Source organism: Mycobacterium sp. TH-M116, assembly GCF_057473685.1.
In genome coordinates this window covers 1-55986 of the sequence record NZ_JBYCLC010000212.1, presented here as the reverse complement: position 1 = coordinate 55986, position 55986 = coordinate 1, and the positions used below count along the sequence as shown (strand labels likewise).

Here is a 55986-nt window from a genome sequence, read left to right as displayed (position 1 = left end):
CCACCTGTCGCCCTGACAGCACGATTGCCCTCCCTCGGATCAATCCTTATCGACCGACCACCCGATGCTTCAGCGCCGCGACACGGAAACTCCATCGCGCCTCAATGATTGCGCCACCCGCGAGGGTCTTGGGTAACTCGGATCTTCCGCGCCACGGGGCCGGGCCCCGAGATTAAATCAATCGCTTGACTTAATAGCCTGGGCGCGGTTGACTAGCGCAATGACCGCAGCCGGCAGGGCCGTTCGGACCGAGCGGGCCAGCTCCACCCAGGAGGCCATCCTGGTGGCTGCCGAACGGTTGTATGCCGAGCACGGCATGTTCGCGGTGTCGAACCGTCAGGTCAGCGAGGCCGCCGGCCAGGGCAACAACGCCGCGGTGGGCTATCACTTCGGCACCAAGGCCGATCTGGTGCGCGCCGTCGAGCAGAAGCATCGCGGCCCCGTCGAGCGGCTTCGCGAGCAGATGGTCGCCGAGTTGCTGAGTTCGGGCGACCCGGCCCAGCTGCGGGACTGGGTGGCCTGCCTGGTGCGGCCCCTCACCGATCACCTGGCGGAGCTCGGCAGTCCCACGTGGTACGCGCGTTTCGCGGCGCAGGCGATGACCGATCCCGCGTACTACCACATCATCGTCAAGGGGGCGCTCAGTTCGCCGTCGCTGGTTCAGGTTGTGGAGGGCATCAACCGGTGCCTGCCCGACCTGCCCGCCGAGGTGCACTTCGACCGCAACATCATGGCCCGAAACCTGTTGATGCACACCTGCGCCGAGCGCGAACGCGGGCTCGCTACCGGCACATCGACATCCCAACGTTCCTGGCGCGCTGCCGCATCCGGCCTCATCGACGCGGTCGTGGGGCTGTGGCTGGCGCCCGTGACAGCATACGAGTGAGGGGTCTGCAGATGAAAGTAACTGTCGACCAAGATGTGTGCGCATCGTCGGGCAACTGCGTGCTGAATGCCCCCGAGGTCTTCGACCAGCGCGACGACGACGGCGTTGTCGTCCTGCTCAATCTCAACCCTTCGGCCGAACAGGCCGAAGGCGCACGCCGGGCGGCCGCGGCCTGCCCCGCACTGGCTATCCGCATCGAGGAGTGACATGTCGGACACACTGACGACGGCCGGGGCTTCGGGCGCCGGGACGAACTCCGGAATTCCGGAGTACCCGATGGCGCGGGAAGCGCGGTGCCCCTTCGCCCCTCCTCCGGATGTCATGGCGCTCGCCGAGGCCGCGCCGCTGTCGCGGGTCCGGATCTGGGACGGCAGCACACCATGGCTCATCACCGGCTACGAGGAAGTGCGGGAACTGTTCTCCGACTCCCGGGTCAGTGTCGACGACCGTGTGCCTGGCTTTCCGCACTGGAACGCGGGCATGTTGTCCACCGTGCACAAGCGCCCGCGGTCGGTGTTCACCGCCGACGGCAAGGAGCACACCCGATTCCGGCGCATGCTGTCGAAACCCTTCACGTTCAAGCGGGTCGAGGGTCTGCGCCCGGCGATCCGGCAGATCACCGACGAGCACATCGACGCGATTCTGGCCGGACCGCAGCCCGCCGACCTCGTCACCGCGCTGGCACTGCCGGTCCCGTCCCTGGTGATCAGCCAGCTACTGGGGGTGCCGTACGAAGACGCCGAGATGTTCCAGGAGCATGCCAACGTCGGGCTCGCCCGCTACGCGACCGGCGAGGACACCGTCAAGGGCGCCTTGAGCCTGAACAAATACCTCGCACAGCTGGTCGAGACCAAGATGGAGAACCCCGCCGAGGACGCGGTGTCGGACCTGGCCGAGCGGGTCAAGGCGGGCGAGCTCAGCGTCAAAGAGGCCGCGCAGCTGGGAACCGGCCTGCTGATCGCCGGGCACGAGACCACCTCCAACATGATCGGGCTGGGTGTCCTTGCCCTGCTGGCGAATCCGGAGCAGGCGGCTGTGATCCGCGACGCCGAAGACCCTGCAATCGTCGCCAACGCGGTCGAGGAACTGTTGCGGTATCTCAGCATCATCCAGAACGGCCAGCGCCGCGTCGCCCTCGAAGACATCGCCATCGCCGGAGAGGTCGTCCGCGCCGGTGAAGGCATCATCATCGACCTGGCCCCGGCGAACTGGGACGCCCACGCGTTCCCCGAGCCGGACCTGTTGTACCTGCACCGTTCGGGGGCGGATCGCAACGTCGCGTTCGGGTACGGCAGACACCAGTGTGTGGGGCAGCAACTCGCCCGCGCGGAGCTGCAGATCGTCTACCGAACACTGTTCCGCCGCATCCCCACGCTCTCACTCGCCGTCCCGATCGAGGAGGTGCCGTTCAAGCACGATCGGCTGGCTTACGGCGTCTATGAACTACCGGTCACCTGGTAGCCCACCCGATCCCAACGGAAGGTCAACGATGACAACAACCGGCCCCGTCTCGCTCTATCCTCCCGAAGGCTTCGGCGCGCCGAAGAACCGCAGCGGACACGCCGGCGGCGTCGACGTGGGCCTGCCCGCGGGCACCGTGGTGTTCTCCGCGGACAACCACATCTCCCTGGCTTCCGACATCTTCTACGAACGTTTCCCCGAAGACCTCAGGGACAAGGCGCCCCGAATCTGGTACGAGGACGGCGCCTATCAGGTCGGGCGCAAGGGGCAGTCGTTTCTCCCCGGCGATTTCAGCGCGGTGCTGATGCAGTACGACGACCTGCCGGGGGCGGCGAGCACCAACATCGAGGCGCGCATCCAGGAACTGCACGACGACGGCGTCGACAAGGAACTGGCCTTCCCCAACGCGGTGCTGGCGCTCTTCCACTACCCGGACAAGACGTTGCGCGAACTGACGTTCCGCATCTACAACGAGTACATCGCGGAGCTGCAGGAGCGATCGGGCGGCCGTTTCTACGGCGCCGGGCTGATCAACTGGTGGGATCCCAAGGGCACCAGGAAGACCCTCGACGAGCTGAAGGCGTTGGGGCTCAAGACCTTCCTGATGCCCCTGAGCCCGGGCAAGGACGACGACGGCAACCCGATCGACTACTCCAGCACCTCGATGAACGCCGTGTGGGACGAGATCGAAGCCTCCGGGCTCCCGCTCACCCACCACATCGGCGAAACCCCGCCGAAGAGCCCGTGTGAGTTCAACAGCGTCGTCGTCGGGATGATGATCAACATCGACGGTTTCCGGGAGACGTTCTCCAAGTACATCTTCGGGGGCATTCTCGATCAGCACCCGGGCCTGCGGATCGGCTGGTTCGAGGGCGGGATCGCCTGGGTGCCGTGGGCGCTGCAGGACGCCGAACACCTGGTGGCGTCCTACCGGCACATGTTCAACCGGCCGCTGCAGCACGACGTGCGTTACTACTGGGACACCCACATGATGGCGTCGTTCATGGTCGACCCGCTGGGCCTGCAGCTGATCGACAAGATCGGCGTGGACAAGGTGATGTGGTCCAGCGACTACCCGCACAACGAAAGCACTTACGGCTATTCGGAGAAATCTCTGGCGGCGGTCGTCGACGCCGTCGGTCCGGCGAACGCGGCGAAGATCGTCAGCGGCAATGTCACCAAATTCCTGGGGTTGCAGTGACGACGTTCGCGCAATCGGGCAGCGCCCTCAACGGCCAGGTCATTCCCGAAAAGCCGGACCTCACCCGGATGCGCCGTGAGACCGGGGCCCGGCTACGCTCGGCGATGGCCAAACGCGCTGTGGACGCACTGATCCTGCTGGGCAACAGCTCGGTGGTCTACGCCACCGGGGCCAGCTGGCCGCTGGGCGATGCGGGCCTGTCCTATGTCGAGCGGCCGGTGGCCGTGGTGACCGCCGACGACGAGTGGCCGCATCTGTTCCTGCCATTTCGCGAGGGCGCCGCGCACGAGTCGCAACTGCCCGCCGACCATCTGCACGGTCCGGTTTATCTCGAATTCGAGGAGGGCGTAAGTGATTTCGCGAGGCGATTGGCCGAACTGATCCCGTCCGGCGCCGTGATAGGGATCGACGAATCCACCAGCGCCATGTCGCGCGCGGCCAAGTCGTTGTTCCCGGGCGGTCCTCCCGCCGACGCGGCGGCGATCGTCAGCGCCGCCAAGGTGGTCAAAACCCCGGATGAACTGGCGTGCATCAGAACCGCCGTGCGGATCACCGACGAGGCCATGGTCGAAGTGGACAAGCGTCTGGCCCCCGGTGTCCGACAGATCGACCTTTCGGCGATCTTCTTGCGGCGGGCCTTCGAACTGGGCGCGTCGGCCAGCATGCTGGAGCCGATCTGGCAGGTGATGCCGCCCACCAAGGCCGAAGGGGTTTGGACGACGCACGGTGACCTGGCGCTGCCGCTACTGAGCACCGAGCGTGAGCTGGTGGAAGGCGACGTCTTGTGGACCGACGTCAGCATCACCTACCAGGGCTACTGCTCGGACTTCGGGCGCACCTGGCTGGTGGGCCGGGAACCGTCGCCGCGCCAGCAGTCCCAGTTCCAGAGGTGGCAGGAGATCATGACCGCCGTCACGGGCGTGGCCCGGGCCGGCGCCACCGCCGGCGATCTCGGTAGGGCCGCCACCGCGGCCAACGGCGGTAACCGGCCCTGGCTGCCGCACTTCTACCTGGGCCATGGGATCGGCGTGAACGCGGCCGAGATGCCCATGATCGGGACCGATCTCGGGCAGGAATTCGACGACAACTTCGTTCTGCAGCCCGGCATGGTGCTGGTGCTCGAGCCGGTGGTGTGGGAAGACGGCACCGGAGGCTACCGCAGCGAAGAGGTCGTGGTGATCACCGAGGAAGGTTCGATTCGATTGACCGACTACCCCTACACCCCCTATGGCTCCCATGTCAGTTGAAGTCCTGCCCGACGATCGGGCACTGCGCTCGGGGCGCCGCCGGCGAGTGCTGGACCAGATGGCGGCACACGACCTCGATGTCCTTGTCCTCGGTCGTCAGGCCAATATCCGCTACGTCACCGGCGCCCCGCAGCTGTGGGTAGCCGGGACCCGGCCGTTCGGCCCGTCCTGCGTGTTGGTGCGTGAGACCGGCGCCATCCACCTGCTCAGTACCTGGGATGAAGGCGTTCCCGACGACATCCCCCGCGAGAACCTCTACGGCATCGCGTGGAATCCGGTCAACACCATGGCGGTGCTGCAACGCATCCAGGGTGCGTCCACCGCTCGCCGCGTCGGAACCGATGCAATATCACCGGTTTTCGCGCAGCTGCTGCCGACCGCGTTCCCCAACGCCGAACTGGTGGACGGCGAGCTCGCGATGCGTGGTGCCCGGCGCATCAAGACGGCGGAGGAAATCGTCGCGCTGCGGGAAGCGATCGCGGTGGCCGAGTCGGGCCTGGCCGCCGCTGTGGCCGGGTTGCACCCCGGGGTGCGGGAACAAACGCTGGCCGGGGTCATGATGGAGGCCATGGCGGCCGGCGGGGTGAGTACTCCCGCGAACCAGGAATTCGCCTGGGTGACTTCGCGTGACCATCCGTGGCGGCGGGTCAACGGCGACGGCCGCGTGAACAACGGTGACCTGGTCGCCTTTTCGGCCGGTGTGCTGGCCGGCGGTTACATGGGTGAGGTGGGTCGTACGTGGCCCGCGGGCGCTGTCGGCAATGCCGCGCCGTTGTACGCGCGGTGGGACAGGCTGTGGTCCGCGCTGTTGAATGCGTGCCGGCCGGGTGCCGCCGCCGAACTGCTCGGTGCCTATGAGGCCGCAGGTGAGCCGGCGCCACCGATGCCGGTCGCACGCGGCCTGGGGATGGGCTTCGACCCGCCGGTCATCTCCCGGTACCTGCCTGAAACCGCGGCCGGCGAACGCCTGGATCCGGGAATGGTGCTGGCCGTGACGGGCTACGTCTGGGAGCAGGGAGTCGGGGCGGTCTTCGGGCGCGAAGCCGTGCTGATCACCGACGACGGCCACGAGGTGCTGACCTCGAGCCCGTCCTGGCGTGGATAGCGATGCCCGACAAGCCCGCCGCGCCGGAAGGTTCTTTTCGGCGCAGCGCCACCCTGGGCCAGTGTTATGCCAATCCGAATTCCGGAATCCGCGGCCTGCAGGACTTCCAGAAGATCAGCATCCTGGAGGTCAAGGGCTACTGCTACGGATGGCACTTCTACCAGGCGGCCGACGCGGACCTGGTGATCGCCAGCGACGACGCGCTGTTCGGGCATCCGTCGTTCCGTTACTACGGGTGGGGTCAGCGGATGCGGTGGTGGGCGCAGACCATGGGCATCCGCAAGTTCCAGGACCAGCTCGAAGCGGAGGTGGAGAAATATGCGCTGGCGTGCTCGCGTCATCGTTCCACCGACACCGTGTTCATGCAGAGGGTCTTCTTCGAGATCATGAAACAGTTCCAGGGCGAGTACCTGGGCAGCATGCTCAGCGGCGTCTTCGAGTCGATGGGCGGTCTCGTCCGGCCGGATGACGAGGACGAATTCATGCTCGACGGCGCCATTCAACGGGGCCTGGGCGACGCGGTCAACGACAACGACGGAAAGTTCCCCCCGGAGTGGCGTCTGAGCACGAGCGGACGCAAGAAGGGGCACTCCAACAAGAAGTCCGAGCGGAAGCGTAAACAGTAGTGGCGGAAGCGAATACCGAGCCGCCCCTGACGGGCTACACGGTGGTCGATCTGTCCTCCGGCATCGCGGGCGCCTACTGCACCAGGCTGCTGGCCGACGGCGGCGCCGACGTCGTCAAAGTCGAATCTTCGGAAGGCGATCCGCTGCGGTCCTGGTCGGCCTCGGGCGCTGCCATACCGCCCGGCCGTGACGGGGCGTTGTTCATCTTTCTTGCCGGATCGAAGCACGGCGTCGTCGCCGATCCCGCCAGCCGCGACGACGTCGAACTCGTCGACCGGCTCTTGGCGGCCGGTGACGCGGTGATCTGGTCGTCGGGCTCGAAAATTGCGGAAAGCCAACGCTTTATCCCCACGGCGATCCACCGGCGCCATCCACACCTCACCGTCCTGTCGATCACCCCCTTCGGCCTCGAGGGACCCTGGTGCGATCGCGCCGCGACCGAATTCACGCTGCAGGCCTGGTCGGGCGGGATCGTCGGCCTCGGACGCGGCGAACCAGACCGCGCGCCGGTGTTCGTAGGCGGACAGGTCGGGGACTATCTGGCCGGGGTGTACGCGAGTTCCGCGCTGCTGGCGGCGCGGCGCGGCCAAAGCAGCGGCGGTGCGGGCCAACTGCTGGACCTGTCGATGCTGGAGACCCAGATCCTCGGCCTGACCTACTATCCCGTCACCTACTTCGAAATGCTCGGTCGGCCATGGCGTGACGCGCGGCGCGTCACCGTTCCGGGCGTGGCTCGCGCCAAGGACGGACTCGTGGACGTCGGCTGCGGGACGGCGCAGCAGTGGTTCGACCTGTGTGCGATGGTCGGTCACCCCGAGTGGATCGACGAGGAATCGCCCCTGACGATCACCGAGCAGGCGACGCTGCACGCCGACGAGATCTACGCGTGGTTCGGCAGCAACACCGTCGACGACATCCTGGAACTGGCCACGGCCTTCCGGATTCCCAACGCGCCGGTCGCCAACGGCGCGAGCATGGCTGCACTGGAACACTTCCGGGAGCGCGGCTCGTTCGTGCGCAACCCCCGCGACGGGTTCCTGCAGCCGGGCCACCCCTACCGAATGCGGCCCGCGCAGCTCCGGCGGCCGGCGCCGGCGCCGCGACTGGGCGAGCACACGGCACGCTACCGGTCCGCGCACCTGGCCCCCCGCCCCGCGCCCACCGGCGCGGCGCCTCGACTGCCTCTGAGCGGGATTCGGGTCCTGGACATGACGACATTCTGGGCAGGCCCCTGCTGCACCCACTTCCTGGCCATGCTCGGCGCCGAGGTGATCCACGTGGAATCCACTCGCCGCCCCGACGGCGCCAGACTGATCGCCGGCGTACCGGTCACCGAAAACCAATGGTGGGAGCGGTCCCCGATCTTCGCGGCGTTGAACACCAACAAGAAGGGGCTGACACTGGACCTGCAAAGCTCGCGCGGCAGGGAGCTGCTGTGCCGCCTCATCGCAACCTGTGACGTGATCGCGGAGAACTTCACGCCGCGGGTGCTCGACCAGATCGGCCTGGATTTCGCGGCCGCCCAGTCGATCAAGCCCGACGTGATCATGGTGCGCATGCCCGGGTTCGGCCTGGGCGGGCCCTGGCGTGACAAGCCGGCATTCGCCTACGTCATCGAATCCGCGGCGGGCGTGAGCTGGATGACCGGCTACCCCGATCGCACACCCTACGATCCCTATTCGATCGGTGACCCCAACGCGGGCATGCATTCCCTCAATGCGCTGCTGCTGGCGCTGGAGCACCGCCGCCGCACCGGCCAGGGCGTGCTGGTGGAGGCGGCGATGGTGGACGCCGCGCTCAGCATCTCCGCCGAGCAGGTCATCGAAAACTCCGCTTACGGGACGCTGCTGGAACGCGCGGGTAACCGGGGACCGACGGCCGCACCGCAGAACCTCTACCCCAGCGCCGACATCGACGAATTCGGGCGCCCCGACAGTTGGGTCGCGATAGCCGTGGTCACCGACGCGCAGTGGAAAAAGTTGTGCGGCGCGATCGGATCGCCTTCGTGGACAGCGGATCCGAGCTTGGCGACCGCGGCGGGGCGGCGGGCGCACCAGGACCTCATCGACGAGCAACTGGCCGCATGGTGTGCCCACCGCAGCCGCGACGACATCGTCGCGGCCTTGTGGGAGGTCGGTGTGCCGGTGGCCAAGGTCATGCAGCCGCATCGCCAGACGGAGCTGGACCAGCTGGAATTTCGCGGCTTCTTCGAAGAAGTCGACCACCCCGTCTGCGGTCCCGCTAGGCTCAGCACCGTGCCGATGAGATTCTCCGGCGGCCCCGATACGTTCCACACCCGGCACGCGCCGCTATTGGGGCAGCACAATCGGGAATTGCTGACCGAACTGGGACTGAGCGAATCCGAAATCGCCGACCTGGAAGCCGACGGCGTGATCGGCCGGGAACCGGCGACGCGTGCCGCGACCTGACCGCCGTGGCAATCGAACCGTCGAATATCCCGACGATCCTGGTCAACAACGCGGGCGGGGTGTTCTACTCGCCGCTGCTGGACACCAGCGAAAAAGGCTGGGACGCACTGTATAAGGCCAATCTGCGCCACGTGATGCTGTGCACTCAGCGGGTCGCTCGGCAGCTGGCCTCGGCGGCGCTGCCCGGCAGCGTCATCTCGGTGACGTCGATGGCGGAACCCACGCCGCCGGCGGCTGGTACCACGACCCGCGGACCGGTGAGTACCGCCTGGGACCGCCCGGCTAGTGCCGCCAGCCTTCGGCGGCCTGTTCGTCGAAGGTGCGGTCGAGGCGCTCGAACCTGCGGCGGATCGATGCGCGGGCGGCCCCGTGCGGCAGGATGTACAGGCGGTTGGCCGCGATTCCGTCGGCCGTCAGGCGCGCGACGTCCTCGACGCCGAGGGTGTCGTCCTCGACCGGCAGCGTTGCCTCCGGGGACGACGCCATCCCGTAATCGGCGCCGCGGATGCGTTCGGAGTTGGAGACCAGCTTGGTTTCGACGACCATCGGGCACAGCACCGAGACGCCGATCCCGTTGGGTTTGACCTCACGGGCCAGCGTTTCGGCCAGGCCGACGACGCCGTATTTGGCGACGCCGTAGGCTCCGAGGCCGGCGTTGGGGACCAGGCCGGCGAAGGACGCGGTGAAGGCGATGTGACCACCCGTGCCCTGCTCGATCAGCCTCGGCAGGAACGCCTCGACGGCGTGGATGGAACCCCACAGGTCGATGTCGATCACCCAGTGCCAGTCGTCGTGGCTCATCTGCGCGAGCGGGCCCGCGACCACGATGCCGGCGTTGCTGAAGACGACGTCGACGCGCCCGAGGAGGCGGAAGGACTCCTCGGCGAGGTGAACCATCGCGTCGAGGTGTCTGACGTCGCATGTCACGCCGTGGGCTTCGAACCCCTCGGCGCGCAACCGCACCACCGCCTGCTCCAGCGCGGGTGTGTCGACGTCGGCAAGCACGACGCCAGCTCCCCGGCGGGCGAACTCGATCGCCGTCGCCAACCCGATCCCACTCGCGCCGCCCGTGACGACGGCTTTACGCCCTTCGAATCCGTCCACAGGACGGAACCCTATTTCAGGCAGCCGCCCGCGTCGACGGGCAGGGTCACGCCGGTGACGTAGCGGGCTTCGTCGGAGGCCAAGAACAGCACCGCATTGCTGACGTCCACCGGGTCCACCCACGGAATCGGCATCGTGTGGAACATCTGGCAGATCGGCGCCATGTCGTCGGGCCCCGGGTTCTCCAGGTCAGGGCGGAACATCTTGAAGGTGCCCTCATTGTGCAGCATCGGGGTCTTGACATGGGTCGGGTGCACCGAGTTCACGCGAATCATGTGTTGCCCCAACTCCACCGCGAACGCCCGCATGAGCCCGACGACCCCGTGCTTGGCGGCGACGTAGTGACCGGTGTGCGGGTAAGCCTTGAGCCCGCCGACGGAGCTGGTCAGCACGATGGAGCCGCCGTGTCCCCCGGACAACAGATGCGGCACACCGGCTTTCACGGTCTTCCACACCCCGGCCAGGTTGATGTCGATCATCTCTGTCCAGTCTTCTTCGCTGGTCTTGTCCAGCGTTTCGCCGCCGTTGCCGATGCCGGCGTTGGCAACGATGATGTCGAGCCGACCGAGTTGCTCGACGCCGCCGTCCACCGCGGCTTTGAGCGCGTCGTAGTCGCGGACGTCGACCTCGGCCGTGACGATCCTGCGATTGTGGGCCTTGACCAGGTCGGCGGTCTCCGCGAGGTCCTCGGGCGTGGACGCCGGGATGGCCGTGTCGGTGACGCCGTCGCGGATCGGTTTGCAGATGTCGACGGCGATGATGTCGGCGCCTTCCTGAGCCAACCGCACCGCGTGGCTGCGGCCCTGGCCGCGCGCCGCCCCGGTGACGAAAGCGACCTTGCCGTCAACACGTCCAGCCATGTCTACCTCGATTCCTTCCCCGGGACCGCGGGTCGTGCCGCACCTGAACTCTGTCATCGCACAGAACGAGTGTCAATGGCGGATTCAGTTCCGCTATTTGTGATTCTCAATATTTGAGAATTATATTCTCAAGCGGCAAACCGGGTGCGCCGTCCGCTCACATCGTCAGGGGTGGCCCGGGACCGGCGTCAGCCGACGAACCCGCGCGAGCAGAAGTCCCACACCTCGTCGGCGGTGATGGGGTGGGTCGTCGCGTCGTCAGAGCCGCCGCTGGATTGCGCGATGAACATGACGGTCTGCATGGTCATCGCCGCCATGCGCTTGGGATTGATGCCGGTGCGCAACTCGCCGGCCTCGCAGGCGGCCTCCATGAGCTCGGTCAGCAACGCCAGCAACGGCGCGTGGGCGACCTTGACCTCGGCCGGATGCGTCACCAGCAACCGCGGCGCAAAGTCGGTGAACAGTGGGCGCTTGGCCGTCGGGTCGGGGCGTGAGGCCTCGTACAGCAGCTCGACCGCCACCTTGAGCTGCTCCAGCGGGTCGGTGTGGCTTTCCGTGGCGGCGCGGATCTGATCGGCCGACCGGTTCAGCGCGTCCTCGAACAGTGCGAGCAGCAGCTCGTGCTTCCCGTCGAACTGCAGGTAGAAGCTGCGCAGCGACTGTCGGGAGCGGTCCACGACCTCCTGGACGGTGAAGTCCGTGCTGCCCTTCTCGATGATGATCGCCTGTGCGGCGTCCAGGAAGCGCTGAACGCGCTGCGCGGCACGCAGTTTCGCGGTTTTGATGGACCGCTCGACGGCGCGCTGCTTCCAGGCCGGCTCTTCGCTGGGGCTGGTCACGGGCGGCTCGGACGATTGCCGCGAGGGGAGAACATGATTGGACTGTACCGGAGAACGCCGTGACATCGCTGCGCTCGACCCCCTCACGGAAGACATGTCGGAGATTGTTACTTCCTACCGACAAGAACATTATTCTCTCAAACGTATCTTTGGAAGCGGAATCACGAAGAGGCTACCGCCGGGTAGGTGGAAGCCTTGATCTACCGGCATTCCGCGACCGCCGATACGCGCGCTCGTTCGCCGCGACCATTGCCGGCGGCACGTCCGAGATCCAGCGCAACATCATCGCCGAACGAGTACTCGGGCTGCCGCGCAACTAGTCTCGCGCCTCGGGGCGTCCCGGCATTTCGTGTCGTCGCACCCCCGGCGCGTGGTGAGGTGCGTGGCGCGGCCGACGCGCCGCGCGACGCCACATGCGTCCCGTGGCTCCCCTGTGTCACAAGAAGTTTGGGTGTGGCTTTTTGCCCGCCTCGCAGCGACAAATTCGCGTCGGTGGGCAGTTGTCGCTGTGAGGCGGGCGCAACGACACACCCCACCCCGCAGTGACGGGAGTGACGGATGCGGCGAAACGCGCTAGAGCTGTGCCAGCCGCGGCGCAAAACCGTGGGCCCGCAACGCCGTGCCCGCCTCCCGCGTCAGTTCCCGGGCGCTGCCGAGCAGCCCGTCCAGGATCAGCGACCGCTTGATGTGACGGTGCAGCTGGTGCTCGGCGGTGAACCCGATTCCGCCCAGCACCTGCTGGCAGTGCCGCGCGGCGGTCAGTGCCGCCTGTCCCGCCGCGGCCTTGGCCAACAGGCAGGCCAAGCCGGGGTGGTCCACGGAGGCGGGCCCCGCGTGCAGGGTCGCCTCCGCTCCCTCGATCGCGATCAGCGTGTCGGCCAGCCGGTGCCGGACCGCCTGGAACGACCCGATGGGCCGGCCGAACTGGACGCGGTCCAGAGCATGCCGGCGCGCCAGCGAGAGCATGGCCCGGCCGCAGCCGGCCAGCCACCAGCCCACCGCCAGCCGTCCCGCGCTCAGGGCGGCCTCGGGCAGCGGATCGGCCCGGGCCACACGGTGTATCGGCAGTTCCCCGTCGAGAGCCGAGCTCGGGCCGTCGTTGCGCTCCCACACCACCCAGGAGCCGCCGGCGAATGGCAGCGGCACCATGCGGCCGGGCGCGGACCCGGATGCCCGCAGCAGCACGTCGTTGAGCACGGGGGCGTGCGCGCCCGTCTCACCGAGCAGCCGGAACACCAACGGGACTGCCAGGTCGGGCATTTCGTCGAGCATGTCGAGCCAGCCGCGGCCGGCCAGGGCCGCATCGAGCTTCGCGCCCGAGGTCGCGGCCATCGCGGTGCGCAGCGAGTCGGTCAAGAGTGCCAGTGACTCTGGATCGGTGAAGTCCGCCACGGTTCACTCCTTCCCGAGGTCGAGCAGCCGGCGGGCGATGATGTTCCGCTGGATCTCGGCCGTGCCGCCGTAGATGGTCGCCGCGCGCGAGTACAGGTATTCCGGGCGCCAGGGCGTGTCGTCGAGCTCCAGAGCTCCGGGCAGCAGGTCGCGGACGGTGTCGTAGAGCCGCTGTTCGGCGGTGGCCAGCAGCACCTTGTCGATCGAGGTGTCCGGTCCCAGCTGCGCCCCGTCGCGCAGCCGGTGCTGGGTGTCGCGGGACCGGCAGCGCAGCGTGTGCAGCGCCAGATAGGCAGCGCCGAGTGCTGATTCGTCGGGATCGCGCGCTTGCGCGATCAGTTCGTCGAATCGTGCGTACAGATAGGCGATGCGTTGCCAGAAGCAAGTGGAACGTTCGTAGGGCAGCAGGTCCATCGCCAGCCGCCAACCGTCGCCGGGGCGGCCGAGCATCCTGGCGGCGGGGATGACCACGTCGTCGTAGTACACCTCGCAGAACTCGTCGACCCCGTGCATCGTGCGGAGCGGGCAGATGGTGATGCCGGGGGTGTCCAGGTCGACGAAGAACGCGGTGATCCCGTCGTGGCCGGGCGCTGTCCTGGTGAGCAGGATGCAGCGGGTGGAGAACTGGGCGAAACTGGTCCACACCTTCTGCCCGTTGACGATCCAGTCATCCCCCTCGGGTACGGCGCGGGTGGTCAGCGAGGCCAGGTCGCTGCCCGAGCCGGGTTCGGAGAAGCCCTGGCACCAGTGCTCTTGGCCGCTGAGCAGTCGCGGCACCATCTCCGCGGCGAGTTCGGCGGGGGCGTAGTCGATCATGGTGGGCGCGAGCACCTCGAGCATCGAATAGGGGCCGGGTTCGGCCAGCCGGCGGCCGACGACCTCCTCGCCGACGATCGCGCGCAGCACCGCGGGGCCACCCAGGCCGCCGACTTGCACCGGCCAGCCGTACCGCATCCAGCCGGCGTCGTAGAGTGCCCGGCTGACCCGGGCGAATTGCCGCATGTGCTGCTGCAGCGAATGACCGATCGCGGGGGTCAGGTCATTGTCGTCGAGCCACGCGCGCAGGCCGGCACGGAACTCCTCGACATTCACCGCGCTGTCGATGCGCCGTCGCCGGCCGGCCGCCCGATGGCGTGCGGGCGCCCGGAGTCGTGCACACCGCTGCGGCGGATGAACGTCATGGCGCGGGTTTTCAGCCGCCATCCCTCGGGCGTGCGGGAGTAGGTGTCGCGGTAGTAGCCGATCCGCATGTTATGGGTGGCCTGGTCGATGAAGCACAGCGGTTGTGTCCCGCTGGCCGAATCGCCGTCGAGCTCGACCGCCGCGGTCCCGGTCAGGAACAGTCCCTTCGGCGCGGCGGCCACCAATTCGGGAAACCTGACCAGGCTGTAGATCTCGCCGAAGGCGCTGTAGGTACCGTCGGAGGTGAAGACGCCGACGAGTCCGTCGATGTCCTCCTGGGTGATCGTCACGGCGTAGCGGGCCAGCAGCTGCTGGATCTCGACGAGATCGTCAGTCCTGGATGGCTGTGTCGACATAGACCTTGCCGCCTTTCATGACGAAGCTGACGTGCTGGGTAACCGTGATGTCGTCCAACGGGTTTCCCGGCACCGCGATGATATCGGCGAGCCCGCCCTCGGCCAGCCGGCCCCGGTCGTCGGCGTCGATCAGCTCGGCGGCGGTCACGGTCGCCGCGCGCAACACCGACAGCGGTGACAGGCCCCAGTTCACCAGGGTGACGAGCTCGTCGGCGTTGCGGCCGTGCGGGATCGCCGGCGCGTCGGTGCCGACGGCGATCTTCACGCCCGCTTCGTAGGCGGCCAGTATCGAGGTGCGCGCCTTCGGGAACATCTCGGCGGCCTTGGCCTGCAGCGCCGGCGGGGCGTGGGAGATGTCCATCGCGTCGCCGTCGGCCAGGCGCCGGGTGCTGACCAGGAACGTGCCGTGCTCCACCAGCATCGCGATCGCCTCGTCGTCGATCAAGAAGCCGTGCTCGATGCAGTCAATACCGGCCGCGACGGCGTGGCGGACCGCGTCGGCGCCGTGGGTGTGCGCCGCGACGCGCAGACCCCGGCGGTGCGCCTCGTCGACGATCGCGCACAGCTCCTCGTCCGAATAGTGCTGTGCACCAGGAGGGCCCGTCAGCGACATGACTCCGCCCGAGCAGCAGACCTTGATCAACTCGGCGCCGTGCTTGATCTGGTAGCGCACCGCCTTGCGGATCTCGTCGATCCCGTTGGCGATGCCTTCCTCGACGGTCAGGTCCAGCACGTGCGGTGCGAATGCCGCGAACATCGTCGGGTCCAGGTGCCCGCCGGTCGGGGTGATCGCGTGCCCGGCCGGCACGATCCGCGGCCCGTCGATCCAGCCAGCGTCGATCGCTCTGCCCAGCGCCACGTCGAGTAGGTACCCGCCGGTCTTGACGAACAGGCCCAGGTTGCGCACCGTGGTGAACCCGGCGCGCAGGGTACGGCGCGCGTTGCCGACGGCGCGCAGCATCCGCGTCGGCGGGTCGTCCTGGACCATGGACAGGCCGGGCTTTTCCCCGCGCCCGCCCATCAGCAGGTTGACCTCCATGTCCATCAACCCGGGCAGCAGGATCGTCTCACCCAGATCGATCAGATCGCCCTCGACATCGCCACCGATGCCGGCGATCCGGTCACCCTCGATCCGTAGGATGCCCGGCGAGACGATCTCGCCGGCGTCGACGTCGAGCAGCCCGGCGGCCTTGATTGTCAACACTTCTCAGATCACCGGTTCCCGGATCAACTCCACCCACGCGGCCCCGCTGTCAGGCACTCGGGGCTGCTTCCAGGCCTCGATCGGGAACGACACCATCACCAACGACTGCATCATGTGCATGAGGGTCTTCGCGTCGTCGGGCAGATCGTCCAGCGGATACTTGTCACAGTAGGCGATCACGTCGTCCAGACGAGGGAACGCCGCATCGTAGAAGCCCTGCATCTCGGTCATCGTGGAGGCCAGCCGCTTGGCGTAGCGCTCGGGTTCGGTGGCCAGGTCCCAGTCCAGATACGGCTCCAGCTCAGCGAATTCAGACGGTAACGCCATTGTTCCGGTACTCCCTCACGTAATCCCCGGTCGTCCTGTGCAGATGACGGATCAGGACTTCCTGGTCGCACAGCAGGAAGTCCTTGACGACGCGGGTGCCGATCATGGTCTGGGTGGCCTCCAGCGTGTTGGCGTCCTGCAGCGCGTATTCCTTGAACGTCACGGCGGCCAGCTCCTGGGCGAGACGCTCGCGCGCGTTGCGCGGCGGAACGAAGTACAGCGAGCACTCGAAGATGTGCTTGTCCACGGCGGTCGGCCAGTAATGGTAGGTCAAAAACCAGCCCGGCTCCCAGATCAACAGCATGAAGTTCGGATAGAAGAGCCAGGAGTCGATGCCCCACTGCGGGACCCGCTTCACGTTGACGCCCGGCGGTAGCTCCAGCTTGTCGATGATCTCCGGCTTGTCCCATGGGCCGAACAGTCCGCTGCGCAATACCTGGTCCATTGGCTTGACCATGGACATGTCCGGAGGCGGCGCCTGACCACCCCAGGTCGACTGCAGGCTGTGCGGGCCGGCCACCTCGTAGTGCAGCGCCTCGTAGCCGAACTTCTGGATCTTGGCGGCTTCTTCCTTGGTGTACTGGCCCTGGTGCAGGATCGGCGCGTGGTAGAACTCGACGAACGCGTCAATGAACAGCTTCCAGTTGCTGCCGACTTCGGCGCGGTAGGAGTAGGTTTCGGTCATCTCGCCGAAGGGGTAGCCCTCGATGCTCTTGGCCAGCGGCCCGAGGTAGTCGGTGAGCGGCGCGGCGTTGTTGTCGAAGTTGACGAAGACGAAGCCTTCCCACACCTCGCAGCGGACGGGCACCAGGCCGTACCGGCTCTTGTCGACGTCGAAGAACTCGTCCTCCTGCTGGACGAACGTCAGCTCGCCGTCGAGGCTGTAGCGCCAGGCATGGTACTTGCAGGTGAACTGCCGGCAGGTGCCCGAGGTTTCCTCGTGGGGAAAGTCGTTCCACACCAGCTTGTTTCCGCGGTGGCGGCAGACGTTGTGGAACGCCTTGACCGACCCGTCCCTGGTCTTGACGACGATCACCGACATGCCGGGACCCGCGGACGGCAGTTCCTTGGTGAAGTAGCTGCCCGTCTTCGGCAGCCGCTCTACCCGCCCGACGTTGAGCCATGTGCGTTTGAAGATCGCCTCGCGCTCGGCTTCGAAATACGCCGGGTCGATCGAGTCGCTGTAATCGACCGGCGCGGTGCCCAGTTCGGGATAGTTCTCCGTCCAGCTCCCCGCTGCCGGTTTGGGGAAGTGTGCCACCGTTGTTGCCCTTCTTTCTGGTCTCAATCGACTTCGACGCCGAAAGCGTTGATGGCCATCGCCAGTGCGGTGTAGCCGCCGACGGTGAAGATCAGATCCATGCATTGCCGTTCGTCGAGCCGCTCGCACAGCGTGGCCCACGTCTGATCCGACACGTTCGATTTCTTGTCGAGTTCGTCGACGGCGTCGATCACGGCACGGTCGAACCCGTCGGCCGCCTCGCCGGTTCGGGCGGCGGCGATCTCGGCGTCCGACAATCCCGCTTCCTTGCCCATCGTGACGTGGTGTGACCATTCGTAGGCGCAGTCGCGTCGGTGGGCCACCCGCAGGATCGCCAGCTCGCGGATGCGCGCCGGCAGGGTGGAGCCGTACAGCAGGTACCCGCCGAACCGCAGATAAGAGCGGGCCAGCTTCGGGTGGCGCGCCAGCGTGGCCATGAGGTTGCCGGCGTCCTCGGGGTTGCACCGCTGCGGTGGCAGCATGACGGACAGCGACGTCCGGACAGCCTCGTCCCACTCGTCGGCGGGCAGTGGCTGCACACGCACTGGCAGTCTCCTCTCAGCGAAAGAGAATGATATTCTCATTTCTAACCAATAGGTTGGCATGATTCGACCGCCGGGTCAATCCTGGCGTTTAGCTGCGTATGAGCACCCGCCGTGGGCTGCGCCGGAGCGGCCCGCGGGGACCGCGCGGCGGTCGGGGATGTTGATTCTCACTTCGCGAGAAGCTAGTTTTCACACTAGTGACGTCGGTGCCTGGCGGGCGATCCGCCGACGCTGTACGGGGAGCAGCGCGTTCGACCGGGACCAGCTGGGTCCCCATGTGGAAGGAACGGCCATGAACAAAGACGACATGATCCTGATCAGCGTTGACGACCACACCGTCGAGCCGCCCGACATGTTCAAGAACCATCTGCCCGAGAAGTATCTGGACGACGCCCCCCGGTTGGTGCACAACCCCGACGGCTCGGACATGTGGAAGTTCCGCGACACGGTGATCCCCAACGTCGCGCTCAACGCGGTCGCCGGTCGGCCCAAGGAGGAGTACGGGCTGGAACCGCAGGGCCTCGACGAGATCCGGCCGGGTTGTTACGACGTCGACGAGCGCATCAAGGACATGAACGCCGGCGGCATCCTGGGATCGATCTGCTTCCCGTCCTTTCCCGGCTTCGCCGGGCGCCTGTTCGCCACCGAGGACCACGACTTCTCGATCGCTTTGGTGCAGGCATACAACGACTGGCACATCGACGAGTGGTGCGGCGCCTACCCGGCGCGGTTCATCCCGATGGCGTTGCCGGTGATCTGGGACGCCGAGGCGTGCGCGGCGGAGGTGCGGCGGGTGGCGAAGAAGGGCGTGCACGCGCTGACGTTCACCGAGAACCCGGCCGCGATGGGCTATCCCAGCTTCCACGACCCCTACTGGACGCCGCTGTGGAAGGCGTTGTGCGACACAGACATCGTGATGAACGTGCACATCGGGTCCTCTGGCAGGCTGGCGATCACCGCCCCCGACGCGCCGATGGACGTGATGATCACGCTGCAACCGATGAACATCGTGCAGGCCGCCGCGGACCTGCTGTGGTCCAAGCCGGTGAAGGACTACCCGGACCTCAAGATCGCGCTGTCGGAGGGCGGCACCGGGTGGATCCCCTACTTCCTGGAGCGGGTGGACCGCACCTACGAGATGCACTCGACGTGGACGAAGCAGAACTTCGGCGGCAAACTGCCCAGCGACGTCTTTCGCGAGCACTTCCTGACCTGCTTCATCAGCGACAAGACCGGGGTCAGGCTGCGCCACGACATCGGCATCGACAACATCGCCTGGGAGGCCGACTACCCGCACAGCGACTCGATGTGGCCGGGCGCCCCCGAGGAGCTGTGGGACGTCCTGTCGGTCAACAACGTGCCCGACGACGAGATCGACAAGATCACCCACGAGAACGCGATGCGCTGGTACTCGTTCGACCCTTTCACCCACATTCCCCGCGAGCAGGCCACGGTCGGCGCGCTGCGCAAAGCCGCCGAGGGGCACGACGTGTCCATTCAGGCGCTCAGCCACCACAAGGAGACGCGGGCCGGTTCGTCGGTCGCGGACTTCACCGCCAACGCCAAAGCGCTCACCGGCAACAAGGACTGACTGCCACGCCGCCGGAATGCCTGCGCGCCGGTGGCGGTCGCAAGCGCGGCGAAGCCGGGCGCCGCGGGCCGACACCCAAAGCCGGTGCATTTCGATCAAAGGAGACCCCGCAGTGCCCGGCACCGGGATGAATTTCGAGCTGAGCGAAGACCAGGAGCTGATCCGCCGCTCCGTGGCCGAGCTGGCGAGCAAGTTCGACGACCACTATTGGATGGAAAAAGACCAGGCGCACGAATTTCCGACCGGGTTCTACCGCGCCATCGCCGACGGCGGCTGGCTGGGCATGACGATCCCCACCGAATACGGTGGCCACGGCCTAGGCATCACCGAAGCCACCATCCTGCTCGAGGAGGTCGCCAAATCCGGCGGCGCCATGAACGCGGCCAGTTCGATCCACCTGTCGATCTTCGGGATGCAACCGGTGGTGGTGCACGGCTCCGACGAACTCAAGGCACGCACGTTGCCCAGCGTCGCGACCGGCGAAACCCATATCTGTTTCGGCGTGACCGAACCGGGTGCCGGGCTCGACACGTCGCGCATCGCCACGTTCGCCAAGCGCGACGGGGATCGCTACATCGTCAACGGCCGCAAGGTCTGGATCTCCAAAGCCATGGAGTCCGACAAGATTCTGTTGCTCACCCGCACCCAGAGCTATGACGAGGTGACCAAGAAGACCGACGGCATGACGTTGTTCCTCACCGACCTCGACCGTGGCAGCGTCGATATCCGCCCGATCCGCAAGATGGGCCGCAACGCCGTCAGCTCCAACGAGCTGTTCATCGACAACCTCGAAGTGCCGGTCGAGGACCGCGTCGGTGAGGAGGGCAAGGGTTTTCAGTACATCCTCGACGGCCTCAACCCCGAACGGATGCTGATCGCGGCCGAGGCCCTCGGCATCGGCCGGGTGGCGCTGGACAAGGCGGTGAAATACGGCAACGAGCGCGAGGTCTTCGGCCGGCCCATCGGCATGAACCAGGGCCTGCAGTTCCCGCTCGCCGACTCGCTGGCCCGCCTCGACGCCGCCGAGCTGATGTTGCGCAAGGCAACGTGGCTGTACGACAACGGGAAACCCTGTGGGCGCGAGGCGAATACCGCCAAGTACCTGTGCGCCGACGCCGGCTTCACCGCGGCGGACCGGGCGTTGCAGACCCACGGCGGCATGGGTTACGCGGAGGAATACCACATCACGCGCTACTTCCGTGAGGCCCGGCTGATGAAGATCGCGCCGGTCAGCCAGGAGATGATCCTGAACTTCCTGGGGTCAAACGTCCTGAAACTGCCGAAGAGCTATTGACCCAGCGATGACGGATCCTGTCCGCTCCTCAGCGGATCGCGACGGCGTGCGCGCTTGAGCCTGGCGGCCGGTTCGCCCGTCGCGCCGGCCGACGAGGCCCGCGCTCAGATCGTCAAATTCGCCACGGCGGATGCCATGGTCGCCTATGCCGCCTTCGCCGAGCGCCGAGACGCGTCGTTTACTGGTCACTGGGCGCTGACAACATCGGAATCGGAGTGAACATGCGTGAAACGGTCATCGTCGAAGCGGTGCGCACGGCAGTAGGGAAGCGAAACGGCGGCCTGTCGGGCATGCACGCCGCCGACCTGTCCGCGGTCGTCCTCAACGAACTGCTGGAACGCGCGGGCATCGACCCGGGGATCGTCGACGACGTGATCTGGGGCTGCGTGTCGCAGGTCGGCGACCAGTCCAGCAACATCGGCCGCTACGCGGTGCTGGCCGCCGGCTGGCCGGAGACCATCCCCGGGACGACGGTCAACCGGGCCTGCGGGTCCAGCCAGCAGGCCCTGGACTTCGCGGTCCAGGCGGTGATGTCCGGCCAGCAGGACGTCGTCGTGGCCGGCGGTGTCGAGGTCATGAGCCGCGTTCCCCTCGGTGCGGCCCGGGCAACGGGGATGCCCTACGGGCCCAAAGTGCTTGCCCGCTATGACGAATTCTCCTTCAATCAGGGTCTGTCTGCGGAAATGATCGCCAAGAAGTGGGGGTTCTCCCGCACCCGGCTCGACGAATACTCGGCCCTGTCCCACGAGCGGGCCGCCGCGGCGCAGGACCGCGGCGCCTTCACCGACCAGATCGTGCCGGTCTTCACCGAGGAAGAGGCCGTCGTCACCGCCGATGAAGGCATCCGGAGGGGGACCACCGTCGAGAAACTGGGCACGCTCAAGCCCGCCTTCGTCGAGGACGGCGTCATCCATGCGGGCAATTCCTCGCAGATCTCCGACGGCGCCGCCGCGCTGCTGGTGACCACTTCGCAGATGGCAGTCGAGCTGGGGTTGACCCCGATCGTGCGCTACCGCGCCGGTGCGGTCACCGGCGCGGATCCGGTGCTCATGCTCACCGGCCCGATCCCGGCGACCGAGATGGTGTTGAAAAAGGCCGGTGTCGCGCTGTCGGAGGTGGGCGTGTTCGAGGTGAACGAGGCCTTCGCCCCGGTGCCGCTGGCGTGGCTGGCCGAGACGGGCGCCGATTCGAGTCTGGTCAACCCGCTGGGCGGCGCCATCGCCCTGGGGCATCCGCTGGGTGCTTCCGGGGCGGTGCTGATGACGCGCATGGCGTACCACATGCGCGACCACGGGATCCGTTACGGACTACAGACCATGTGCGAAGGGGGCGGCACGGCCAACGCCACGCTGGTCGAGCTCGTCGCATAGCGGGCGGCGCTGGCCGAAAAGCATCCGCGGTGAGACCCTTGTCACAGCGGATAAACCAACCTACTGTGTGTTCACTAGGTTGTTCAGTCCGGCGACGAAGGGGTGCCGTGGCCGACACGCGGCGATACGACACGCTGCTCGCCAAGGGCGAGGACCGCAAGCAGCGGATTCTCGAGGTTGCCCAGCGCCTGCTCATCCGCAACGGCTGGCGCAACACGACATTGGCCCAGATAGCCGGCGAGGCCGGGGTGACCCCCGCGGGCCTGCTGCACCACTTCGAGTCCAAGGAGCAGTTGCTGCACGCGGTGCTCGACGCCCGCGACCTCGACGACGAGGTGCACGCCGACCGGACCGGAGATCTGCTCGCCCAGATCGCCCAGGTCGCCGACCGCTTCCACCGGGCCCCCGAACTGGTCGGCACGTTCACGGTGCTGCTGGTGGAGAACATCCTTCCCGAGGCGCCGCTGCACGACCGCATGCTGGCCAGGCACCGGGCCGCTCTCGACATCGTCGCCGACCTCATCCGCAGCGGCCAGGCCGACGGCCGCTACCGCACGGACATAGACCCCGCCATCAAGGCAGTGGAAATTCTGGCCTTCGTCCACGGAATGGAAACCACATGGTTGCTCGACCCTTCGATACCGCTCACCGAGGTGTTCAAGCAGTACGCCGAGACGCTGGCGCGGGACTTCGCGCCCCGCAGGACGAGCAAGACGTGCGCGGCGAGCGAGGCGACATGAAATACCGGCTCGACGTGGTCGCCCCCGACGTCGCCGACGTGGTCAGGTGCGCCGGCGGCTGGCTGTTCGACCGCGCGATGGCCGGATGGGACGTCACGGTGCTGGTCGCCGATCACCCCGACGCCCGGCCGCTGCAGATCCTCGGCGCACGGGTGCTCGACCTGGAGGACGTCCTGGCGACGATGGAATCCCGCCCGCGTCCCCAGGCCTGGCGGCCGCGGCGGACCTGTTCGGGTGCGACCCGCGGGTACGCCAGGGCGTGTTGCGGGCCCTCGACCACGGCGTCACCGAGGTCGCGCTGTGGGGAGAGGAGTGGCCGGCCGAACTCGACGAGAGTGTGGGCTTGGTGCAGCACCGCCTCAGCATGGCCGCGCAGATCTTCAAGTCCCGGGCGCTGGCGGCCGCCTTCGTCTCGGATGGCGCCGTCGGCCCCGCCGAGACGTTCCGCAGCGGGCTGCTGGCCTGGCCGTCGGTCGCCGCGGACCTCGTGCCGGCCGGCTGAACGGGCCGCAGGCAACTCGAGCAGTGCCCTCGTTGACGACGAATGCGCGCGTATGGAAATGTAATACTCATCTCTGAGAGGCATATTCTCACTAGCCGAGATCGAACGGAGCACGTAATGGTGAACGACCTCACCGAGATGGACTTCTTCCGCGACCAGAGCCTCGTCGAGAACCCCTACCCCTACTACGAGGCCCTGCGGCAGCAGTGCCCCGTGACCCGCGAGAACCACCACGGGGTGACGATGGTGACCGGCTGGGACGAGGCGTGTGCGGTGCTCAACGACGCCGAGACATGGTCGTCGTGCATCTCGGTGACCGGCCCGTTCCCCGGTTTCCCGGTACCGCTGGAAGGGGACGACGTCACCGAGCTGATCGAGCAGCACCGCGACGAGCTGCCGTTCAGCGACCAGCTGCCCACCCTCGACCCGCCGACCCACACCAACCACCGGGCCCTGATGATGCGGCTGATCACCCCCAAGCGCCTCAAGGAGAACGAGGACGCCATGTGGGCCCTCGCCGACCAGGTGCTCGACGGGTTCCTGGCGCCGGGCGAGGGGGAGTTCATCAAGGGCTTCGCGGGTCCCTTCACGCTGCTGGTGATCGCCGACCTGCTCGGGGTGCCCGAGGAGGACCGTGACCAGTTCGTCCAGAACATCCGCCGGCACTCGGGTGGGGGCGTCGGGGGCACCGGCAAGGAAGCATTGGCGCACAACCCGCTGGAATTCCTCTATGGCACCTTCGCCGAGTATGTCGCCGACCGCCGCCGCGAACCGCGCGACGACGTTCTGACCGGTCTGGCGACCGCGACATTCCCCGACGGCTCGGTTCCCGACGTCGAAGACGTGGCCCGGGTCGCCAGCAACGTCTTCTCGGCCGGGCAGGAGACCACCGTGCGGCTGCTGGGCGCCGCGTTGCAGGTCATCGCGGAACGCCCCGACATCCAGGCGCTGCTGCGCAAGGACCGCAGCCTGATCCCCAACTTCATCGAAGAGGCGCTGCGCATCGAGAGCCCGGTCAAGGGCGATTTCCGGTTGAACCGGGTGCCCGTCAACGTGGGCGGTGTCGACCTGTCCGCGGGCACGACCGTGATGGTCGTGCAGGCGGCCGCCAACCGTGACCCGCGCCGGTTCGAGGACCCCACCACCTTCGATCTGGCCCGCAAGAACGCCCGTCAGCACATCTCGTTCGGGCGCGGCATCCACAGCTGCCCCGGCGCGCCGCTGGCCCGGGCCGAAACGCGCGTCGCGATCGAGCGGCTGCTCGACCGGACCTCGGACATCAGGCTCGACGAGCGGGTGCACGGTCCGGCCAATGAGCGCCGCTACCACTATGTTCCGACCTACATCCTGCGCGGCCTGGCCGAGCTGCACCTGGAATTCCCGGCATGAGGGTCCGGGTCGACGATCAGTGCTGCCGCGGCCACGGCGTCTGCGTCACGCTGTGCCCGGAAGTGTTCAGCCTGACCGACGACGGCTACGCCGTCGCGACCGATGCCGACGTCCCGACGGAATTGGAGGCGGCGGTGGGGGAGGCCATCGACTCCTGCCCCGAACAGGCCATCAGTAAAACCTCACGCGGATAAGGAGATTCGGAGTGGCGAAAGGGCCGAAAGGATATGTCCTGCCGAGGGCACCTGGCACGGCGATCAGACCGTGCTGCTGGAGTTCGAATCGGTGGACGCGGCCCGCGCGTGGTACGAATCCGAGGGCTACCAGAAGGCCGCGAAGCTGCGCCGGGCGGCGGCCGACTGCAACGCGGTGATCCTCACCGGGTTCGACATGCCGTCGGCCCCCGGCCGAGCTACTCCACGATCGAGATCGCCTGACGCGGACACTGCCGGACGGCTTCCCGGATCTGCGCTTCGTTTTCCGGCGTGACGTCGGATTGCAGGACGCTCAGCATGTCGTCATCGCCGAGCTGAAAGACCTCCGGGATGATGCCCATGCACACCCCGTTGCTCTCGCACAGGCCCCAGTCGACTTCGATCTTCTTCACGCCCCACCCCCTCAGCGCAGCACCTTGACGGGCACGTTCTGCCAGCCCGCGACGTTCTGCATCTGGACGCGCTGCAGGCCGTCCCAGTCCAGCTCGTAGCGGGGCATGAAGTCGAGCAGCTTCTCCAGCGCGATCCTGCTCTCCAGGCGGGCCAGCGCCGCGCCCAGGCAACTGTGGATCCCGTACCCGAGGCCCAGGTGCTGTGCCTCGGTCTGGTCGCGCTCGATGTCGAAGGTGTCGGCGTCGGTGAAGGCCTCCGGATCGCGGTTGGCCGCGGCACCACAGAGGAACACCGGCTTGTGCGCCGGGATCACGCCGCCACTGACGCGCGCCTCTTTGAGCGTCCAGCGGACGTTGTACTGCACCGGTCCCTCGTAGCGCAGCAGTTCTTCCACCGCACCGGGGACCTTGTCGCGGTCCTCCTGCAGCTTCTGCCACTGGTCGGGATGCCGGGCGAAGATCACCGCCGCGTTGCCCATCAGCTTGGTGACCGTCTCGGCGCCCGCGCCACCCAGAAGCGTCGCGAACCCGCAGATCTCGATGTCGTCGAGCTTGCGCAGCTGACCGTCCTCGCCGGGGATCTCCGCGGCGATCAGCCTGCTGATCATGTCGTCCTGCGGGTTTGCGCGCCGCTCCTGCACCAGAGTGAAGTAGTACATCGCGGTGTCGATGCTGGCCTGCATGCCGGCCTCCCCGACCTCGATCTGCCCCGGTTCGCGGTGCAGGCTGGTGTCGATCCAGTGGCGCACCTGCTGGCGGTACTCCTCGGGCACCCCCGCCATCCGGGTGATGACCTCCACCGGGAACGGCCCGGAGAAGTCCTGCACGACGTCGAAGCGGTCGGGGTCGGCCGCGCCCAGGTACTTGTCGATGACCTCGATGATCGTCTCGCGCTGCGACTGAATGGCTCTGGGGGTGAACGCCTTGTTGAGCAGACTGCGCATGTGCCGGTGCTCCGGCGGGTCCATGAAGATGATCGACTTCTGCTCGGCGGGGATGCCCTTGCGCACCATCGCCAGGTCGCAGCCGCGCGCCGAGGAGTAGGTCTCGAAGTCCTTGAAGGCCGCCGCGACGTCCTCGTGGCGGGTCAGCGCGTAGAAGTCTTCCTTCTCGTCGTAGTACAGCGGCGCGGCCTCGCGCATCCGTCGGTAGATGTCGAACGGATTGGTGAAGTACTCCTCGGAGAATGGATCGAAGACGACCTGAGACTTGGTCACTGCACACTCCCTCGTGTCAGCGCGGGTCGGGACCGTTACGGCTGAATGCCTGACTGTAACGCTAACGGTAGCGGTTCGAGCGCGAAGCCGGAAGAACCAAAACGTGCCACGTCGGTCATCTCGATGAACGACGCCACGGAGCGCCCCGCGGCCACCAGGCTCGACACCCGGCTCGTCGCGCTGCCCTGAGGCAGTGCCGCCACAAGTGCGGACTCCGGGAGGCCGAGCCGTTCGACCAGCCGGATTGCCTCCGCGAGCAGCCCGATGAATCCGACCCTCATTCGGGGTCCCCCTCCGCCGAGCGTGACGCTGCCGCCACGTTCGGGTCCGACGGTGACGCTGGCGTCACGCTCGACGCGGCTTTCGCGCAGTCCTGCACGAACGAAAGCACCTTCGCGTGGTACTGCGCGGCGGTGTGGCCGAGGCTGAGGTTGTGTCCCGCCTGCGGCTGCCGGTGGACGGTGAACCGTGGCGCCCCGGAGAACAGGGCCGCGATCTCGTCCATCGCCGAGCCGTCGTTCTGCCAGACCTTTTCGTGCTCGGCGATGCTGAACTGCACCGGGACGCGCACGGCGGGGGCGAGCGCGGCGAAGTCCCGGCGGACCCAGTCCGCCACCATGTGCTCCTCGTAGGCCGGGGCCGTCGGAGAGACCGTGGCACCGCCCAGGACCTCGGGCGGGTAGAGCTCCTCGGGGTGCCACAGCAGTTCGCGGAGCCCCGCCGGCCGGCGTTCCCGCGTCGCGGCTTTCAGGATTTCGCGGGCGTCGGGGTGATACTGCCGGCCGGTGCCCGCCAGTTCCATGCCCAGCAGGCCCGCGCCGCGCTCGTCGGCGCCCATCCGCACCGCGAGTTCGCAGCCGCCCGAATGGCCCATCAGGAACACCCCGGCGCCCCGCGGCCGTTCCCCGAGGATGCGATCCAGCGCCCCGTAGGCGAGGTCGACCCGCTGCTCGGGCCGGAGCACTGCCTCCGGATAGGGCGCCGAGCTGCCGTAGCCCGGGCGGTCGAGCGCCACCACCGTGAATCCCGCTGCGGCACCGGTCCGGAGCAACGACAATGACGGGTGCCCCGGGCAGTGGAAGTAGATGGCGGTCGTCCCTCCGCCGTGGATGGCCACGATCACGGCCGTGGGATCTTCGGGATTTTCGGGCTCGGCGACCAACGCCGACATCGGCACCCCGTCGACGATGACGAGCCGGGGCCGAACCGCCTGAGTCATGTGTCCGCCCGCAGCAGCAGCACGCCGCTGGGTGTGAGGCCACCGCTGCTGACCACGCCGACCCGGGCGTCGGCGACCTGCCGGTCACCGGCCTCCCCGCGCAGCTGGGTGACCGCCTCGTGGATCAGCCCCATGCCGTGGGTGCGGCCGTGCGACAGCTGGCCGCCGTGGGTGTTCAGCGGCAGCAAGCCGTCGCGGGCGATGTTCTTGCCTCCGTCCAAAAAGTCCTTGGCCCCGCCGATTTCGCAGAAACCCAGCGCCTCGATCCAGGACAGGCAGTTCATCGTGAACCCGTCGTAGAGTTCGGCGACGTCGACATCCTCGGGCCGCAGCGACGTGCGCGTCCACACATGCGCGGCCTGGCCCAGGACCTGCGGCTCGTGGGTCAGGGTGCTCTGGTCCCAGTCGATCCGCTCGCTGATCTGCGTTCCGACCGCCTCCACCAGCACCGGCGGCTTGGCCAGGTCGCGGGCCGCGTTGGCGGCCGAGACGATCACCGCGATCGCTCCGTCGCAGGGCACGTCGCAGTCGTACAGGCCGAAGGGTGTGGTGATGGGCCGCGCGTTCAGATAGTCGTCCATCCTCATCGGTGACCGGTAGACCGCGGTCGGGTTCAGCTCGGCGTTGGACCGCTGGTTCAAAGCGATCCAGCCCAGCGTCTCTTTCGTGGTGCCGTAACGGTGAAAGTGCCGCTGCGCGTTCATCGCCAGCGTGTGCGCCGCGGATGTCGCACCGAACGGGAACATCCAGCCGGCCATCCGGCCCATGGACGGCGCGATCTTGCCCTGCTTCATCAACTCGTTGAACGTGGCCTCCCACAGCGTCCGGAAGCACAGCACGTGGCGCGCCAAGCCGCCGGCGACGGCGAGCATCGCCGCGATCACCGACCCGCCCGGGCCGAACGTCTCGATGCCGCCGTTGTGCCAGGTCGGCCGGATGCCCAGCGCCGCCTCCAGCGCGGTCACCCCGCCCTCGCCGAACCCGCCGAGGTTCCCGCCGCCGGGATAGGTGGACAGCCCGTCGATCTCGGCGAATGTCAGCCCGGCGTCGGCGACGGCCGCCTCGCAGGCCTGCACGGTCAGCGACAGCGGCGGTTGCATCAACCGGCGCCCGATCGGCGACATGCCGATGCCGGTCAGCGCGACCTTGTCCTCGAACTTCTCGGTGGTCAGCATCGGCCGCACGTGGTCGGAAAAGCGCTCCGGCGCGATCTCGTCGACGGGCAGAGGGCCGCGCTCGGCGCCGGCCAAAGGTCGGAACAGCGGAAGCCAGACATCCTCGTGCTGCTCGAAGAGCACTTCCACCTGCCGGCCGAGTTCGAGCTCGCCGAAGTCGCATTCGACGATGTTCGTGGTCAGCCGGACCCGCGGGTCCTCGGCGACCGCCACCTGCGCGACGACGTACGGCGCCGGCATGTCGGGCAGGCTGAACCGGTGGTTCACGGTGAACCCGGCCAGCGTCGCCCTGCCGGAGACCGCGCGGATCCCCATGTCGCGGGATCGGCAGTACCGGCACACCGGGGCCGGCGGGTGGATCAGCGATGCGCAGGCCCGGCATTCCTGCAGCCGCAACACGCCGTCTGCTCCCGACGTCCAGAAGAACTCGTTGTCCTGCGTGATCAGCGGCAGGGGCCGGCCGGTCAACGCGTGAAACCCCATTCGGCCTCGTTGGCCTCGGTCTTGAGGTGCTCGGCGGGATCCGCGTCGCCGCCCAGCAGCGGTGCCACGTCGTCGGGCCGGCGTTCGTCGAGTTCCATGATGGCGTGCGCCGGGCAGTCCATCAGCGCCCGCATGACGTCGTCGCGGTCGGCTTCGGCGACGGTGCCATCCCCGATCACGCAGGCGTATCCCCAGTCGTCGAGCGAGAAGTAGCCGGGCGCGTGCGTGGCGCAGATGCCGAAGCCGTCGCAGCGGGTACGGTCCAGATGAATTCTCAGCGGCTTGGTCACGCGGAATGCACCGCCTCGACCTCGTAGGGACGCTCGGCGCGGAACGGGTCGACACCGCATGTCTCGCAGGCGTTGTCGAGGTGGTGCGCCACCTCACCGGGGAACTGGTCGAGCAGGCTCGCCGCCACGTTGGTGGCGGCATCCAGCGTCGCGCAGGCGCCCCGGCCGCGCAGCGTCACCGACCAGCGTTGCAGCCGGCCCAGGTCTTCGGCGCCGGCCGCGCCGTCGCGCAACGCGCCGGTGACCGCGGCCATCGCCGCGGTGCCGTTGAAGCACGAGCCGCACTGCCCGGCGTTCTCGCGGTCGAAGTAGGCCAGCACCGACGCGGCGACCGCGACCGGACAGTCGTCGGTGATCACCGCGATCGCTCCGCACCCCAGGCCGCTGCCGAGGCCGCGCAGCGTCTCGTGGTCCAGCGTGACGTCCAGCACGCCACGGTTGAGCAGCCCGGCGAAGTAGCCACCCAGCAGGGCTCCCCGCACCCGCTCGGGCGAAATGCTTTGCAGCGCAAGGAGTTCCGTGAACGGCAGGCCGTACGGGATCTCGTAGAGCCCGGCCTGCCGGCTCCCGCCGGTCAGCGTCGCCAAAAAGGTGCCGGGCGACAGCGAGGTGCCCAGCGAGCGGAACTCCGCCGAGCCGTGGCGCTGCAGGTAAGGCAGGTTGGCCAGCGTCTCGACATTGCTGACCAGGGTGGGCCGCCCGCCGACGCCGGATTCGAACGGGCGGGGTGGCTTGTCCGTCGGTGTGGCCGGGCCACCGTTGATGAAGCGGGTGAGAGCGGTCTCCTCACCGGCGATGTAGGTCGGCTCGACGTCCCACAGCTCGACCGTGAGGTCCCCAAGCGCACCGGATTCCAGTTCGGCCAAGGCGGTTTCGACACTGCGCGCCGACTCCGGGTCGGAGACGTAGACGTGAGCGCGGTGGGTACCCACCATCGCCGCGGCGAGCCGCAGCCCGTCGAGGACCAGGTGCGGCCGGTGCCGCAGCAACCAGCGGTCCTTGATCGACGCCGGCTCGCCCTCCTCACCGTTGGCGACGACGACGGCGCCCCGGCCGGCACGCCCGTTGTCGCGCACAGCGCGGGCTTTCACCGCGAGCGGGAAGGCCGCACCGCCACGGCCCTGCAGGCCGCTGCGCTCGACGTCGTCGAGCAGTGCGTCGGGGGCCGCAAGCGCTTGATAGCCGCCGCGCGCCCGGTATGTCGCGTAAGCCTCACGCGCGCGGCCGGGCTCGTCGCCGAGCAGCCGCGGCACACACCCGGGCCAGGCGGTGACGGTGATCGCCGGCGCGGCGCTGGTTTCCATCAGCTGACTCCCAGCGTCACAGTTAGGCTTGCGCACATGCGAACTGCCGTCGTGCGCGTCAACGTCGACCCGCCGGGTCTGCTGACTCCCGCACAACTAGGCCAGGGCATGGCGGCGCTCCCCGGGCTCGCCCGCGAACGGGGTGCCGACGTCGTCCACAGCGACCTCGCCGCGATGCCGCCGGGCCGCCGGGAGGCGGAGCTGCTCATCGCCGGCGACGACGCCGAGGCCCTCAAGGAGAAGGCGATCAGCCTGTGCGCCAAAGCATTCGGCACTGCCCCGGCCGCCGGGGTGGTGACCTTTGTCAGCAGGGGCACCGACGACGATGCGCACGGTGTGCTGTCGGCGTTCGGTCTGACCGGGGAGATCGTTCGCACGCCCGGCGACGACGGCTTCGACATCGTCCACGTGACGCTGTGCGAGGCCGACCTCGATCGCGTCCCGGAAAGCCGGATCCACACCGCGCTCGAGGCGTCGCTGAACTGCGAGGTGCACATCCGCACCGTGTGAACGCATCAGGAGCCCAGGAATTCCAGGATCGGGGGGGCGGCCTGCACCCAGGTGTCGAACATGTTGAAGTGCTGCACCCGGCCCGCCGCGCGGTCCTCGGAGGCGCGTTCCCAGGCGTCCTCGGGCCAGGGCGGGTCGATGAGCTTGGATCCCTTGATCAGGCAGCTGACCTCCAGCGACGTCCGCTTCGGGTGATCCATGTCGTTCTCGCCGCCCCGGATGATCAACGTGGGAACCTTGATCCGGTCGAACATCTCGTCCTCGACGCCGGGAATGGTCTGGCCGGGCTTGGACACGAACGCGTTCAGCCAGCGCAACATCACCTTGAGGAACTCGCCGGAGTCGAAGTCGAGGAACCGCTGTTTGTTGTCGGGGTTCTCCTCGATCCGCTCCCGCCATTCCGGCACCTTCACCACGCCGTCCATGCCGGTACCCCGCACGGCGAGGATGCTCGGCACGATGTAGTAGGAGCCCAGCACGAAGGTGCCGTAGATGCCGCCGACGATGTTCCACACCACGAGCTTGGAGACCATCTCGGGGTAGAGCATCGTCGTGAGGATGGAATCCCTTGCGCCACCCGAGCCCCCGGCGAGGATGCAGCACTCGAAGCCCAGCCCGGTCACCAGCTTGTGCAGCGTCTCGGCGCGCATATGCGACTCGCTCTGCCCGTAGAACTGCACGTCGGAGGCGCCGCAGTTCGGCCGGTCCCACAGCAGCACCCGGTACCCGCCGGCGACGAGTGCCTCGGCCAGCGGGCGCAGCCCCGGGATTTCCTTGCTGAACCGCCCGCCCGGCGTCATGGCGATGAGATCACCTGTTTCACCGAGGATTTCGTAGACTACGTTGCCCCCGTTTACTTCGATAGAAGACACAGACTCTCCTGTAGTGTCACGCCATCACCAGAACGTCGTTGCCGACCACCCGCACCGGGTAGGTGCGGATGCTCCACTCCGGCTTGACCGCTGTCGTGCCGGTCGCCAGCTCGAAACCCCATTGATGCCAGGGGCAGTAGATGTACTCCAGGTCCCGGACCATGACCGCGTCGCCGGCCGCGGTCTCGTCGACGACGGTGCGGCCGCGGGCGCGGCCCGAGCACAGCGGCCCGCCCTGGTGTGGGCAGTAGTTCGCGATGGCGTAGAAGGTGCCGTTGACGTTGTAGACCCCGACCCCGTGCCGGCCGATGGGGACCAGCTTGTGGGTTCCGGGCGGGATCTCGGCCACCGTCGCGACGACGTGCTCGCGGCCCTGAGCCAGACGCTGCTGGGGCCGCTCGGCGAGTTCTTCTGTCAACTCAGAACACCCGGACCTGACCCTCGAGCACCGGAACCGTCTCGGGGAGGTGATATGTCGCGATGCCGTTGGTGAACATCACCGCTTCGCGGGCCGCCTTGGGTAGGTGTTTGACCAGCCAGCGCGGGTCGTCGAACGTCCAGTGTGGGTAGTCCGAGGAGTAGAGCAGGATCTTGTCGCACTCCATCCACTCCAGGGCGCGGGTCAACTCGGTCTTGTCTTCGGGGTAGTCCAGCGGCTGGGTGGTGAACTTGATGTGGTCCTTGACGTATTCGGACGGCTTGCGCGTGATGTCCATCCAGGATTTGCGGGCCTCGTAGATGGCGTCCATGCGCCACATCAGCGGCAGGATCCAGGTGAACGCGTGCTCGACGAACACGATTCGCAGCGTCGGGAATCGGTCGAAGACGCCGTCGAAGATCAGGCTCATGACCTGATTGGCGGCCAGCAGCGAGTAGGTGACCATGAAGTCGTGGTTGTAGCTGGGATAGCCCACCGGCGGCGTCGGCAACTCGTCGAAGTGGCTGCGGGACAGGTGGCAGCTCACGGTGATGTCGTGCTTGGTGGCCGCCGCCCAGATCGGGTCGTATTTCGGGTGGCCCCAGGACGGCCGCGGCTCGGCCTTGATCAGGATCTGCGCCATGTAGGGGTGCCCCGCCCAGCGCTCGATCTCGCGCACACCGGCGTCCGGTTCCTCGACGGCGGCACAGATCGAGCCGCGCCACCGCTCGTGCCAGTTGTTGTGGCTGTCCAGCCAGTGGTTGGCCTGCCAGTCGTTCAGGGCGCACGCCATCGCGTGCTGGGCTTCGGGCAGGCGTGCCGGGTAGGCGGCGGGTTCCAGGATCGCGATGTCGGAGCCCGCCTCCATGATCAGCTGACGGAACGCCATGTCCGGGTCGCTGCAGGGGAATTCGCCGTCGGGTGGGAAGGTGTCCACGCGCATCGCATAGCTGTGTGCGTAGTCGGGGGCGTCGTAGTAGATCTGCTCGCCTACCTTGCGGGTGAGGAAGTACTTGCTGCGCCACGGTTCGGGGATGTAGGCAAGCAGTTCTCCGCGCTTGGGCGTCGGGTGGACATCCGAGTCGACGCACCGGACGGCTATGCGCTCGGCGGCGGGAACCCGTTCGTGCATATGGGTCAGCGTCATCTCGACACTCCTCCGTCTTCCTTGTCTTCCTCTACTGTGCGCCCGATCCGACGGCGATGTCTATCCCGTACAAGCCGGCCGCGTTGCGCCAGCACAGCTTCTCGCGTTGCTCGGCCGACAGAGCCGCGGGCAGCTTCGTGGCGTCGGCGCACTGCCAGTGCGGATAGCTCGAGCCGAACATCACCATGTCGTCCTTGCCGGTGAAGCCGAACCATTCGCCGGCGAACGCGGCGTCCCGGGGAGGGCCGTCGAGGCTGCCGTGCACGAAATACACGTGATCGGCCAGGTAGTCGCTGGGAATTCGCGGCGCCCAGGGCGTCTGCTCCAGGTGGGGCCGGCCGAAGCAGTCCATCCGCCAGATGAACGGCGTCAGGAAGTCCGCGGCGCCGTCGGCCCAGACGAACTTGAGGCCGGCGAAGCGCTCGAAAACCCCTTCGGCGATCATGTTCATCTGGTGGTAGAGGTAGTTCAACGCCATGAAGCCGACGTACTGCTCGTAGGTTCGGGTGTTCCCGGACGGCGTGGGTGGCGACGCGACGCCCGAGCCGACCTCGATGTGTACCGCAACAGGGAGATTCGCGTCGACGGCGGCCTCCCACAGCGGCCAGAACTGCGGCTTGCCGTAGAGTTCGCGCGACTGCAGCGGAACGCCGATCTGGACGACGCGCGGGTGATCCCGCCACTTCTCGATCTCCCGCAACGCACCGGCGATGTCGTCGGGGTTGACCCGGATGGTTCCCCGGAACCGGTCGCCGGACTTCTCGGAATCCAGCCAGCGCGACACCATCATCTCGTTGTGCGCGGCGTGCAGCGCGCTGCCCAGGTGCCGGTCGGGCATGATGCCGCGCCCCATCGGGTGCAGTATTGCCACATCGACGCCGCGCTTCGAAAAAAGCTCGTGGGCAACCACTTCGGGATCCGAACCTGGATACTGACCGTCCGGGCCCTCGGCGTTCGGAGCGTACTCGCCCCCCGGCGCCCCGTACCAGTCCATCTCGTAGTCGGGAAAACCGCGGCTCTTGAACGGCTCGCGCAGCACGGCGCGCAAGTCCTTGTTGGACGGGAAGAAGATGTGCACGCTGGCGTCGATCAGCGGCGTGTGGGTTCCGTCAGGGTGTTCGATCACGAAAGCCATCCTCTGGCTTCGGTAGCCACAGCGAGGCGGGCTCGCCCATATGATAGAGAAGCTAACATTCTCGGCGGGCTTCGATCAAGCCGTTTCCGGTAAGCGTTTCGGTTAGACATCCGGCCTGGTAGTTGTCGATTGTGGCGTCACATCGGTAAGTGTCATTCTTCAGTGTTGACAATAGCATTCTCAGTGCATCCCGGCGGCGTTCCGTCCCGCCGATGCCCCCGCGCCGGCCTTGGTCGATGGTCGATGGCCGTTTGAAGAGATCATTACTTTCGCCGGTGAGAATGGTATTCTCGCCAAGGCGGTGACGACAGGAGGCGGCCGGGATGCTGTTGGAATTCGATGCCGATCAACGGCTGTGGCAGGCCACGGTGCGCGACGCGCTCAGCAAGCAGTGTCCACCCTCGCTGGTGCGCAGCGTCGCCGAAGACGGCGTTGACCCGAGCCCACTGTGGAAGTCCTACGTGGACCAGGGCTGGACCGAACTGGGCGAGCCGGGAAGCATGGTCGAGCTGGCCATCGTGCTCGAGCAGTTGGGGCACGCGACCGACCCCACCCCGTTCCTGGCGACGATGAGCCAGTTCGCTCCGTTGGCGGCGGAGCGCTTCGACCCGCACGAGTCCGGCACGGTCGTACACGCCGGGGTGACCGCGCACCGCGATGCCGACGGCTGGGTGTTGGACGGAACTGCTCGCCACGTCCTCGACGGGGATCGCGTCGATCGGCTTGCGGTGGTCACCGAAGCCGGGGTGTTCCTCGCCGAGCCGGGCGCGGTGTCGGCCCGCCGTTCCGCAATGTTCGACCCGGTGCTACACGTCGCCGACCTGTCGTTCTGCGGAGTGCGGGTGCCCGACGATGCGAGGCTCACCGTCGACGCCGAACGTGCACACCACGTGGCGCTGGCCGGCATGGCGGTCACGATGGTGGGGGCGTGCCAGCGCATCCTCGATCTGGTCCTCGACCACGTCCGCAACCGGCACCAGTTCGGTGTTCCGATCGGTTCCTTCCAAGCCGTGCAGCACAAGGCGGCCGACATGCACGTCGCGGTGCAACGGGCCCGTGCGCTGGCGTACTTCGCGGCGTTGACGATTGCGGCCGACGACCCACGGCGTCGGCTGGCGGCCGCGATGGCCAAGGCATCGGCGGGGGAGTGTCAGGCGCTGGTATTCCGGCACGGCTTGCAGCTTTTCGGCGCCATGGGGTTCACCTGGGAGAACGACCTGCAGTTCGCGCTGAAGCGGGCGAAAGCGGGGGAGTTGATGCTCGGCGGAGCCGCGGAACATCGAGCGCGAATCGCGGAGGAGTACCGTGCAACTGACTTTTGATCCCGACGTCGAGGCGTTCCGCACGGACCTCGCTGCTTTCCTCGATGAAAACCTCCCTCCCGCAAGCGAAACGCTCGATCGTCCGCGGTCGGTCTCTCACATGCCGGGATGGGCGCGCCGTTGGCAGCGGCTGCTGTTCGACAACGGCTGGCTGCTGCCCGGCCAGCCCCCGGAGTTCGGCGGCCGCAACGCAACGGTGGTCCAGCAGTTCGTTTACCTGGACGAACTCAGCCGCCGGCGGATTTATCACAGTTTCAACCCGCAGGGTGTGAACATCGTTGCGGTATCGCTGTTGTCGTTCGGCAGCGACGAGCAGAAGCGCCGCTGGGCGGTGCCGATCCTGCGCGCCGAGATCACCGCGTCGCTGGGCATGAGCGAGCCGAACGCCGGCTCCGACCTGGCTTCGCTGCGGACCCGGGCGGTGCTCTGCTCAGATTCGCAAGGCGACCACTTCGTGGTCAACGGCCAGAAGGTGTGGACCTCGGGGGCCCACGACGCCGACGTGTTGCTGACCTTCGTGCGGACCAACCCCGATGCGCCCAAACACGAGGGCATCAGTGCACTGATGATCCCGACCGACACCCCGGGCGTTCAGTGCCGGCCGTTTCCGTCCATCTGCTCCGCAGGCGACCCGGACTTCAACGAGGTGTTCTTCGCCGACGCGCGGGTGCCGGCCGAGAACCTGGTCGGTGCGCTGAACGAGGGCTGGCGGGTGGCCAACGGATCGCTCGGCCACGAGCGCACGATGATGTGGCTGGGCTTCGCCGACCGCCTCGACAACATGATCGCCGACTTCCGTCCGTCCACCGCGGTGGAGCGCGACCAGTACGCCACCGCGATCATGGACAAGCAGGCCCTGCGTCTGTTGGGCTCGGCGGCGCTGGCCGGCGCGGCCCGCGGCGAGGACGACACCTCGGCGATCTCGGTGCTCAAGCTGCTCGGGTCCGAGGCCGAGTTGCGTGCGATGGATCTCGCCTTGACGTCCGCCGGGCCCGACGGGCTGGTCCACCCGGGGCAGAGCGGGCCGTATGCGCACATGAACCTCGACCATTATTTCGCCAGCTGGTTCGAGCGCTTCGCCCGCAGCTTCTCCGGGACGATCGCCGGGGGCACCTCGGAGATCCAGCGCAACATCATCGCGCAGCGGGTGCTCGGCCTACCGCGCGGGGTCACCCGTCGATGACGGCGGCTTCCTTGCGTTCGGTGATCGGGCGGGCGAGTTCCTGCCCGTCGCAGACGCGTTGCAGCTTGTCCAGGGTTTCGTCCAGGCCGGCTCCGACCCGGGGGCCTGGCGTGAAGGTGGCCGGCAGCTTGCGCATGCCCTGAATGACGCCGATGGTCTCGTAGTGGATGGTGCCCTCGGGGTCGCAGCGGTAGTCGGGCATCCGGTCGAGAACCGCCGCGAGCATGGATTTGAAGACCGTGCGGGCTACGTTGGATCCGGCGCAGCGGTGCACGCCGAGGCCGAAACTGAAATGCCGGTTACCCTTACGGTCGAGGACGATCTCGTCCGGGTCGTGGAACACCGACGGGTCGCGGTTGGCCATGGCCCACGAAATCCACAGCCGCTCACCCTCTTTGAACAGGGTGCCGTCGAGTTCGACGTCGTCGGAGAACGTCCTGCCGTCGCCGGGCGCCGGGGTGAAGAAGCGCAGGAACTCCTCGGTGGCCGGGTCGAGCAGGGTTTCGCGTTCCCGGCTGAGTAACTCGCGCTCGGCGGGATGCTCGGAAAGCCATTCCAGCGCATGGGCGGTCAAGGCCGTCGTGGTGTCGAAGCCGCCGCCGATGATCAATCCGAGATTGCCGAGGATCTCCAGTTCGGGAGCTGGTTCGTCGTCGATCCGCATCTTGAGGAGTGCATTGACCAGGCCGGGCCGCGGATTGTTGCGGATCTCGATCATGTTGTTGACCAGGTCGATCCCCATCTGCCGGTGCATCTCGGTGACCCGCTGGATGTCGGGGGAGTGCTCGGGGGTGTACACCGCGGCATGGGTGGGCTCGCTGTACATCTTCCAGTTCTTCAGCGGGATACCCATCATCGCCAGCGTCAGCACGGCGGGAACGACGTTGGCCAGATCGTCGACGAAGTCGATGCTGCCCCCCTCGATCTTCTCGTCGAGGCAGGCGCGTGTCACGTCGTCGACGAAGGGCTCCCAGCGCTTGACCGCGGCCGGTGACAGGTAGGGGTTGAGCACGCTGCGGTAGGTATGGTGCTCAGGGTTGTCCATCTCCAGGATGCCGCCCCGCACCTGGTTGACACGGCTGGCGGTGGGAATTGAAATGCCCTTGTAGCCGCGGCGTTCGTTGTGAATGTCGTGGTCGTTGGACACCGCGGGGCAGCGGGCGAGCTCGAACACCTCGTGGCTGCCCGCCGCGACCCAGTGCCCACCGTAGGTGTCGCTCCACGCCATCGGGCACTTGGCGTGCATCTCCCTGGCGATGTGCTCGAACTTCGAGCGGTACTCCGGGGAATGCCGCTCGAAGTCGTAGCGGTGCTTTTTACGGTCGCCGTGGCTCACGGCGTCGTCGACACTCAAAGCACTGTCTCCCTTGAGGTGTCGTCCGTGATGATGATGGCCTGCTCTGGACAAGATTGCGCGGCTTCGCGCACCCTGGCCTGCCGCTCGACCGGCACCAGTTCGTCGATGGGCGACGAACTGCCGTCGATGTCGCTGAGCGCGAACGAATCCGGCGCGATCATCGAGCACAGGGTGTGGCCCTGGCAGCGCTGCGGATCAACCCAGACCTTCAACGGTGTCTCCTCACAAGTCGTGGCGGTCAGTCGTGCGGCTCGGTGTCAGCGCGGGTCGGGCGTTCCAGATGCCTGCAGCGGTGGCTCGCCCTTCATGTCGGCGCCTTCCTCGGCCAGGCGCACCGCACCGTCTCCCACCGCTTCTCCCTCCAGTTGCTTGCCGGGTGCTCAGGTATTGCGACCGCCGTTGACGCCGAGGATCTGGCCGGTGATGTAGCCGGCCTCCTCGGACACCAGGAAGGCGCACGCGGCCGCGATGTCCTCCGGCTTGCCCATCCGGCGCACCGGGGTGCGCGCGATGTTTTGCTCGATGTCGCCGAGGAACCCGTTTTTTTCGGCACTGCGCAGCATCGGGGTGTCGATGAACCCCGGCGGGACGGCGTTGACCGTGATGCCGGTGGGCCCGTACTCGAGTGCCAGCGACTTGGTCAGCCCGTTGACCGCGGACTTGGCCGCCACGTAGTGGCTCATATAGGGAACCCCGGAATGCGTGCTCGACGAGGAGATGTTGACGATCCGTCCCCACCCGGCCTCGACCATGTCGGGCAGCACCGCCTGGATCATGTGGAAGACGCCGTTGAGGTTGACGTCGATGACGCGCTGCCATTCCTCGAACGCGAGGTTGTTGAAACGCTTGAAGCCGTCCAGGCCCGCGGCGTTGACCAGTACCGTCACCGGACCCATCTGGGCGCGGATCGTCGACAGGGCGGCGTCCACCTGCGAGCGGTCGGTGACGTCGGCGGTGAAGGCGAAATCGGCGTCGGACGGATTCAGGTCGATCGTGGCGACGTCGAGACCGTCGGCGCGCAGGCGGTTCGCCACGGCCAGACCGATGCCGGATCCGCCGCCGGTCACCACGGCGGTCGTCATGTGCCCATCGCCGGACGAGTCCCCGCCGCCAACATGCCCATCTCAGTCACAAAGAATCTCCCTTGCAATTACGAGAACCGTACTCTCGAACCGGATTGGCATGCAAGGTCGTCGCGAAATAGCGCTCAGCCAGCGCCGGAGGGCCTGTTGACCGGCCGCGGGAGCGTGTGCGCCGCTGGTCAGCGGGCTGATCTCGACCACGAGACTTTCTTGAATTTTCGAGATACGAATGTAAGATTCGCCCGGTAAGAGAACGAAGTTTTCGTGACGGTCACCACAATCGGGGGTACGAATGCCGGCGCAGGACACCGTCCAGGCAGTCGCAGGTGCCGCGCCCGAGTCGTGCGGCGACAGCCGGCTCCTGATCGGCGGTCGTCTGGTCACCGAGGACCCCGGCGAGCGGGAGTCGCGGGGCTTTTTCACGCAGTCGGGCGTGGGCCGCGAGATGGGTGTGGCCGGGCTCGAGGAGTTCCTGGAACCGAAGACGTTCGCCGTCCCGGTCATGGGGGGTGACGCGTGAGGCCGCTGGAGGACATCCGCGTCCTGGAGGTCGCCATGTACGGGTTCGTCCCGTCGGCCGGCGCGGTGCTGGCCGAATGGGGCGCCGACGTGATCAAGGTCGAGCACGCGGTGACCGGTGACCCGCAGCGCGGCCTGCGCCAGACCGGCATGCTGCGCGTCGAAGGCGACCCGAACCCCAACATCGAGCACGCCAACCGGCTCAAGCGCAGCATCGGGCTGGACATGTCGGTGCCCGAGGGTAGGGACGTGCTGCACGAGCTGGCCCGCCGCTCGGATGTGTTCCTCACCAGCTTCCTGCCGGGACACCGCACGAAGTTCGGCATCGACGTCGAGGACATCCGCGCGGTCAACCCCGACATCATCTATGCGCGCGGCAGCGCGCTGGGCCCCCGCGGTGCGGAGTCCGAGAAGGGCGGTTATGACATGACCGCCTTCTGGTGCCGGGCCGGAACCGCCGCCACCATCACGCCGCCCGGAATGCCGGGCATGATCGGGCCGCCCGGGCCCGCCTACGGCGACACGATCTCGGGTACCAACCTCGCCGGCGGCATCGCGGCGGCGCTGCTCAAGCGGGAGCGCACCGGCGAGCCCTCGGTCGTGGACGTATCGCTGCTGGGCAGCGGCCTGTGGTCGATGGGGCACACGGTCGCGCTGACCAATCACCTGGGTCAGCGGCTGGAGGCGCCGCCGCCCGGTGTGCACGGCTCGCCGGTCAACCCCCTGGTGGGGGTGTACGCGACATCCGACGGCCGCTATATCTCCTTGGTGATGATGCAGCCCACCAAGTTCTGGGCCGACGTGTGCCGGCACGTCGACCTGCCGGAGTTGGCCGACGACCCGCGCTTTGCCACGGCGGAAAAGATCGCCGCCAACACCGCGGACGCGGTGCAGATCTTGACCAAAGCCATCGCGACCCGCACGCTGGCCGAGTGGAGCCAACGCTTTGCCACGCTCGCCGGTCCGTGGGCCCCGGTGCAGGACACTCTTCAGGCCGCCGATGACGTCCAGATCCGGTCCAACGAGTACATGGTCCGCGCGGGCGAACTCGAACTCGTCGCCAACCCGGTCCAATTCGACGTCACCGCGCCACAGTCCGGGCCGGCGCCCGGATTCGCCGAACACACCGACGAGATCCTGCTGCAAATCGGACTCGATTGGGACCGCATCATCGAGCTCAAGACGGCCGGTGCCGTCACGTGAGCACTACCGAGACTGGAGTCGCCAGGCCTGTCCGAGTCGACCTTGTGCGCCGCCCGATAACGGTTATGCTGTTTTCGCTCCGCCTGGTCGCGGAATGAGTAATAATCGCCCGACGCTTCACGACGAGGGGCCTCGTTCGGCATCCTCGTTGTGCAAGCGCCGGCTCACGCGACAGAACGGAGGACCGGCGTGAGGTCGGTCGACTCGGAGCCGTGACCGCCGGCCGGGTCCGGTGGCCCCGGATCGGTTTGGCGGACGGCGTTGTTCGTTACGGTGCGACATCTCCACAGTCGGTGCGGGCCGCAACTCCGAAAGCGGGTGCTAGCGATGGCGAGTAGAGGCGCAGAGCGCTGGACTGCCGGCATCTCGCTGGGGCGCGGCTCCAAGCCCATGCAGGCAGTCGGCGGCTTGTTCGCCATGTCGGCCGATGCGGTGAAATTTTTGTTTCGCCGGCCGTTCCAGTGGCGCGAGTTCTTAGAGCAGTCGTGGTTTGTGGCGCGCGTCGCGATCGTGCCGACCTTGTTGGTGGCCATTCCGTTCACCGTCCTGGTCAGCTTTACGCTCAACGTCTTGTTGCGGGAACTGGGTGCCGCCGACCTGTCCGGTGCGGGTGCCGCGTTCGGTGCGGTCACCCAGGTCGGCCCACTGGTGACGGTGCTGATCGTGGCGGGCTCCGGCGCGACGGCGATGTGCGCGGACCTGGGGTCGCGAACGATCCGTGAAGAGATCGACGCGATGGAGGTACTGGGTATCAACCCGATCCAGCGCTTGGTGACACCACGCATGCTGGCCGCGGGCTTGGTGGCACTACTGCTGAACAGCCTGGTCGTCATCATCGGCATCGTGGGCGGATACGTCTTTTCGGTGTTCGTCCAAGACGTGAATCCCGGGGCGTTCGCGGCGGGAATCACACTGCTGACCGGCGTGCCCGAGGTGGTCATTTCATGCATCAAGGCGGCGCTTTTCGGCCTGATCGCCGGATTGGTCGCGTGCTATCGCGGGCTGACGGTGTCGGGTGGCGGTGCCAAGGCGGTGGGCAACGCCGTCAACGAAACGGTGGTTTTTGCGTTCATGTCGTTGCTCGTCGTCAATGTGGTCGTCACGGCCATCGGTATCCGATTTTCTTCCAAGCAGTAGCTCGAAGGAGGTGTAAGGACACGTTGTGACGCAACTGAGAGCCGTCTACCCGCGTTTGTCGCGACAACTTCACAAGCCGGCCGGCACCCTGGGCCGAATCGGCGATCACACGCTGTTCTACGGCCGGGCGATTGCCGGCGTACCCTTCGCGATGACCCACTACCGCCGCGAAATCATTCGCCTGATTGCTGAAATCAGCATGGGTGCCGGTACTTTGGCGATGATCGGCGGGACGCTGGCGATCGTCGGTTTCATGACGCTGGCCGCCGGCGGCACGCTGGCGGTGCAGGGCTACAGCTCGCTGGGCAACATCGGTATCGAGGCGCTCACCGGATTCCTGGCGGCCTTCATCAACGTGCGCATCGCCGCACCGATCGTCGCGGGAATCGGTTTGGCGGCCACCTTCGGCGCCGGGGTGACCGCGCAGCTGGGCGCGATGCGGATCAACGAAGAAATCGACGCGCTGGAATCGATGGCGATTCGGCCGGTTTCGTATCTGGTCAGCACCCGGCTCGTGGCCGGGATGCTGGCGATCACGCCGCTCTACAGCATCGCGGTGGTGTTGTCGTTTATGGCCAGTCAGTTCATCACGACGGTGCTGTTCGGTCAGTCCAGCGGGTTGTATAACCACTACTTCACCACGTTCTTGAATCCCATCGACTTGTTCTGGTCGTTTTTGGAGGCCGTGGCGATGGCGTTGACAATTTTGTTGATCCATACGTTCTACGGCTATTTCGCCTCCGGCGGGCCGGCCGGCGTGGGGGTGGCCACCGGTAACGCGGTGCGCACCTCGCTGATCGTGGTGGTGTCGGTGATCCTGCTGGTTTCGCTGTCCATCTACGGCTCCAACGGCAACTTCAACCTGTCTGGCTAGGGAAAGGCGGTGAAAGGAAAGTGACGCGCAACTTCGGGCCCGGTCCCATCGACCGCTCTGAAGCAGACAGCTCCGCTGGACCCGTCGCGGCATCGCCCGGCCGCAATTTTGGCGCGCAGTCCTATGCGCGGCCCCTCGCCGGGTTGGGGACGATCGTTGCGGTGGGCATCATCGTCGCAATCGCGTTGGGCCTGTTTCAGGGCAGTTTCACCAAGACCGTGCCGGTGACCGTGGTGTCGCCGCGCGCCGGCTTGGTGATGAACCCGGAAGCGAAGGTGAAGATGCGCGGCGTCGAGGTCGGCAAGGTCGGCTCGATTGACGTGCGGCCCAACGGTCAAGCCGTTCTGAACCTCGAGATGCAGCCGTCGCAAATGCATCTCATTCCTGCCAATGTGCTCGTCGACATCGCATCGACATCGGTCTTCGGTGCCAAATTCGTGGACCTGGTACCGCCCGCCGACCCCGCACCGCAGCACCTCCAGCCTGGTGCCGTCCTGCAGAACAAGGACGTCACCGTCGAAATCAACACCGTATTCCAGCAATTGACGTCGGTGCTGTCGTCGATCGATCCTGCCAAGCTCAACGAAACCCTGGGCGCGATCGCCTCGGCGGTGAACGGTCGGGGTCATAAGATCGGCCAGACGTTTTCCGACCTCGACGCCTTTCTGGCCAAGCAGGATGCGAGTCTTCCCGCGCTCAGCCACGACCTCGAGGCACTGCCCGTCGTGAGCAACGCGTATGCCGACGCGGCGCCGCACCTTTTGGCCACCATCGACAACACGGTGAAGATCAGCAAGTCGATCGTCGACGAGCAACAGAATCTCGACGCGTTCCTGCTCAGTTCAATCGGGTTGGCCGACACGGGCAATGACGTGCTCGGTGCCAACCGGCAGCCGCTGACCGACGTCCTTCATCTACTGGTGCCCACCACGAACCTGCTGAACGAATACCACCAGGCCCTGTGGTGTGCTACCAAGGGTTCACTGGAGAACCTCCATGCGCCAAACAACCCGGAGCCGATGATCTACGCGCAGGTCTTTCTTGGTTTTGGCGCCGAACGTTTCCGCTACCCGAGCAACTTGCCCAAGGTGGCCGCGACCGGCGGGCCGCGGTGCGAGAATCTTCCGGTGGTGCCCTACAACAAATCGCCGGAATTCGTGATCGCCGACGTCGGCGCGAATCCTCAGGAGTACGGCAACCAGCAGTTGCTGTTGAACTCCGACGCGCTCAAGCAGTTGCTGTACGGCCCGATCGACGGGCCGCCGCGCAACTCGTTCCAGGTTGGGCAGCCCGGATGACGGGCTCGCGCGGGATGATCATCAAGTTCGGGGCGTTCGCGCTCGTCATGACGCTGTTGACGGTGTCGTTGTTCTTCATCTTCGGGCAGTACACGACCGGCTCGACGGCAAGGTATTCGGCTCTCTTCAACGATGTTTCGCGGTTGAAGCCCGGACAGACGGTCCGGGTCGCCGGCGTCCGGGTGGGCACGATCGGCAGCGTCTCGTTGCTCCCGGACAAAAAGGTGCTGGTGAAATTCGACGCCGACCGCAGCGTCGTGCTCACCAACGGCACGAGGGCCATGATCCGCTATCTCAACCTCGTCGGTGACCGTTACCTCGAACTCGTCGAAGGTCCCGGGTCCACCAGGGTGTTGCCGCCCGGGTCGGAGATCCCGATCGATCGGACCGCGCCGGCGCTCGACCTCGATCTGCTGCTCGGCGGGCTCAAACCCGTTACGCAGGGCCTGAATCCGCAAGATGTCAACCAACTCAGCGCTGCGCTGATTCAGGTTTTTCAGGGCGAGGGCACAACGCTGAATTCGCTGTTCGCGAAGACGACATCTTTTTCCAACACGCTGGCCGACAACAGCCAAACGGTGCAGCAGCTCATCGACAATCTCAACACCGTGGTGGCCACCGTCAACAAGGACGGCGGTAAATTCTCCGGCGCCATCGACAGGCTCGAAAAGCTGATCAGCGGACTGTCCAATGACCGTGACACCATCGGCACCGCCATCACCGCCCTGGACAATGGAACCGCCTCGATCGCGGAGCTGCTCAGCCGCGCCCGGAAGCCATTGGGCGACACCGTGGACCAGATGAATCGGTTGGCGCCGCTGCTGGACAGCGACGACAAGAACGTCATCGACATCTCGTTGCAGAAGTTGCCGCACAACATCAGGAAAATGAGGAGGCAGGGCGCCGACGGTGCCTGGTTGACCTATTACCTGTGCGGGCTGGAGCTGTGGGTGTCCGATTTACAGTACCGGACGGTGAAGGTGGGCATAGGACACCAGACCACCGGCAGGTGCGCGGAGCCCAAGGATCCCAATGAATAAGTATCGAGGCGGCCAGCTCATCAAGCCGGGCTTTATCGGCGTCGTCTTGATCATTCTGATCATCGCCGTCGGGCTGAACCCAGACCAACTCCTGCAACGGGCCACCACGGTCCGCTACCAGGCGCTGTTCGCCGACGCCGGCGGTCTGGCGACCGGCAACGAGGTCACGGTCTCGGGAATCAAAGTCGGGACCGTGTCCGAGATGTCCCTGGACCACGGCGACGTTCTGGTGACGTTCACCGTCAAGGGGAACGTTTTGCTGGGGTCCGCCAGCACGGCGCACATCAGGACGGGTTCGCTGCTGGGTCAGCGAATACTCACCCTGGAATCGGCCGGCAGCAGCACCTTACGTCCGATGACCGTCATCCCGGTGTCGCGCACCTCCTCGCCCTATTCGTTGTCCGAGGCGGTGCAGAACCTCACCAGCGACGTCGAAGGCACCGACACCGGTGTGCTCAACCAGTCTCTCGATACACTCTCGGCGACGCTGAACGAGATTGCTCCGCAACTGGGTCCCACATTCGACGGGGTGTCCCGGCTCTCCCAAACCCTCAATGCGCGCAACAGGACTCTGGGTGAGCTGCTCAAGGGCGCCGGCGATCTCACCGGCATCCTGTCGCAACGCAGTCAGCAACTCAACACGCTGATCCTGAACGCCAACGACCTGGTGTCGATGCTGGTGGTGCGCCGCCAGGCGATCGTGCGGCTGCTGGAGAGCACGTCGGCGGTGGCCACGCAGCTGACCGGCTTGGTGCACGACAACGAATCCAAACTGGCGCCGTCGCTGGAGAAGCTGAACCATGTGACAGCGATATTGCAAAAGAACAAGGACAACATCGCCAAAAGCCTTCCCGGCCTGGCGCAGCTCGCGGTCCAAGGGGGCGAAACGGTGTCGAACGGGTTCTACTACAACTCGTTCATCCCCAACGAGTTCTTCATGCCCTTCTTCCAATGGTTGTTCGACTACAGCTTCGGCTTCCGCGCCTACGGACAGCCCGGCTCACCGCCGGACAACGCCGGGCCGCGGGCATTCTTCCCGTTCCCGTTCAACTTCATGCCGGGGGGGTCGCAATGACGGGGCTTGGGGAGATACCGCGCGGCACGCTGAAGGTCGGGCTGGCGATCACGTTGGCCGGGCTGGTTGTCGTCGGCACGGCGGTCGCCATCCGCAACACGTTCTTTCGCGCGACGACGATCACCGCCTACTTCCCGACCGCCACCGCGATCTATCCCGGTGACGACGTGCGGGTGTCGGGTATGAAGGTCGGCACCATCGAGTCGATCCAGCCGCAGGGCACCCGGGCAAAGTTGGTGATGCACGTCGACCACGGCGTGTCCATTCCCGCGGACGCGAAGGCGGTGATCGTCGCCCAGAATCTGGTGGCCGCACGTTACGTCCAGCTCACCCCGGCCTACCGGTCGAGCGGTCCGACCATGCGCGACGGTGCCGTGATACCGATCGACCGGACGGCGATACCTGTCGAATGGGACCAGGTCAAGATCCAGTTGATGCGTCTGGCAACCGAATTGGGTCCCAATAGCAAGGTGTCCACACCGTCGGTGGCACGTTTCATCGACAGTGCCGCAGACGCGCTGGGCGGGGACAACGGCGAGAAGCTCAGGCAGACGCTGGCGCAGCTTTCGGGCGTGGCGCGGGTCTTCGCCAACGGCAGCGGCAACCTCGTCGACATCATCAGGAACCTGCAGACGTTCGTCTCGGCCCTGCGGGACAGCAATACCCAGATCGTGCAGTTCGACAACCGGTTGGCCACCCTCACCAGCGTGCTTGACGACAACAAGTCGGATCTGGATGCGGCGTTGACGGATTTGTCGGGTGCGGTCGGTGAGGTGCAGCGGTTCGTCGCGGGCAGTCGGGACGCGACCTCTGAGCAACTGACGCGGTTGGCCGACGTGACCCAGGTTCTCGTCGACCACAAGATGGCGCTGAAAAACCTTCTGCACGTTGCCCCGAACGGGCTTGCCAACTTCTACAACTCCTACGACCCGGATGTCGGGAACATTCGCGGCGGGGTCGACTTCCAGCAGTTGACCAATCCGACGTTCGCCTTCTGCTCGCAACTCGGGGCCCTGGAGAACGCCACCGCGAACGAGACCGGGAAATTGTGCGGCTTGTATCTGAGCCCGGCCTTGAAGGTGTTCAACCCGTTGATGTACTTCAACTTCAACTATGTCCCGATTCCGATCAACCCCATCCTGGCCCCGGTGTTCGACTCGAAAAACGTCATCTACACCGAGGACCGGCTGAAGCCGGGCGGGGAAGGCCCGAAGCCGACCGCGCCCGAGCTGCCACCCGCGGTGTCCGCGTATACCGGGCTGCCCGGTGATCCGGTGGGGCCGCCGGGGTCCGTGCCGATGGCACGGATTCCGGGAGCGGCCATGCCGGAGCCTCCTCCGCCGACGATCCCGGTCGAGCCGCCGCCGGCTCCCGCGACCGTGCCCGACATGCTGCTGCCAGGTCAAGGTCAGCAACCATGAGCGCGCGCATAGCCATCCGGCGGATGTTCGGCATCGGCTGCTGCGTCATGCTGACCGTGACCGGATGCTCATTCAACGGCCTGAACTCACTGCCGCTGCCCGGCGCCGTCGGGCGCGGGCCGGGTGCCAGCACCTATCACGTCGAGATCGCCGATGTCGGTACGATGGAAGCGAATTCGCCGGTGATGGTCGACGACGTCATCGTCGGCAGCATCAGCAAGATGACGGTGCGGGGCTGGCACGCCAATCTGGACGTCTCGGTCAATCCCGGCGTTTCGATACCGGCGAACGCGGTGGCCCGCATCGGCCAGACCAGCCTGCTGGGGTCCATGCATCTCGAGCTGAATCCCCCCTTGGGCCAGCCGGCGACCGGGCGACTGCGGCCGGGCGCCACCATTCCGCTGAGCCGGTCGGCGACCTTCCCGTCGACCGAGCAGACCCTGTCGTCGCTGTCGGTGGTCCTCAACGCCGGCGGGCTGGGCCAATTCGGCGACATCATCCACAACTTCAACGGGGCCCTGTCCGGGCACGCGGGCGAGGTCCGCGATCTGCTGAGCCGCCTCGACAAGTTCATCGGCACGCTCGATCAACAGCGCGACAACCTGGTGGCGTCGATCCAGGCATTGAACCGGTTGGGCTCCACCTTCGCCGCGCAGCGCGACGTGGTAACCCAGGCGCTGTACAAGATCCCACCCGCACTGGACGTGCTCACCAAGGAGCGGCCGCGCATCACCGAAGCACTGAACAAGCTCGGGACGTTCGGCAACACAACCGCCAAGCTCGTCAACGACGCCGGAGACGACTTGGTCAAGAACCTGCAAAACCTGGCGCCGGCGCTGGGCGCGCTCGCCGATGTCGGCCCGGAACTCGACAAGGCGCTGGCGTACGCCCCCACATTCCCGCTGACCCAGGGCTTCATCGACCGGTTCGTCCGCGGCGACTACGTCAACGGATACTTCGTCATCGACCTGACGAACGCCGGGCTGCGCAAGAGCATCCTGCTCGGCACCCACTGGGGACGGCTGGGCGCACAGACAGTGCCGATACCCGGGGACCCGTCGTACCTGCAATTCAGGTACGGCGCCCCGCCCGGGGCGCCCGGGGCACTCGCCGGTCCCGGCCCGGTCGGGCAACCGATGCCAGGGCCCAACCCGCCACCCTTCCAACCGGGAGTGCCACCGCCGAACGCGGGGCCGCAGTATGGACCCCTGTCCGGGCCGGCTCCGCTGAGCCCGCAGTCGGCGGATGCACCGCCGCTGCCCGGGCCGCCGCCACCGGGCGCGACCGCCCAGCCGAACGATCTGCTGCCGCCCGCGGCCACACCGGTGCAGGGGAGTCAATAGATGCTGACCCGCTTTGTGCGTGTCCAGCTGGCGATCTTCACGATCGTGGGGATCGTCGGTCTGGTCGTCATGGTGGTCTGGTACATGCAGGTGCCTACGCTGCTGGGCATCGGCAAGATGACCGTCACGCTGGAGCTGCCGGCCACCGGCGGCCTGTACCGGTTCTCCAACGTGACCTACCGCGGCGTGCAGATCGGCAGGGTGACCGCGGTAGGGCTGACGCCCACGGGCGTGCAAGCCACACTCTCCCTTGATACCTCGCCCAAGATCCCAGCGGATCTGAAGGCCGAAGTGCTCAGTATCTCCGCGGTGGGTGAGTACTACGTGGACCTGCGGCCACGAACCGACTCGGCGCCATTCCTGCGTGACGGCTCGGTCATCGCCAAGGACCAGACGACGCTTCCGCAGCCGATCGGTCCCGTGCTGGATCAGTCGAATGCCTTACTCAAGAGCATTCCCAAGGGCAAGCTCAGCACGTTGCTCGACGAGACGTACCAGGGATTCAACGGCGCCGGCTACGACTTCCAGTCGTTGTTCGACTCTTCGGCACAACTCTCCCATGATCTCAACGGCGTCTCCGACCGCGCGCAGACCTTGACCGAAGACACCGGCCCGTTCCTCGACGCACAGGCGCAGACGGCCGACTCGATCCGAACCTGGGCACGCAGCCTTGCCGGATTCACCGGGGAAGTGGCCAAAGACGATCCGCAGTTCCGCACGCTGCTGCGGAAGGGGCCCGGGGCGTTCGACGAGGCATCGCAACTGCTCGAGCAGATCAAGCCGACGCTGCCGGTACTGCTCGCCAACCTCACCACGATTGGTCAGATCGGCGTGGCCTACCACGCCTCGATCGAGCAGATGCTGGTGTTGCTGCCGCCGTTCACCGCGGCGGTTCAGTCATTCCTTCCCACCAAGACGGTGCAGGGATTACCCACGGGCGCCTTCAATCTCATCGTCAGTGACCCGCCGCCGTGCACCGTAGGTTTCCTGCCGCCGAGTCAATGGCGCTCCCCGGCCGATACCCGCACCATAGACACGCCGGACGGGCTGTACTGCAAACTGCCGCAGGACTCGCCCATCGGGGTGCGTGGTGCGCGCAACTACCCGTGTATGGAGCGGCCCGGAAAGCGTGCGCCCACAGTCGAAATCTGCGAGAGCGACAAGCCATTCGAACCGCTGGCGATGAGGCAGCACACGTTCGGTACCTACCCGCTGGATCCCAATCTCATCGCGCAGGGCATCCCGCCGGACGACCGCGTCAACTGGAACAGGGAAAGAATCTTCGGTCCTGTTGAGGGCACGCCGATGCCCCCCGGAGCGGTTCCCCGGGGACCCGGAACGCCTGCACCGGCGGCACCACCACCACCGGGGCCGCCGGCCCCGGCGGCAACGATGGGCGAGGTTTCCCCGATTGCGCCGATTGATGTTCCGTCATCCCCGGCCGATTTGCCGCGGAGTGCACCACCGTCCCCGATGGCGGTGTTGCCCATCGCACCAGCCCCGGGGGTGCCGCCCCCGGGGGTGCCGGACGATGCGCCACCGCCCGCAGCGGCCCCAGCGGCGGGCGGGCCGTCGGGACCCTCGGCTGCGCCGAGTGCTTTCCGGCGTTACGCGTCTGCGCCCGGTCCGTCGGTGGCCATCGCCCAGTACGACCCGCACACCGGTGTCTACGTCGCCCCCGACGGTCAGGCTTACCGTCAGTCGGATCTGGTGACGAAGAAGGGTCCCAAAACGTGGAAGGACCTGTTCGCCACGTAGCGTCCCGTGGCCCGGCTTGACTCACACATTCGGTCGAGCATTGACTCGAACACTCAAAAGGCAGGCGCGCCTCAAGGTTTGGCGCCCCGGGTCATCCGATCTTGTCGAGCCTCAAGGGCTGGGCGACATCCAGCGGAAGATTGTTGCCGCAGACGCCGGACGGACCGACCGTACGCTCGCTTCCGGCAAAAACCGGCGACCCGAGCACGTTCTCCCCGGTTACCGGGTCGGCGGGATAGAACATGATGTAGTCCGTCCCGGGGTGTGAGGTGCCGTCGGGACAGGTTTCCCAGTCCGGAATGTCGCGTTTGACGTACCAGTTGAGGCCGTCGAACATGGTCAGCGGTGCGCTCCAGCCTTGGTCGCTGACCACCTGGCCGGTGCATTCGTAGGCGTTGGAGCACGAGGAGGTGATCTTCCAGGTGCTTCGCACCGTCGCCTCTTGGTGGTACACCTGCCGCGACCTCGCCCATTGTCCGACCACCGTGGCGGTATACGTGCCGTTGATGGCCGCGTTGTAGGCCCGCGCCAACGGGGCCGTGCCCACGCCGCCGGCCAGACCGGCGACCGCCAATGCTGCGCTAAGCGTCACGCTCATGGAACGCATCACGTGCTCCTCGACGCGTTAAATGCCGCCATTTTCAAGCGAACTCGAATTCACAGACTAACACCGGTGCCGCACATGACGGAATGGTTTTGATCATGACCTACCCGAGCTCACGGCCTCGAAGTTTTCAATAAGCCATGAATCTTTGACCCTGTTCAGCACCACCTTGAGGCTGCTCGACGTGAGGACCGGATCAGGTTTGTCCTTACTCGACGTCTTCAGTGTCACGAATGCGAGGACGACAGCCGAATTCGGGTGCATTTCCGATACGGCGGCTTTGACCACGGTAGCGGTCGTGGTGACCTGGCCACGCATGGCCGCCAGCCCCACCACCTTTTCGGCGAACTGCTGGTAGTAGGTCAGGTAGCTGTCGGTGACCCGCGATTTGGCATCGTTGAAATCCCGGGTGAGGGTGTCGGGTGAGTAGGACAGCAGCGCGACCGCGCCTTCGCTTGCCGCCTTGACGACCTGGCGCGCTGCGGCATCGTCGGTTTGCAGATCAGGCCGGTACACGAAGTAGAAATAGCCCACAGCAAACCCGGTCGAGACAACGAGCACTATCGTCAGCACGATCGGACGCCACCGCGCCAGACCCCGGCGCAGGACCCGACCTACGCGTTGGACACGGTTCGAGGGGCGTGGCGCGAGGTCCTGGGCCACCTCGTCGTCGACCGTCACGGGACGAACTCGACTCTTGACATCTTGAGTTGCTCGCCGTCTCTGAGGAGGTCGACCACGATCCGTATCGCCTTCGATTCCGGCTTGGCACCGCCTGGCTTGCTGAGCTCGGAGGTGGCGGCGACCAAGACGATCGCGGAATTGTCGGTCATGGATTGCACCGCGACGGCTTGTACCGTGCCCTTGCTGCTGCCGTTCGACTGCTCGACCGCCTTGACGAATTCCTCGGCGGACAGCAAGACCCCGGCCTTGAACTGGCCGGTGGTCTCGTCGACGAAGCGTTGCACGTCGGCTCTGGCCGTGCCGGAGTTGATCGTCAGCATGGTCTGGATCGAGTTGCGGGCCGCCGCGGCGAACTCGGCGGTGCGCTGCCGTTTCTGCACCGCCTCGTGGTGATGCCACAGCAGATGGCCGCTTCCCGCCAACGACGCGCAGATGGATCCGAACGCGGCCAGGACGGCCAGTGCTTTGCGACCCGGGCGACGTAGCCTCCGCCGTCGGGCAGGCGGCGGCGCCCCCGCGTCCGCGGACGCCACGTTGCGGTCGGTGGCTTCGGCATCGGCCAGGCTGCCTTGACCATCCGATGACGCGTCGGCCAGGCGGCGCAGCCGCAGCGCGCGAGCGCGAGCGGCCTCCGCACGGGCTTCTGCCCGGGCGAGTTCGTCCACGTCTTTTACGGAAGTCGACGCTGGGACGATGCGGTCCTTCACCCCCCCGTCATCGGATTCGGGCTGGTCGGCCGGGAGCTTGCGCGGCGGCATGGATCACCTCCTCGTCCGCACCTTCGGAGAGCCACGTTATCACTGGCAGAGAGGGCGACGGCGCCGTCACCGGCGGCATTGCGCACGGGGCCGCTCTCGGGAAGGCAGAATTTCCTTCCCAATTTCGGCTCAGGCGTGGCAAAGTAGCTTGGTGCGCTTCATGGTGGCATCGGTCGCGGTATTGCTGGGCCTGAGTTTGTTCGGGGTTCCCCCGGCTGCCGCCGAGCCCAATAGTTGCGACTACCCGGACTGCACCCCGGGAATCATCCCGCATCGCGTGCTCGGTGCGCCGTGCGACAACAGCACCTATTACGTATTCGGGACCGCCGACTACTACGTCTCCTTCGCCACCCAGCCCGGCCGGCTGATGTTCTGCGGATCGCCGAGAAGGTATGAGCCCCGGTGGTTCCGGTCACCTCCGATGGTCGGGGTCAAGGACGAGGGCTCGTCGTGCACCGACTACCCGACGTATTACGTTGCGCAGGCGCCGGATGGGCTCTTCCTGGTCTGCAACGCGCACGACGGTGTCCAAAACTGGGAGCGCGGCGACACCTAGGCCGCGATTTGCCGCCCGATTCAGGGCCGAGTGTTCGGAATCTCCGGCCAGTCCTGGAAGGGGCTAGGCCCCCAATAATCGAAGGTATGGATCGTGCCGTCCAGGTCACGGTGGTGCGCGTCGTGGCAGGTGGTGGGCTCCCAGTTGGGCCCCCAGGCCGGATCAAACGGCTGGGGCGGACACCAGTAGTAGCCCACGAATGGCCAGGGGGGCCAGGAAGGCTCGGGGGGATTGTCGGCGTGAGCGCCGATCGCGGTGCCCACGCTCGCCAGTCCGAGCCCGGTGCCGACCATGATCGCTGCCGCAGCGAAGCGCGCGACTGTATTCATACGAGAACGGTACCTGAGCGAGCGTTCGTCGAATACTGCTCAGTTAGGGTATTTCTCATGCAGGCGCAGCAACCGCCGGCTCAGCTTGACAAGCCGGTCGAGCAGTGTGTCGTCGTCGATGTCGGCGACCAACGGATGCATGACGGCGGCGCTGATTGCTCCCGAGAACATGGCGGCCTCGATCCGGCCGTCCAGGCCCGCGTCACTCAGCAGCGCTCGGTAGAGCCGGTCCGTGAAACGTTGGAACGGTTCATGTTCGGCCAGCAGTCGAACCACGACCGGATCGAACTGCAGGGTCCGTACCAACCGGCGGTCGCGAACCGCCATTTCCACGACGCGGACTAACAGCGCATCGCGGGCTCCGGGGCCGTCGTCCTGCGACTCGGCCTCCTCCAGTGCCGGCAACAGCCGGCCGAGTTCGCGCCCGGTCACCGAGATGACGATCTGTTCCTTCGTCCGGAATTGGTGGTAGACGGCCGCTTTGGTGATTCCGACGGCATCCGCGATCATCTGCAGCGACGTACCGCTGACACCGTGTTGCGCGAACAGGTCCAGCGCGGCATCGAGCACACGCGTCCGGGCGGCGCTGTGCTGAACGACCCGCAATTGTCCGTCGCGCGTCGGCTCTCGTGCCGGCTTCACAGAGAGAGACTAGCCGAACGGCTATTGACGCCAATCTAGCCGATCGGCTAGCTTCGCGACCAGCGGGGCGCAGCCACGCCGTCTCAGCGGAGGAGTCACGATGTCCGACATTGGCGCTAGCGGCGCAGCAGTTCCGCGGGGTGCGGGCAGACGAACCGACGGTGAGCTGATCATGCTGTGGACGTTGCCCGCGGCGCTGATTCTTTGGATCGCCAGCTTCTTCCTATTTCCGGGTTTCAATCCGCCGATGTCACCCACGATGCCTGCGGAGCAGGTTGCCGCGTTCTATCGGGATCCGGCCCACCTTCCGGAGATCCGGTACAGCATGATCGTGTTCAACTGGTTCGGCGTGTGCCTCGTCCCGATTCTGGCTCTGATCGTCCTGCAGGTCCGCAGGATGGCGCATCGAACGCCGATCTTCTCCTACGCGCTGCTGGGTTGCGTGGCCGGCGGTCCGACTCTGTTTCTCGTCGCCGACACCTGTTGGCTGCTGGCCGCCTTCCGTCCGGAGCG

Annotated in this window: 58 protein-coding genes and 6 pseudogenes (1 of these 64 only partly in view); 34 read left to right on the top strand and 30 right to left on the bottom strand. The window is 66.6% G+C overall.

Annotated features, from left to right (window positions below):
• Positions 1-22: the beginning of a PAS domain-containing protein gene (locus AC2VOK_RS11000; RefSeq protein WP_428900491.1), read on the bottom strand. Its footprint begins 194 nt before the window's first position; 22 of the gene's 216 nt are visible here — the first part of the coding sequence; its start codon is at positions 20-22; the stop codon falls past the left edge of the window.
• A 198-nt stretch (positions 23-220) separates the two neighbouring features.
• Between AC2VOK_RS11000 and AC2VOK_RS10995 the strand changes: the two genes are divergently transcribed.
• From AC2VOK_RS10995 to AC2VOK_RS10955, 9 genes and pseudogenes are all read left to right on the top strand, one after another.
• Positions 221-886 carry a TetR/AcrR family transcriptional regulator gene (locus AC2VOK_RS10995; protein WP_428900490.1) on the top strand — a complete coding sequence of 222 codons (666 nt, stop codon included), beginning with the start codon at positions 221-223 and terminating at the stop codon, positions 884-886.
• 11 nt (positions 887-897) lie between these two features.
• Positions 898-1092, top strand: coding sequence for a ferredoxin (locus tag AC2VOK_RS10990; RefSeq protein ID WP_428900489.1), 195 nt, complete (start codon positions 898-900; stop codon positions 1090-1092).
• Between the two features lies 1 nt (position 1093).
• Positions 1094-2347 carry a cytochrome P450 gene (locus AC2VOK_RS10985; RefSeq protein ID WP_428900488.1) on the top strand — a complete coding sequence of 418 codons (1254 nt, stop codon included), beginning with the start codon at positions 1094-1096 and terminating at the stop codon, positions 2345-2347.
• A gap of 136 nt (positions 2348-2483) precedes the next feature.
• Entirely contained in the window at positions 2484-3548 is a 1065-nt protein-coding gene (locus tag AC2VOK_RS10980) for an amidohydrolase family protein (RefSeq protein WP_428900500.1), read from the top strand.
• A gap of 68 nt (positions 3549-3616) precedes the next feature.
• Positions 3617-4795 (top strand): M24 family metallopeptidase, encoded by a 1179-nt coding sequence (locus tag AC2VOK_RS10975; protein WP_428900499.1) that lies wholly within the window; start codon positions 3617-3619, stop codon positions 4793-4795.
• Positions 4785-5900 (top strand): M24 family metallopeptidase, encoded by a 1116-nt coding sequence (locus tag AC2VOK_RS10970; protein ID WP_428900487.1) that lies wholly within the window; start codon positions 4785-4787, stop codon positions 5898-5900. Before AC2VOK_RS10975 ends, AC2VOK_RS10970 begins: the two co-directional genes overlap by 11 nt.
• Before the next feature lie 2 nt (positions 5901-5902).
• Positions 5903-6526, top strand: coding sequence for a Clp protease/crotonase-like domain-containing protein (locus tag AC2VOK_RS10965; RefSeq protein WP_428900486.1), 624 nt, complete (start codon positions 5903-5905; stop codon positions 6524-6526).
• Positions 6526-8955, top strand: a complete 2430-nt coding sequence (locus AC2VOK_RS10960) for a CaiB/BaiF CoA transferase family protein (RefSeq protein ID WP_428900485.1) — start codon at positions 6526-6528, stop codon at positions 8953-8955. Before AC2VOK_RS10965 ends, AC2VOK_RS10960 begins: the two co-directional genes overlap by 1 nt.
• A gap of 29 nt (positions 8956-8984) precedes the next feature.
• Positions 8985-9170 (top strand): annotated as a pseudogene (locus AC2VOK_RS10955) (SDR family NAD(P)-dependent oxidoreductase); the annotation flags it as partial.
• Between the two features lie 67 nt (positions 9171-9237).
• Here AC2VOK_RS10955 and AC2VOK_RS10950 read toward each other — a convergent pair.
• The 3 genes from AC2VOK_RS10950 to AC2VOK_RS10940 form a co-directional block, all read right to left on the bottom strand.
• Positions 9238-10059: an SDR family NAD(P)-dependent oxidoreductase gene (locus AC2VOK_RS10950; protein WP_428900484.1), complete on the bottom strand. Its 822-nt coding sequence runs from the start codon at positions 10057-10059 to the stop codon at positions 9238-9240.
• A gap of 11 nt (positions 10060-10070) precedes the next feature.
• Positions 10071-10919: a mycofactocin-coupled SDR family oxidoreductase gene (locus tag AC2VOK_RS10945; protein WP_428900483.1), complete on the bottom strand. Its 849-nt coding sequence runs from the start codon at positions 10917-10919 to the stop codon at positions 10071-10073.
• A 188-nt stretch (positions 10920-11107) separates the two neighbouring features.
• Positions 11108-11758 carry a TetR/AcrR family transcriptional regulator gene (locus AC2VOK_RS10940; RefSeq protein WP_421530092.1) on the bottom strand — a complete coding sequence of 217 codons (651 nt, stop codon included), beginning with the start codon at positions 11756-11758 and terminating at the stop codon, positions 11108-11110.
• A gap of 224 nt (positions 11759-11982) precedes the next feature.
• On the opposite strand from AC2VOK_RS10940, the pseudogene AC2VOK_RS10935 reads away from it, so the two are divergent.
• Positions 11983-12078 (top strand): annotated as a pseudogene (locus tag AC2VOK_RS10935) (acyl-CoA dehydrogenase family protein); the annotation flags it as partial.
• A gap of 253 nt (positions 12079-12331) precedes the next feature.
• Here AC2VOK_RS10935 and AC2VOK_RS10930 read toward each other — a convergent pair.
• From AC2VOK_RS10930 to AC2VOK_RS10900, 7 genes are all read right to left on the bottom strand, one after another.
• Entirely contained in the window at positions 12332-13090 is a 759-nt protein-coding gene (locus AC2VOK_RS10930; protein ID WP_428900498.1) for an acyl-CoA dehydrogenase family protein, read from the bottom strand.
• Between the two features lie 63 nt (positions 13091-13153).
• Positions 13154-14242: an acyl-CoA dehydrogenase family protein gene (locus AC2VOK_RS10925; protein WP_428900482.1), complete on the bottom strand. Its 1089-nt coding sequence runs from the start codon at positions 14240-14242 to the stop codon at positions 13154-13156.
• Entirely contained in the window at positions 14239-14688 is a 450-nt protein-coding gene (locus AC2VOK_RS10920) for a nuclear transport factor 2 family protein (RefSeq protein WP_428900481.1), read from the bottom strand. The genes AC2VOK_RS10925 and AC2VOK_RS10920 overlap by 4 nt, the downstream gene beginning before the upstream one ends.
• Positions 14663-15892 (bottom strand): metal-dependent hydrolase family protein, encoded by a 1230-nt coding sequence (locus tag AC2VOK_RS10915; protein ID WP_428900480.1) that lies wholly within the window; start codon positions 15890-15892, stop codon positions 14663-14665. The genes AC2VOK_RS10920 and AC2VOK_RS10915 overlap by 26 nt, the downstream gene beginning before the upstream one ends.
• Positions 15893-15895: 3 nt before the next feature.
• A complete protein-coding gene (locus AC2VOK_RS10910; protein WP_428900479.1) occupies positions 15896-16219 on the bottom strand; it encodes a hypothetical protein in 324 nt (107 codons plus the stop codon).
• Positions 16203-17480 (bottom strand): aromatic ring-hydroxylating oxygenase subunit alpha, encoded by a 1278-nt coding sequence (locus tag AC2VOK_RS10905; RefSeq protein WP_428900478.1) that lies wholly within the window; start codon positions 17478-17480, stop codon positions 16203-16205. The genes AC2VOK_RS10910 and AC2VOK_RS10905 overlap by 17 nt, the downstream gene beginning before the upstream one ends.
• Before the next feature lie 23 nt (positions 17481-17503).
• Positions 17504-18025, bottom strand: a complete 522-nt coding sequence (locus AC2VOK_RS10900) for a carboxymuconolactone decarboxylase family protein (RefSeq protein WP_428900477.1) — start codon at positions 18023-18025, stop codon at positions 17504-17506.
• A 292-nt stretch (positions 18026-18317) separates the two neighbouring features.
• Here AC2VOK_RS10900 and AC2VOK_RS10895 point away from each other — a divergent pair, with 292 nt between their 5' ends.
• The 9 genes and pseudogenes from AC2VOK_RS10895 to AC2VOK_RS10855 form a co-directional block, all read left to right on the top strand.
• A complete protein-coding gene (locus tag AC2VOK_RS10895) occupies positions 18318-19616 on the top strand; it encodes an amidohydrolase family protein (RefSeq protein WP_428900476.1) in 1299 nt (432 codons plus the stop codon).
• A gap of 127 nt (positions 19617-19743) precedes the next feature.
• Entirely contained in the window at positions 19744-20910 is a 1167-nt protein-coding gene (locus AC2VOK_RS10890; RefSeq protein WP_428900497.1) for an acyl-CoA dehydrogenase family protein, read from the top strand.
• 81 nt (positions 20911-20991) lie between these two features.
• A pseudogene (locus AC2VOK_RS10885) lies at positions 20992-21129 on the top strand (enoyl-CoA hydratase); the annotation flags it as partial.
• Positions 21130-21131: 2 nt separating this feature from the next.
• Positions 21132-22280 (top strand): thiolase family protein, encoded by a 1149-nt coding sequence (locus AC2VOK_RS10880; protein ID WP_428900475.1) that lies wholly within the window; start codon positions 21132-21134, stop codon positions 22278-22280.
• Between the two features lie 107 nt (positions 22281-22387).
• Complete coding sequence (locus AC2VOK_RS10875) at positions 22388-23020, top strand: TetR/AcrR family transcriptional regulator (protein ID WP_428900474.1); 633 nt, start codon at positions 22388-22390, stop codon at positions 23018-23020.
• Positions 23017-23522 (top strand): annotated as a pseudogene (locus AC2VOK_RS10870) (hypothetical protein). Before AC2VOK_RS10875 ends, AC2VOK_RS10870 begins: the two are co-directional and overlap by 4 nt.
• A 117-nt stretch (positions 23523-23639) precedes the next feature.
• A complete protein-coding gene (locus AC2VOK_RS10865) occupies positions 23640-24911 on the top strand; it encodes a cytochrome P450 (RefSeq protein WP_428900473.1) in 1272 nt (423 codons plus the stop codon).
• Complete coding sequence (locus AC2VOK_RS10860) at positions 24908-25105, top strand: ferredoxin (RefSeq protein ID WP_428900472.1); 198 nt, start codon at positions 24908-24910, stop codon at positions 25103-25105. The genes AC2VOK_RS10865 and AC2VOK_RS10860 overlap by 4 nt, the downstream gene beginning before the upstream one ends.
• A 43-nt stretch (positions 25106-25148) precedes the next feature.
• Positions 25149-25298: pseudogene (locus AC2VOK_RS10855) on the top strand (DUF1330 domain-containing protein); the annotation flags it as partial.
• Between the two features lie 25 nt (positions 25299-25323).
• Here AC2VOK_RS10855 and AC2VOK_RS10850 read toward each other — a convergent pair.
• The 7 genes from AC2VOK_RS10850 to AC2VOK_RS10820 are packed head-to-tail and all read right to left on the bottom strand — an operon-like array spanning position 25324 to position 31206.
• Positions 25324-25518 (bottom strand): ferredoxin, encoded by a 195-nt coding sequence (locus tag AC2VOK_RS10850; RefSeq protein WP_428900471.1) that lies wholly within the window; start codon positions 25516-25518, stop codon positions 25324-25326.
• Between the two features lie 11 nt (positions 25519-25529).
• Positions 25530-26735: a cytochrome P450 gene (locus tag AC2VOK_RS10845; RefSeq protein ID WP_428900470.1), complete on the bottom strand. Its 1206-nt coding sequence runs from the start codon at positions 26733-26735 to the stop codon at positions 25530-25532.
• A 35-nt stretch (positions 26736-26770) separates the two neighbouring features.
• Positions 26771-27016, bottom strand: coding sequence for a hypothetical protein (locus AC2VOK_RS10840; RefSeq protein ID WP_428900469.1), 246 nt, complete (start codon positions 27014-27016; stop codon positions 26771-26773).
• The gene (locus AC2VOK_RS10835) at positions 27013-27954 is read right to left on the bottom strand and encodes an alpha/beta hydrolase (RefSeq protein ID WP_428900468.1); all 942 of its coding nucleotides are present in this window, start codon (positions 27952-27954) and stop codon (positions 27013-27015) included. Before AC2VOK_RS10835 ends, AC2VOK_RS10840 begins: the two co-directional genes overlap by 4 nt.
• Positions 27951-29612 carry a thiolase C-terminal domain-containing protein gene (locus tag AC2VOK_RS10830; protein ID WP_428900467.1) on the bottom strand — a complete coding sequence of 554 codons (1662 nt, stop codon included), beginning with the start codon at positions 29610-29612 and terminating at the stop codon, positions 27951-27953. Before AC2VOK_RS10830 ends, AC2VOK_RS10835 begins: the two co-directional genes overlap by 4 nt.
• On the bottom strand, positions 29594-29890 hold the full coding sequence (locus AC2VOK_RS10825) for a ferredoxin (protein WP_428900496.1): 297 nt from the start codon (positions 29888-29890) through the stop codon (positions 29594-29596). The genes AC2VOK_RS10830 and AC2VOK_RS10825 overlap by 19 nt, the downstream gene beginning before the upstream one ends.
• A gap of 8 nt (positions 29891-29898) precedes the next feature.
• Complete coding sequence (locus tag AC2VOK_RS10820; RefSeq protein ID WP_428900466.1) at positions 29899-31206, bottom strand: NADH-ubiquinone oxidoreductase-F iron-sulfur binding region domain-containing protein; 1308 nt, start codon at positions 31204-31206, stop codon at positions 29899-29901.
• 36 nt (positions 31207-31242) lie between these two features.
• Between AC2VOK_RS10820 and AC2VOK_RS10815 the strand changes: the two genes are divergently transcribed.
• A complete protein-coding gene (locus AC2VOK_RS10815; protein ID WP_428900465.1) occupies positions 31243-31716 on the top strand; it encodes a hypothetical protein in 474 nt (157 codons plus the stop codon).
• A 5-nt stretch (positions 31717-31721) separates the two neighbouring features.
• Here AC2VOK_RS10815 and AC2VOK_RS10810 read toward each other — a convergent pair whose 3' ends face one another.
• Genes AC2VOK_RS10810 through AC2VOK_RS10795 form a run of 4 tightly spaced genes read right to left on the bottom strand, consistent with a single transcriptional unit; the run spans position 31722 to position 35279 of the window.
• A complete protein-coding gene (locus AC2VOK_RS10810) occupies positions 31722-32588 on the bottom strand; it encodes an alpha/beta fold hydrolase (RefSeq protein WP_428900464.1) in 867 nt (288 codons plus the stop codon).
• Positions 32589-32604: 16 nt separating this feature from the next.
• Positions 32605-33006 (bottom strand): Rieske (2Fe-2S) protein, encoded by a 402-nt coding sequence (locus AC2VOK_RS10805; RefSeq protein WP_428900463.1) that lies wholly within the window; start codon positions 33004-33006, stop codon positions 32605-32607.
• A 1-nt stretch (position 33007) separates the two neighbouring features.
• A complete protein-coding gene (locus AC2VOK_RS10800; protein ID WP_428900462.1) occupies positions 33008-34153 on the bottom strand; it encodes an amidohydrolase family protein in 1146 nt (381 codons plus the stop codon).
• Positions 34154-34184: 31 nt separating this feature from the next.
• Complete coding sequence (locus AC2VOK_RS10795; protein ID WP_428900461.1) at positions 34185-35279, bottom strand: amidohydrolase family protein; 1095 nt, start codon at positions 35277-35279, stop codon at positions 34185-34187.
• A gap of 332 nt (positions 35280-35611) precedes the next feature.
• Between AC2VOK_RS10795 and AC2VOK_RS10790 the strand changes: the two genes are divergently transcribed.
• Positions 35612-36610 carry an acyl-CoA dehydrogenase family protein gene (locus AC2VOK_RS10790; RefSeq protein ID WP_428900460.1) on the top strand — a complete coding sequence of 333 codons (999 nt, stop codon included), beginning with the start codon at positions 35612-35614 and terminating at the stop codon, positions 36608-36610.
• Positions 36594-37793 carry an acyl-CoA dehydrogenase family protein gene (locus AC2VOK_RS10785; protein WP_428900459.1) on the top strand — a complete coding sequence of 400 codons (1200 nt, stop codon included), beginning with the start codon at positions 36594-36596 and terminating at the stop codon, positions 37791-37793. The genes AC2VOK_RS10790 and AC2VOK_RS10785 overlap by 17 nt, the downstream gene beginning before the upstream one ends.
• Here the strand turns inward: AC2VOK_RS10785 and AC2VOK_RS10780 are convergent.
• From AC2VOK_RS10780 to AC2VOK_RS10770, 3 genes are all read right to left on the bottom strand, one after another.
• Positions 37780-39147: a cytochrome P450 gene (locus AC2VOK_RS10780; protein WP_428900458.1), complete on the bottom strand. Its 1368-nt coding sequence runs from the start codon at positions 39145-39147 to the stop codon at positions 37780-37782. The genes AC2VOK_RS10785 and AC2VOK_RS10780 overlap by 14 nt on opposite strands.
• Positions 39144-39362 carry a ferredoxin gene (locus tag AC2VOK_RS10775; RefSeq protein WP_428900457.1) on the bottom strand — a complete coding sequence of 73 codons (219 nt, stop codon included), beginning with the start codon at positions 39360-39362 and terminating at the stop codon, positions 39144-39146. The genes AC2VOK_RS10780 and AC2VOK_RS10775 overlap by 4 nt, the downstream gene beginning before the upstream one ends.
• 168 nt (positions 39363-39530) lie before the next feature.
• Complete coding sequence (locus AC2VOK_RS10770; RefSeq protein WP_428900456.1) at positions 39531-40232, bottom strand: SDR family NAD(P)-dependent oxidoreductase; 702 nt, start codon at positions 40230-40232, stop codon at positions 39531-39533.
• Between the two features lie 292 nt (positions 40233-40524).
• Here AC2VOK_RS10770 and AC2VOK_RS10765 point away from each other — a divergent pair, with 292 nt between their 5' ends.
• The 10 genes from AC2VOK_RS10765 (at position 40525) to AC2VOK_RS10720 (ending at position 51900) form a co-directional block, all read left to right on the top strand.
• The gene (locus AC2VOK_RS10765; RefSeq protein WP_428900501.1) at positions 40525-40752 is read left to right on the top strand and encodes a hypothetical protein; all 228 of its coding nucleotides are present in this window, start codon (positions 40525-40527) and stop codon (positions 40750-40752) included.
• Positions 40749-41954, top strand: a complete 1206-nt coding sequence (locus AC2VOK_RS10760; RefSeq protein ID WP_428900455.1) for a CaiB/BaiF CoA transferase family protein — start codon at positions 40749-40751, stop codon at positions 41952-41954. The genes AC2VOK_RS10765 and AC2VOK_RS10760 overlap by 4 nt, the downstream gene beginning before the upstream one ends.
• A 327-nt stretch (positions 41955-42281) precedes the next feature.
• A complete protein-coding gene (locus AC2VOK_RS10755; protein ID WP_428900454.1) occupies positions 42282-43091 on the top strand; it encodes an MlaE family ABC transporter permease in 810 nt (269 codons plus the stop codon).
• Positions 43092-43116: 25 nt separating this feature from the next.
• A complete protein-coding gene (locus tag AC2VOK_RS10750; RefSeq protein ID WP_428900453.1) occupies positions 43117-43965 on the top strand; it encodes an MlaE family ABC transporter permease in 849 nt (282 codons plus the stop codon).
• A gap of 20 nt (positions 43966-43985) precedes the next feature.
• Positions 43986-45263 (top strand): MCE family protein, encoded by a 1278-nt coding sequence (locus AC2VOK_RS10745; protein WP_428900452.1) that lies wholly within the window; start codon positions 43986-43988, stop codon positions 45261-45263.
• The gene (locus AC2VOK_RS10740) at positions 45260-46303 is read left to right on the top strand and encodes an MCE family protein (protein WP_428900451.1); all 1044 of its coding nucleotides are present in this window, start codon (positions 45260-45262) and stop codon (positions 46301-46303) included. Before AC2VOK_RS10745 ends, AC2VOK_RS10740 begins: the two co-directional genes overlap by 4 nt.
• Positions 46296-47378 (top strand): MCE family protein, encoded by a 1083-nt coding sequence (locus AC2VOK_RS10735; protein ID WP_428900450.1) that lies wholly within the window; start codon positions 46296-46298, stop codon positions 47376-47378. The genes AC2VOK_RS10740 and AC2VOK_RS10735 overlap by 8 nt, the downstream gene beginning before the upstream one ends.
• Positions 47375-48799, top strand: a complete 1425-nt coding sequence (locus tag AC2VOK_RS10730; RefSeq protein WP_428900449.1) for an MCE family protein — start codon at positions 47375-47377, stop codon at positions 48797-48799. The genes AC2VOK_RS10735 and AC2VOK_RS10730 overlap by 4 nt, the downstream gene beginning before the upstream one ends.
• Positions 48796-50142 (top strand): MCE family protein, encoded by a 1347-nt coding sequence (locus AC2VOK_RS10725; RefSeq protein ID WP_428900448.1) that lies wholly within the window; start codon positions 48796-48798, stop codon positions 50140-50142. Before AC2VOK_RS10730 ends, AC2VOK_RS10725 begins: the two co-directional genes overlap by 4 nt.
• Entirely contained in the window at positions 50143-51900 is a 1758-nt protein-coding gene (locus tag AC2VOK_RS10720) for an MCE family protein (protein ID WP_428900447.1), read from the top strand. It begins immediately after the preceding gene.
• 91 nt (positions 51901-51991) lie between these two features.
• On the opposite strand, the gene AC2VOK_RS10715 is transcribed toward AC2VOK_RS10720, so the two are convergent.
• From AC2VOK_RS10715 to AC2VOK_RS10705, 3 genes are all read right to left on the bottom strand, one after another.
• Entirely contained in the window at positions 51992-52498 is a 507-nt protein-coding gene (locus tag AC2VOK_RS10715) for an Rv2253/PknI dimerization domain-containing protein (RefSeq protein ID WP_486944287.1), read from the bottom strand.
• Between the two features lie 102 nt (positions 52499-52600).
• Positions 52601-53185 carry a twin-arginine translocation pathway signal gene (locus AC2VOK_RS10710; protein ID WP_428900445.1) on the bottom strand — a complete coding sequence of 195 codons (585 nt, stop codon included), beginning with the start codon at positions 53183-53185 and terminating at the stop codon, positions 52601-52603.
• On the bottom strand, positions 53182-53946 hold the full coding sequence (locus tag AC2VOK_RS10705) for a hypothetical protein (protein ID WP_428900444.1): 765 nt from the start codon (positions 53944-53946) through the stop codon (positions 53182-53184). Before AC2VOK_RS10705 ends, AC2VOK_RS10710 begins: the two co-directional genes overlap by 4 nt.
• Positions 53947-54106: 160 nt before the next feature.
• Between AC2VOK_RS10705 and AC2VOK_RS10700 the strand changes: the two genes are divergently transcribed.
• Complete coding sequence (locus AC2VOK_RS10700) at positions 54107-54502, top strand: hypothetical protein (RefSeq protein WP_428900443.1); 396 nt, start codon at positions 54107-54109, stop codon at positions 54500-54502.
• 20 nt (positions 54503-54522) lie between these two features.
• On the opposite strand, the gene AC2VOK_RS10695 is transcribed toward AC2VOK_RS10700, so the two are convergent.
• Positions 54523-54831, bottom strand: coding sequence for an Mtp family mycobacterial-type pilin (locus tag AC2VOK_RS10695; protein WP_428900442.1), 309 nt, complete (start codon positions 54829-54831; stop codon positions 54523-54525).
• A gap of 39 nt (positions 54832-54870) precedes the next feature.
• Positions 54871-55473 (bottom strand): TetR/AcrR family transcriptional regulator, encoded by a 603-nt coding sequence (locus AC2VOK_RS10690; RefSeq protein WP_428900441.1) that lies wholly within the window; start codon positions 55471-55473, stop codon positions 54871-54873.
• A 100-nt stretch (positions 55474-55573) separates the two neighbouring features.
• Here AC2VOK_RS10690 and AC2VOK_RS10685 point away from each other — a divergent pair.
• A pseudogene (locus AC2VOK_RS10685) lies at positions 55574-55986 on the top strand (hypothetical protein); the annotation flags it as partial.

What these genes read in the sequence shown, in the direction of transcription:
- AC2VOK_RS10995 (WP_428900490.1), top strand. Translation starts at nt 221, where the DNA reads ATGACCGCAGCCGGCAGGGCCGTTCGGACCGAGCGGGCCAGCTCCACC.
- AC2VOK_RS10990 (WP_428900489.1), top strand. Translation starts at nt 898, where the DNA reads ATGAAAGTAACTGTCGACCAAGATGTGTGCGCATCGTCGGGCAACTGC.
- AC2VOK_RS10985 (WP_428900488.1), top strand. Translation starts at nt 1,094, where the DNA reads ATGTCGGACACACTGACGACGGCCGGGGCTTCGGGCGCCGGGACGAAC.
- AC2VOK_RS10975 (WP_428900499.1), top strand. Translation starts at nt 3,617, where the DNA reads ATGCGCCGTGAGACCGGGGCCCGGCTACGCTCGGCGATGGCCAAACGC.
- AC2VOK_RS10970 (WP_428900487.1), top strand. Translation starts at nt 4,785, where the DNA reads ATGTCAGTTGAAGTCCTGCCCGACGATCGGGCACTGCGCTCGGGGCGC.
- AC2VOK_RS10965 (WP_428900486.1), top strand. Translation starts at nt 5,903, where the DNA reads ATGCCCGACAAGCCCGCCGCGCCGGAAGGTTCTTTTCGGCGCAGCGCC.
- AC2VOK_RS10945 (WP_428900483.1), bottom strand. Translation starts at nt 10,919, where the DNA reads ATGGCTGGACGTGTTGACGGCAAGGTCGCTTTCGTCACCGGGGCGGCG.
- AC2VOK_RS10930 (WP_428900498.1), bottom strand. Translation starts at nt 13,090, where the DNA reads ATGGCCGCGACCTCGGGCGCGAAGCTCGATGCGGCCCTGGCCGGCCGC.
- AC2VOK_RS10920 (WP_428900481.1), bottom strand. Translation starts at nt 14,688, where the DNA reads ATGTCGACACAGCCATCCAGGACTGACGATCTCGTCGAGATCCAGCAG.
- AC2VOK_RS10910 (WP_428900479.1), bottom strand. Translation starts at nt 16,219, where the DNA reads ATGGCGTTACCGTCTGAATTCGCTGAGCTGGAGCCGTATCTGGACTGG.
- AC2VOK_RS10895 (WP_428900476.1), top strand. Translation starts at nt 18,318, where the DNA reads ATGAACAAAGACGACATGATCCTGATCAGCGTTGACGACCACACCGTC.
- AC2VOK_RS10890 (WP_428900497.1), top strand. Translation starts at nt 19,744, where the DNA reads ATGAATTTCGAGCTGAGCGAAGACCAGGAGCTGATCCGCCGCTCCGTG.
- AC2VOK_RS10880 (WP_428900475.1), top strand. Translation starts at nt 21,132, where the DNA reads ATGCGTGAAACGGTCATCGTCGAAGCGGTGCGCACGGCAGTAGGGAAG.
- AC2VOK_RS10865 (WP_428900473.1), top strand. Translation starts at nt 23,640, where the DNA reads ATGGTGAACGACCTCACCGAGATGGACTTCTTCCGCGACCAGAGCCTC.
- AC2VOK_RS10860 (WP_428900472.1), top strand. Translation starts at nt 24,908, where the DNA reads ATGAGGGTCCGGGTCGACGATCAGTGCTGCCGCGGCCACGGCGTCTGC.
- AC2VOK_RS10840 (WP_428900469.1), bottom strand. Translation starts at nt 27,016, where the DNA reads ATGAGGGTCGGATTCATCGGGCTGCTCGCGGAGGCAATCCGGCTGGTC.
- AC2VOK_RS10835 (WP_428900468.1), bottom strand. Translation starts at nt 27,954, where the DNA reads ATGACTCAGGCGGTTCGGCCCCGGCTCGTCATCGTCGACGGGGTGCCG.
- AC2VOK_RS10830 (WP_428900467.1), bottom strand. Translation starts at nt 29,612, where the DNA reads ATGGGGTTTCACGCGTTGACCGGCCGGCCCCTGCCGCTGATCACGCAG.
- AC2VOK_RS10820 (WP_428900466.1), bottom strand. Translation starts at nt 31,206, where the DNA reads ATGGAAACCAGCGCCGCGCCGGCGATCACCGTCACCGCCTGGCCCGGG.
- AC2VOK_RS10815 (WP_428900465.1), top strand. Translation starts at nt 31,243, where the DNA reads ATGCGAACTGCCGTCGTGCGCGTCAACGTCGACCCGCCGGGTCTGCTG.
- AC2VOK_RS10800 (WP_428900462.1), bottom strand. Translation starts at nt 34,153, where the DNA reads ATGACGCTGACCCATATGCACGAACGGGTTCCCGCCGCCGAGCGCATA.
- AC2VOK_RS10790 (WP_428900460.1), top strand. Translation starts at nt 35,612, where the DNA reads ATGCTGTTGGAATTCGATGCCGATCAACGGCTGTGGCAGGCCACGGTG.
- AC2VOK_RS10770 (WP_428900456.1), bottom strand. Translation starts at nt 40,232, where the DNA reads ATGACGACCGCCGTGGTGACCGGCGGCGGATCCGGCATCGGTCTGGCC.
- AC2VOK_RS10765 (WP_428900501.1), top strand. Translation starts at nt 40,525, where the DNA reads ATGCCGGCGCAGGACACCGTCCAGGCAGTCGCAGGTGCCGCGCCCGAG.
- AC2VOK_RS10755 (WP_428900454.1), top strand. Translation starts at nt 42,282, where the DNA reads ATGGCGAGTAGAGGCGCAGAGCGCTGGACTGCCGGCATCTCGCTGGGG.
- AC2VOK_RS10740 (WP_428900451.1), top strand. Translation starts at nt 45,260, where the DNA reads ATGACGGGCTCGCGCGGGATGATCATCAAGTTCGGGGCGTTCGCGCTC.
- AC2VOK_RS10735 (WP_428900450.1), top strand. Translation starts at nt 46,296, where the DNA reads ATGAATAAGTATCGAGGCGGCCAGCTCATCAAGCCGGGCTTTATCGGC.
- AC2VOK_RS10730 (WP_428900449.1), top strand. Translation starts at nt 47,375, where the DNA reads ATGACGGGGCTTGGGGAGATACCGCGCGGCACGCTGAAGGTCGGGCTG.
- AC2VOK_RS10725 (WP_428900448.1), top strand. Translation starts at nt 48,796, where the DNA reads ATGAGCGCGCGCATAGCCATCCGGCGGATGTTCGGCATCGGCTGCTGC.
- AC2VOK_RS10720 (WP_428900447.1), top strand. Translation starts at nt 50,143, where the DNA reads ATGCTGACCCGCTTTGTGCGTGTCCAGCTGGCGATCTTCACGATCGTG.
- AC2VOK_RS10715 (WP_486944287.1), bottom strand. Translation starts at nt 52,498, where the DNA reads ATGAGCGTGACGCTTAGCGCAGCATTGGCGGTCGCCGGTCTGGCCGGC.
- AC2VOK_RS10705 (WP_428900444.1), bottom strand. Translation starts at nt 53,946, where the DNA reads ATGCCGCCGCGCAAGCTCCCGGCCGACCAGCCCGAATCCGATGACGGG.
- AC2VOK_RS10700 (WP_428900443.1), top strand. Translation starts at nt 54,107, where the DNA reads ATGGTGGCATCGGTCGCGGTATTGCTGGGCCTGAGTTTGTTCGGGGTT.
- AC2VOK_RS10695 (WP_428900442.1), bottom strand. Translation starts at nt 54,831, where the DNA reads ATGAATACAGTCGCGCGCTTCGCTGCGGCAGCGATCATGGTCGGCACC.